At 66.0% G+C, this 56,780-nt stretch carries 51 protein-coding genes (1 of these 51 running past the window's edge); 25 read left to right on the forward strand and 26 right to left on the reverse strand.

Annotation, left to right across the window (positions count from 1 at the left end):
- Positions 1-193 precede the first annotated feature (193 nt).
- From FE811_RS02485 to FE811_RS02495, 3 genes are all read left to right on the forward strand, one after another.
- Positions 194-1,963: an alpha/beta fold hydrolase gene (locus FE811_RS02485; RefSeq protein WP_140846494.1), complete on the forward strand. Its 1,770-nt coding sequence runs from the start codon at positions 194-196 to the stop codon at positions 1,961-1,963.
- 152 nt (positions 1,964-2,115) lie between these two features.
- A complete protein-coding gene (locus tag FE811_RS02490) occupies positions 2,116-2,376 on the forward strand; it encodes a hypothetical protein (protein WP_255469595.1) in 261 nt (86 codons plus the stop codon).
- Between the two features lie 584 nt (positions 2,377-2,960).
- On the forward strand, positions 2,961-3,239 hold the full coding sequence (locus tag FE811_RS02495) for an SH3 domain-containing protein (protein WP_140846496.1): 279 nt from the start codon (positions 2,961-2,963) through the stop codon (positions 3,237-3,239).
- A 98-nt stretch (positions 3,240-3,337) separates the two neighbouring features.
- Here FE811_RS02495 and FE811_RS02500 read toward each other — a convergent pair whose 3' ends face one another.
- From FE811_RS02500 to FE811_RS02510, 3 genes are read right to left on the reverse strand one after another with little or no spacing between them, the layout of a single operon-like run.
- The gene (locus tag FE811_RS02500; protein WP_140846497.1) at positions 3,338-4,066 is read right to left on the reverse strand and encodes a class I SAM-dependent methyltransferase; all 729 of its coding nucleotides are present in this window, start codon (positions 4,064-4,066) and stop codon (positions 3,338-3,340) included.
- On the reverse strand, positions 4,063-4,947 hold the full coding sequence (locus FE811_RS02505) for an NAD(P)/FAD-dependent oxidoreductase (RefSeq protein WP_140846499.1): 885 nt from the start codon (positions 4,945-4,947) through the stop codon (positions 4,063-4,065). Before FE811_RS02505 ends, FE811_RS02500 begins: the two co-directional genes overlap by 4 nt.
- 3 nt (positions 4,948-4,950) lie before the next feature.
- Positions 4,951-5,394: an Rrf2 family transcriptional regulator gene (locus FE811_RS02510; protein ID WP_072464332.1), complete on the reverse strand. Its 444-nt coding sequence runs from the start codon at positions 5,392-5,394 to the stop codon at positions 4,951-4,953.
- 10 nt (positions 5,395-5,404) lie between these two features.
- Here FE811_RS02510 and FE811_RS02515 point away from each other — a divergent pair, with 10 nt between their 5' ends.
- Positions 5,405-5,647: a hypothetical protein gene (locus FE811_RS02515; RefSeq protein ID WP_036753057.1), complete on the forward strand. Its 243-nt coding sequence runs from the start codon at positions 5,405-5,407 to the stop codon at positions 5,645-5,647.
- 83 nt (positions 5,648-5,730) lie between these two features.
- Here the strand turns inward: FE811_RS02515 and FE811_RS02520 are convergent, their stop codons facing one another.
- Both FE811_RS02520 and FE811_RS02525 read right to left on the reverse strand, forming a co-directional pair.
- A complete protein-coding gene (locus FE811_RS02520; protein WP_140846500.1) occupies positions 5,731-6,528 on the reverse strand; it encodes an ATP-grasp domain-containing protein in 798 nt (265 codons plus the stop codon).
- A gap of 203 nt (positions 6,529-6,731) precedes the next feature.
- Positions 6,732-9,695, reverse strand: a complete 2,964-nt coding sequence (locus FE811_RS02525; protein ID WP_140846501.1) for a CHAT domain-containing tetratricopeptide repeat protein — start codon at positions 9,693-9,695, stop codon at positions 6,732-6,734.
- Positions 9,696-9,868: 173 nt separating this feature from the next.
- Here FE811_RS02525 and FE811_RS02530 point away from each other — a divergent pair, with 173 nt between their 5' ends.
- The 3 genes from FE811_RS02530 (at position 9,869) to FE811_RS02540 (ending at position 12,265) form a co-directional block, all read left to right on the forward strand.
- Positions 9,869-10,678 carry a hypothetical protein gene (locus tag FE811_RS02530; RefSeq protein ID WP_140846502.1) on the forward strand — a complete coding sequence of 270 codons (810 nt, stop codon included), beginning with the start codon at positions 9,869-9,871 and terminating at the stop codon, positions 10,676-10,678.
- A 96-nt stretch (positions 10,679-10,774) separates the two neighbouring features.
- Positions 10,775-11,746 carry a hypothetical protein gene (locus tag FE811_RS02535; RefSeq protein ID WP_140846503.1) on the forward strand — a complete coding sequence of 324 codons (972 nt, stop codon included), beginning with the start codon at positions 10,775-10,777 and terminating at the stop codon, positions 11,744-11,746.
- Positions 11,747-11,806: 60 nt separating this feature from the next.
- A complete protein-coding gene (locus FE811_RS02540) occupies positions 11,807-12,265 on the forward strand; it encodes a GNAT family N-acetyltransferase (protein WP_072463403.1) in 459 nt (152 codons plus the stop codon).
- On the opposite strand, the gene FE811_RS28120 is transcribed toward FE811_RS02540, so the two are convergent.
- Complete coding sequence (locus tag FE811_RS28120) at positions 12,238-12,567, reverse strand: SDR family oxidoreductase (RefSeq protein WP_255469596.1); 330 nt, start codon at positions 12,565-12,567, stop codon at positions 12,238-12,240. The genes FE811_RS02540 and FE811_RS28120 overlap by 28 nt on opposite strands.
- Before the next feature lie 392 nt (positions 12,568-12,959).
- Here FE811_RS28120 and FE811_RS02555 point away from each other — a divergent pair, with 392 nt between their 5' ends.
- Positions 12,960-13,856 carry an AAA family ATPase gene (locus FE811_RS02555; RefSeq protein ID WP_140846504.1) on the forward strand — a complete coding sequence of 299 codons (897 nt, stop codon included), beginning with the start codon at positions 12,960-12,962 and terminating at the stop codon, positions 13,854-13,856.
- Positions 13,857-13,957: 101 nt separating this feature from the next.
- Positions 13,958-14,638, forward strand: coding sequence for a hypothetical protein (locus FE811_RS02560; protein WP_140846506.1), 681 nt, complete (start codon positions 13,958-13,960; stop codon positions 14,636-14,638).
- A 51-nt stretch (positions 14,639-14,689) separates the two neighbouring features.
- Here the strand turns inward: FE811_RS02560 and FE811_RS02565 are convergent, their stop codons facing one another.
- On the reverse strand, positions 14,690-15,589 hold the full coding sequence (locus tag FE811_RS02565) for an AraC family transcriptional regulator (RefSeq protein ID WP_140846507.1): 900 nt from the start codon (positions 15,587-15,589) through the stop codon (positions 14,690-14,692).
- 175 nt (positions 15,590-15,764) lie between these two features.
- Between FE811_RS02565 and FE811_RS02570 the strand changes: the two genes are divergently transcribed.
- From FE811_RS02570 to FE811_RS02580, 3 genes are all read left to right on the forward strand, one after another.
- Positions 15,765-16,802, forward strand: a complete 1,038-nt coding sequence (locus tag FE811_RS02570; protein WP_140846508.1) for an aldo/keto reductase — start codon at positions 15,765-15,767, stop codon at positions 16,800-16,802.
- Between the two features lie 120 nt (positions 16,803-16,922).
- Positions 16,923-17,165 carry a type II toxin-antitoxin system ParD family antitoxin gene (locus FE811_RS02575; RefSeq protein WP_028714767.1) on the forward strand — a complete coding sequence of 81 codons (243 nt, stop codon included), beginning with the start codon at positions 16,923-16,925 and terminating at the stop codon, positions 17,163-17,165.
- An 11-nt stretch (positions 17,166-17,176) separates the two neighbouring features.
- Entirely contained in the window at positions 17,177-17,488 is a 312-nt protein-coding gene (locus FE811_RS02580) for a type II toxin-antitoxin system RelE/ParE family toxin (protein ID WP_219848855.1), read from the forward strand.
- Positions 17,489-17,596: 108 nt separating this feature from the next.
- On the opposite strand, the gene FE811_RS27300 is transcribed toward FE811_RS02580, so the two are convergent.
- Positions 17,597-18,085 carry a hypothetical protein gene (locus FE811_RS27300; protein ID WP_181180800.1) on the reverse strand — a complete coding sequence of 163 codons (489 nt, stop codon included), beginning with the start codon at positions 18,083-18,085 and terminating at the stop codon, positions 17,597-17,599.
- A gap of 67 nt (positions 18,086-18,152) precedes the next feature.
- On the opposite strand from FE811_RS27300, the gene FE811_RS02585 reads away from it, so the two are divergent.
- Positions 18,153-19,025: a TrmB family transcriptional regulator gene (locus FE811_RS02585; RefSeq protein ID WP_036753071.1), complete on the forward strand. Its 873-nt coding sequence runs from the start codon at positions 18,153-18,155 to the stop codon at positions 19,023-19,025.
- Positions 19,026-19,210: 185 nt separating this feature from the next.
- On the opposite strand, the gene FE811_RS02590 is transcribed toward FE811_RS02585, so the two are convergent.
- The 6 genes from FE811_RS02590 to FE811_RS02615 are packed head-to-tail and all read right to left on the reverse strand — an operon-like array spanning position 19,211 to position 26,567.
- Positions 19,211-20,182 carry a tripartite tricarboxylate transporter substrate binding protein gene (locus FE811_RS02590; protein WP_140846509.1) on the reverse strand — a complete coding sequence of 324 codons (972 nt, stop codon included), beginning with the start codon at positions 20,180-20,182 and terminating at the stop codon, positions 19,211-19,213.
- 9 nt (positions 20,183-20,191) lie between these two features.
- Entirely contained in the window at positions 20,192-21,736 is a 1,545-nt protein-coding gene (locus FE811_RS02595) for a tripartite tricarboxylate transporter permease (protein ID WP_255469597.1), read from the reverse strand.
- Positions 21,736-22,191, reverse strand: coding sequence for a tripartite tricarboxylate transporter TctB family protein (locus tag FE811_RS02600; protein WP_072463396.1), 456 nt, complete (start codon positions 22,189-22,191; stop codon positions 21,736-21,738). The genes FE811_RS02595 and FE811_RS02600 overlap by 1 nt, the downstream gene beginning before the upstream one ends.
- The gene (locus FE811_RS02605; RefSeq protein WP_140846510.1) at positions 22,188-23,891 is read right to left on the reverse strand and encodes an L-aspartate oxidase; all 1,704 of its coding nucleotides are present in this window, start codon (positions 23,889-23,891) and stop codon (positions 22,188-22,190) included. Before FE811_RS02605 ends, FE811_RS02600 begins: the two co-directional genes overlap by 4 nt.
- A 53-nt stretch (positions 23,892-23,944) precedes the next feature.
- Positions 23,945-25,153: a 2-methylaconitate cis-trans isomerase PrpF family protein gene (locus FE811_RS02610; protein ID WP_140846511.1), complete on the reverse strand. Its 1,209-nt coding sequence runs from the start codon at positions 25,151-25,153 to the stop codon at positions 23,945-23,947.
- A 7-nt stretch (positions 25,154-25,160) separates the two neighbouring features.
- On the reverse strand, positions 25,161-26,567 hold the full coding sequence (locus FE811_RS02615) for an MmgE/PrpD family protein (protein WP_140846513.1): 1,407 nt from the start codon (positions 26,565-26,567) through the stop codon (positions 25,161-25,163).
- Positions 26,568-26,919: 352 nt separating this feature from the next.
- Between FE811_RS02615 and FE811_RS02620 the strand changes: the two genes are divergently transcribed.
- Together FE811_RS02620 and FE811_RS02625 are read left to right on the forward strand one after the other, a co-directional pair.
- Positions 26,920-27,489: a chromate transporter gene (locus FE811_RS02620; protein WP_240540645.1), complete on the forward strand. Its 570-nt coding sequence runs from the start codon at positions 26,920-26,922 to the stop codon at positions 27,487-27,489.
- Between the two features lie 6 nt (positions 27,490-27,495).
- A complete protein-coding gene (locus tag FE811_RS02625) occupies positions 27,496-28,023 on the forward strand; it encodes a chromate transporter (RefSeq protein WP_036753094.1) in 528 nt (175 codons plus the stop codon).
- A gap of 48 nt (positions 28,024-28,071) precedes the next feature.
- On the opposite strand, the gene FE811_RS02630 is transcribed toward FE811_RS02625, so the two are convergent.
- From FE811_RS02630 to FE811_RS02655, 6 genes are read right to left on the reverse strand one after another with little or no spacing between them, the layout of a single operon-like run.
- On the reverse strand, positions 28,072-28,899 hold the full coding sequence (locus tag FE811_RS02630; protein WP_140846514.1) for an ABC transporter ATP-binding protein: 828 nt from the start codon (positions 28,897-28,899) through the stop codon (positions 28,072-28,074).
- Positions 28,886-29,713, reverse strand: a complete 828-nt coding sequence (locus FE811_RS02635; protein WP_036753099.1) for an ABC transporter permease — start codon at positions 29,711-29,713, stop codon at positions 28,886-28,888. Before FE811_RS02635 ends, FE811_RS02630 begins: the two co-directional genes overlap by 14 nt.
- Positions 29,710-30,531 carry an ABC transporter permease gene (locus FE811_RS02640; protein WP_140846515.1) on the reverse strand — a complete coding sequence of 274 codons (822 nt, stop codon included), beginning with the start codon at positions 30,529-30,531 and terminating at the stop codon, positions 29,710-29,712. Before FE811_RS02640 ends, FE811_RS02635 begins: the two co-directional genes overlap by 4 nt.
- Before the next feature lie 24 nt (positions 30,532-30,555).
- Entirely contained in the window at positions 30,556-31,557 is a 1,002-nt protein-coding gene (locus FE811_RS02645; protein ID WP_036753105.1) for an ABC transporter substrate-binding protein, read from the reverse strand.
- Positions 31,558-31,598: 41 nt separating this feature from the next.
- Positions 31,599-33,140 carry an FAD-dependent tricarballylate dehydrogenase TcuA gene (gene tcuA, locus FE811_RS02650; protein ID WP_140846516.1) on the reverse strand — a complete coding sequence of 514 codons (1,542 nt, stop codon included), beginning with the start codon at positions 33,138-33,140 and terminating at the stop codon, positions 31,599-31,601.
- Complete coding sequence (locus tag FE811_RS02655) at positions 33,137-33,922, reverse strand: phosphosulfolactate synthase (RefSeq protein WP_140846517.1); 786 nt, start codon at positions 33,920-33,922, stop codon at positions 33,137-33,139. Before FE811_RS02655 ends, tcuA begins: the two co-directional genes overlap by 4 nt.
- Before the next feature lie 594 nt (positions 33,923-34,516).
- On the opposite strand from FE811_RS02655, the gene FE811_RS02660 reads away from it, so the two are divergent.
- From FE811_RS02660 to FE811_RS02700, 9 genes are all read left to right on the forward strand, one after another.
- Complete coding sequence (locus tag FE811_RS02660; RefSeq protein WP_140846518.1) at positions 34,517-35,599, forward strand: AbrB family transcriptional regulator; 1,083 nt, start codon at positions 34,517-34,519, stop codon at positions 35,597-35,599.
- A gap of 32 nt (positions 35,600-35,631) precedes the next feature.
- Positions 35,632-36,405 carry an SDR family NAD(P)-dependent oxidoreductase gene (locus FE811_RS02665; RefSeq protein WP_140846519.1) on the forward strand — a complete coding sequence of 258 codons (774 nt, stop codon included), beginning with the start codon at positions 35,632-35,634 and terminating at the stop codon, positions 36,403-36,405.
- A gap of 80 nt (positions 36,406-36,485) precedes the next feature.
- Positions 36,486-37,448: a tripartite tricarboxylate transporter substrate binding protein gene (locus FE811_RS02670; RefSeq protein WP_181180802.1), complete on the forward strand. Its 963-nt coding sequence runs from the start codon at positions 36,486-36,488 to the stop codon at positions 37,446-37,448.
- Positions 37,449-37,465: 17 nt separating this feature from the next.
- The gene (locus FE811_RS02675; RefSeq protein WP_036753121.1) at positions 37,466-37,969 is read left to right on the forward strand and encodes a tripartite tricarboxylate transporter TctB family protein; all 504 of its coding nucleotides are present in this window, start codon (positions 37,466-37,468) and stop codon (positions 37,967-37,969) included.
- 39 nt (positions 37,970-38,008) lie between these two features.
- Positions 38,009-39,511, forward strand: a complete 1,503-nt coding sequence (locus FE811_RS02680; RefSeq protein ID WP_036753124.1) for a tripartite tricarboxylate transporter permease — start codon at positions 38,009-38,011, stop codon at positions 39,509-39,511.
- A gap of 58 nt (positions 39,512-39,569) precedes the next feature.
- Entirely contained in the window at positions 39,570-40,961 is a 1,392-nt protein-coding gene (locus FE811_RS02685; protein ID WP_140846522.1) for an MmgE/PrpD family protein, read from the forward strand.
- A gap of 39 nt (positions 40,962-41,000) precedes the next feature.
- Complete coding sequence (locus FE811_RS02690; RefSeq protein WP_140846523.1) at positions 41,001-41,756, forward strand: FCD domain-containing protein; 756 nt, start codon at positions 41,001-41,003, stop codon at positions 41,754-41,756.
- A 70-nt stretch (positions 41,757-41,826) separates the two neighbouring features.
- On the forward strand, positions 41,827-43,200 hold the full coding sequence (locus FE811_RS02695; protein ID WP_140846524.1) for an MmgE/PrpD family protein: 1,374 nt from the start codon (positions 41,827-41,829) through the stop codon (positions 43,198-43,200).
- Positions 43,201-43,384: 184 nt separating this feature from the next.
- The gene (locus FE811_RS02700) at positions 43,385-44,509 is read left to right on the forward strand and encodes an alpha/beta fold hydrolase (RefSeq protein WP_181180803.1); all 1,125 of its coding nucleotides are present in this window, start codon (positions 43,385-43,387) and stop codon (positions 44,507-44,509) included.
- A gap of 248 nt (positions 44,510-44,757) precedes the next feature.
- Here FE811_RS02700 and FE811_RS02705 read toward each other — a convergent pair whose 3' ends face one another.
- Complete coding sequence (locus FE811_RS02705) at positions 44,758-45,480, reverse strand: hypothetical protein (RefSeq protein WP_140846527.1); 723 nt, start codon at positions 45,478-45,480, stop codon at positions 44,758-44,760.
- A complete protein-coding gene (locus FE811_RS02710) occupies positions 45,465-45,740 on the reverse strand; it encodes a hypothetical protein (RefSeq protein ID WP_140846530.1) in 276 nt (91 codons plus the stop codon). The genes FE811_RS02705 and FE811_RS02710 overlap by 16 nt, the downstream gene beginning before the upstream one ends.
- Positions 45,741-45,844: 104 nt before the next feature.
- Here FE811_RS02710 and FE811_RS02715 point away from each other — a divergent pair, with 104 nt between their 5' ends.
- Positions 45,845-46,144 carry a hypothetical protein gene (locus tag FE811_RS02715; protein WP_140846532.1) on the forward strand — a complete coding sequence of 100 codons (300 nt, stop codon included), beginning with the start codon at positions 45,845-45,847 and terminating at the stop codon, positions 46,142-46,144.
- A 583-nt stretch (positions 46,145-46,727) separates the two neighbouring features.
- Here FE811_RS02715 and FE811_RS02720 read toward each other — a convergent pair.
- The 4 genes from FE811_RS02720 to FE811_RS02735 form a co-directional block, all read right to left on the reverse strand.
- Entirely contained in the window at positions 46,728-48,050 is a 1,323-nt protein-coding gene (locus FE811_RS02720) for an HlyD family type I secretion periplasmic adaptor subunit (protein ID WP_140846534.1), read from the reverse strand.
- A gap of 18 nt (positions 48,051-48,068) precedes the next feature.
- A complete protein-coding gene (locus FE811_RS02725) occupies positions 48,069-50,102 on the reverse strand; it encodes a cadherin-like domain-containing protein (RefSeq protein ID WP_140846537.1) in 2,034 nt (677 codons plus the stop codon).
- Positions 50,099-51,862: a type I secretion system permease/ATPase gene (locus FE811_RS02730; protein ID WP_036753135.1), complete on the reverse strand. Its 1,764-nt coding sequence runs from the start codon at positions 51,860-51,862 to the stop codon at positions 50,099-50,101. The genes FE811_RS02725 and FE811_RS02730 overlap by 4 nt, the downstream gene beginning before the upstream one ends.
- A gap of 73 nt (positions 51,863-51,935) precedes the next feature.
- Positions 51,936-56,780, reverse strand: the 3' portion of a protein-coding gene (locus tag FE811_RS02735) for a peroxidase family protein (protein WP_140846539.1). The gene runs 1,506 nt beyond the window's last position; only the last 4,845 of its 6,351 coding nucleotides appear in the window; the start codon falls outside the window, past its right edge — the gene reads right to left on this strand; its stop codon occupies positions 51,936-51,938.

A 56,780-nucleotide genomic window follows, 5' to 3' on the forward strand; every position in this document is an offset into this window, starting at 1 on the left:
ACTAATTTCGCACCGCCATTCTCAGCCAGCGGGGTGTTATTCGACCAGATATTCGTGTGGCTAATACACGGATCAGCGATTACGCTGGCGCTGCGTTCAGCCTTGTGCAGGTCCCCGTGATGCCGGGTCCTGACGATTGAAGGCCACCCGATAAGATGCAACGCCGCGGTGGCTTTAGTGAAAAGGTTCCATCGTGCTCGAATCCAAACCAAAGACACCATTGGCCGATCAGCATTTCTTTCTGTCGCCTCAGTTGAGCGAAGGCCAGAGTTCGGACGACGATATCGATCTGAACATCATCGCCAGCACCTATCGCTCGATCATCGATGAGCATGCTTTCGATGAGATGGTGGCGAGTTGGGAAGCCAAGCTCGCATCGTCCGGCGGAGATGCTGAGCATCCCAAAGTCTCCAAGGGGCTGTTCAGCCAGTTGCTGACCTTCCGCAACACCCTGGAAAAGCTGGACGTCCCGACCGAGAACGACCCGCTGAAACTGGCGGTTTCCGAAGTGCCGGGACCGGCGACTGTGCTGTCTCCAAACGGCAATGTCGCGGTCATCAACATTGCGGGCGAACGCGCGTTCGGCAAGCGCCAGGGCGCGTTCATGGACGCTGCAGTCATCGCGCCGAATTCTCTGGAGGACTATCGTGCCCTGTTGCGTGCCGCCACCGGTCAGGGCAACGCGGCGCAAGCGATCCTGACGATCCTGCCGGCCACCGAGGGCTATGGCGAATCCTTCCTGGCCGAGGGCTACCTGATCCGCGTGCCGGGCCAGAGCGGCGCCCATATTGCCATCCGTTCCCTGGAAATCGCCTGGGGGCCGCGGATCGCCGAGCGCTTGCAACAGGCCTTCGGCCTGACGCAGGCCGAATCCGAGGTCGCGCATCTGTTCTTTCGTCTGCGCAACCTCGAATCGATCGCGACAGAGCGAGGCGTGTCGTTGCTGACGGTGCGCACCCAGATCAAGACGATCATGGCCAAGATGGGCGCCCCTTCGAATATCGACCTGATGCGCCTGCTGGCCATGATCGCCAGCCGTGAACATGTCGGGCTTCGGGGCGAAGCCCCTGTCTGGCACGATCCCCTGGGCCGCGAAAAGCTGATCGAGATGCCCGATGGCCGCAAGATCGCTTGGACCTGGATGGGCGCGAAGCGGGGCATCCCCGTGGTCATGCTTCGGGGATTGCCGATGACCTATCTGCTGCCTGGCGACGGAGAAGCCCGGCTGCGCGACGCTGGCATCTGTCTCTATGTTCCGTCGCGACCCGGTCACGGGAACAGCACCATGGACTCCTCGCTTGATGTGATGAGCGACAATCTTGTCGCATTGCGGGTCTTTCTCGACCAGGTCGTCGGCCGCCCTTGCCTTGGCGTCGGATTGGCCAGCGGCACCTTGCCTCTGGTCGTCGAAGCGGTGGAAAATCCCACGCGCTTCCACGGAATACTGGCGATCGGCTTCTCGTGCGGGATCGATCCTTCGGGAGTCCAGCGCCTGCCGCAGATTCAACGCATCATGCTGCAACTCGCAGACAGTGCGCCATGGGTTGCCGAACTGATGGCCAAATCGGGACATCGGATGATGCGCCAGCACGGCCTGGACTGGTATCTGGAACGCGCCTTCCGCCATACGCCGCTGAACCAGCAAACGGTGCGTAACCCCGATTGGACGGCATTGATCCGGAACGCCTGTGAACATCTGCTGAAGCAGGGCCACGCGACCTTTGTGCGGGAATTGCAGCTTTCGCGCCACAGCATGGACACCGCGCTGCGCGAGTTGCGCATACCCATGCGATATCTGGCGCCCACCGAAGATCCCGGCATCGATCTTGCTTCGTGCAGGCAACTGGAAAGGATCAATCCCCTGATCACCGTCGAGCCGGTCACCGATGCGGCCGAGTTGGTTTTTTACCAGCGCAATGACCTCATCCTTGATCGTATCATCGCCTTGGCACACCGAAACTGAGCTGCATACACCAATCGGCGTATGACACCGCGGATCGCCATCCTCTAGAGCGGCCACGCAGGGCGCGCGGCTGGTGCGCAATAAATTGTTCAGCTTGGATATTGAGCGCCAGACCGATCTTCGGACTGGTGGTTTTGCAATGCGAGGGATTGATGAGCGACGCAACGATCATGCGGCGACGCCGCCAAGCACCGGAATACGTGGCCACCCCGGACATGGCAGCCTTCACCATCGGGCAGATTGCCATCACCGCGTTAAGGGAAGAGGGTGGGCTTTCCGTGGAAATACTGCGCAGGCACTTGGCTCGGGTCGCTTCCGGACAAGAGGATGCTGTCGCTAGCCGCGTGAGCCCGGACATGGCTCTGGGCGCGCTTCGTTATATCGAAGCCTCCTTGCAGAACAAGGTAGCCTGAAGAGCTGGCCGCACCAGGCTGTCGGATCACTTTCTCTATTTAAAATTCTGCAATCATATCATTTTATTCATAGACAGGGGATGCGGCTTGCAATGCATCCTTCCAAGACGTGTTTCGACCCGCTCAGCGGGGAGGAGGTGGGGCACATTACCCGGCACCTCAGAGGAATTCGAGAGGCCCGGGTGAATTTTCTCGGTCAGAACGATGAACTGGAAGGGGCGCTGGATAACCTGCTCCAGGCTCTTTCGCCACCTGGCGCAGGATCCGCCCGCAGCGTGACGCGTTGCGGCCAGGGGGTTTGCCCGTCCCGCAGCAGATCAGCGCCTCGCGCCAAAAGCCCTCCGCGTGGCTGTCGTGGAACAGGGTGGAAATGGCCGATGGCCCGCCGCCCGCAATCGGCGGGATGCAACAGCGCAACCGTGCGCTCGGCACCGGTATAATAGCCAAGCGTGCGACGGATGGCAGACAGGGTCCCCAACTCGTCATCCGCAACCGCGACCGCAAGGATATCCGCGCCAGGCACCTGCCTGCTGTCATTTAGCGCGATGGTGACGTAGTGATGGCAAAACGATTCAGGCCAGACAATGCGCACTCATATTGCTGCTCTTCTCGCTCTCATGGTCGCCACCGGATGCACGGTCGGTTCTGGTGCAGTGGTCAAGGGCGTCGGGCCAGACGATCTCCTGAAGCTTCGCGAAGGCCCTGGCCTCAATCACAACATCATCATCGGCCTGCCCGACGGAACGCGCCTCACCCGGCAGAACTGCGTCACGAATAACGGTAAGGTCTGGTGCAGAGTCTCGCTGACCGACCGGCCTGCTATCTCGGGTTACGTTTCAGCGGACTATCTGGCACATCGCTGACAGCAACTTGGCCCGTAGTTGCCCGTCACCCGATCTATGCCGCGCGGCGGTGTTTCCGAAAGCTGCCTATTGGATCACCGCTGCAGTAGCGTCTCGATCTACGTGGTCAGCGGAACATGTCCGTGCCTCATGCTTGACTGCAAATCCCCCGGCTGACACGCTCGGGCAACCCATCCCTTGAAGGTGAAGGCGGCGTAGAACAGCTGGATATCCCTGAAACCGGCGGTCGTCAGCAGCAGTTCGTCTTCCTCGGGCGGCAGGACGGGCAGCTGTTGCTTTATGCTGGAGATCCCGGCCATGGCCTGCGCCTCGGGCGTGCCTTCCGCGATCAGCCAAGCCGCATTGCGCCGCAACCAGAGATCCTGCTGCCCGCCTGTTAGCGGAAAGCTGTGATGGGCCATGACGAACGGCGCGCCGTCGGGCAGGCGGCGGTGCAGTTCTCGCAGGGTGCGCAGGCGTTCGTCTCGCGGCAGGAAGTGCAGGGTCAGCAGACAGGTCGCGCCATCGAAGGGGCCCTCGGGAGCGTCATCGATATAGCCCTGATGGAAGATGACATGGGCGCGGTCCTTGCCGAGAATATCCTGCGCCTGGGCGATCATATCGGGCGAAGGATCGATGCCGTCGAAGCGCCAACTCGGATACGCCTGTGCAAAGGCTCGCAATTCCAGCCCGCCGCCGGCGCCGAGGACCAGGACCCGGCCATTTTCCGGTACATGTTCGGCCAGTAGGATCCCTGCCATGCGATGCATGTCGTGCAGGCCCGGGACATGGCGGGCGACGCGCGCGGCATAGCTGGCGGCATCGCCCGGATGGGTCGCGCCGCTCATTCCGGCCAGACCAGCGAGCGGTGCAGCTGCGCCCCGGCCCATGCCCCGTCCCCCACCGCCAATGACACCGAATGCGGCGCCCGCGCGATATCGCCGCAGGCGAAGATGCCCGGAACGCTGGTTTCCTTGCTGTCGCCCGTCATGATCTGGCGGCCCATCGGCGTCTCGATCAGCGTGCAGCCGGCCATCTCGGCCAGCGCACTGGCCGGCTCGGTCCGGGTCGCGGTGAACAGCCCGGCGAAGGGCAGCACCCGGCCGTCGCGCAACTCGATATCCGCCGCGCCGGTCAACCGCGAGATAGGCGTCTCCTCAATCGTGACGCCGCGCGCCTGCAGGTCGGCGCGCTGTTCGGGATCGAGGCTCAGGGCGCTGTTGGTCAGGAAAGTCACCTCGCCCCATTCCGGCAAAAGCTGCGCCTGGTGGAGCGACATCGCACTGCTGGCGATGACCCCGATCCGGCCCTGATCCAGTTCGTAGCCGTGGCAATAGGGGCAATGGAACACCGTCCCGCCCCAGCGTTCGGCAAGGCCGGGAATCTCGGGCAGTTGATCGCTGACGCCGGTGGCCAGAAGGATGCGACGGCCCGCGAATGTGTCGCCCGCTTCCGTAGGAACCCGGAAGTCGTCCTTGCGGCCGGTAATGGTGCTGGCCGTGCCCTCGATCCATCTCACGGCAGGATAGGCCAGCAACTGGCGCCGGGCCTCGGCCCAGATGATTGCCGGGTCGACCCCGTCCTGCCCCAGAAAGCCGTGCGAATGGCTGGCGAAACGGTTGCGCCGCTGCCCGGCGTCGATCACCACCACCTTGCGGCGGGCACGCGCCAGTTGCAGGGCAGCGGCCATCCCGGCATAGCTGCCCCCGATCACGATCACGTCCTGCATGTCCTACTCCTGCGTGGCCCGCCTTTGCGCATGGCGGCGGGCGAAATCCCGGGCCAGATCGGCCAGCGTCACATCGGCGAAACGCGCCATCAGCAGCGCCTCGGCCTCGGCGAAGGCGCCCTTGAGCGCGGCATTGACCGATTGCTCGACCAGGCATTCCGGCGTCTCGTTGCGGTTGCCGATGGCGAAGATCGCCGGCTCGCCCAGGGCTTCGTGCAACCGGCGCAGGCTGACCGTTTCCAGATCGGCCGAAATGCGCCAGCCGCCCGAGTGGCCGCGCTCCGCCGTCACCAGCCCAGCCTTGCGCAAGAGACCCATGGTCCGTCGCACCACGACCGGATTGGTGCCGAGGCATAGCCCGAGTGCCTCGGAGGTCATCGGGCCGTCCTGCTCGGCCATGTGCAGCAGGGCATGAAGGACCGAGGAAAGGCGGCTGTCGCGTTTCATGTAACTATATATGTTACGATTCGAGGCGAGCGTCAAGATGCGCACGGCTTCCCGTCACCAGGGCATCCCACCACCCGACGCGACCTTTCCGGGTCTGCACGGCGTCAACCTCACCCTGGCTACGGTGATCTTCGGCACGGTCCACGATGCGTTCGAGTTGGGTGTGACTGACGTCGAAGGTGATGCGCTGCGCCAGCAGCTACTGGCGATGTGCCAAGCCAATCTGCAGATAGGGGGGCATAGCGGCCCTTAGCGGATAATCGGCACGCGCGAATGCTGCGACTCGGCTGTCTCCAAGGCTGCCATTCAGCCGATGCTGCAGCAAGATGCTTGAGATCACCTCTTGCCAACTGTGCAAGCCATGCCGTCTATCATCGCCGCGAGCTTCATGAGATCGGCCGCGTAAAACCCGGCGGCATTGATGCAGTTCGTCTCCAACAGCCGTAGACCTTCCTCGGTGCGGCAGATGTCCATGACATAGGCGGGCGAATAGTCCTCGTTCAGCCGGGCCAGGGTCTGGGCGAATTCAAGCGCGTCCTCATCGATCTCATGGCGATAGGTGACCCGTGCACCCTCCTTGTAGAGCGAATAGGTGACGACATCGCCGTTCACGATCCAGATGCGCCACTCCTTCAGGATCCGGGCCGGCGGGGTCAGCATCATCAGCGTGTCCGGGCGCAAGGAGCCATTGGGTATTTCGTCCGGATCAAGCGACATGACCTTGCGGGCCGTCTCGCGAATCTCCGCAGCGGTCTTGACGTTTCCCGCCTGTTCCTTGCTGTCGGCGACCGGACGAATGAACCAGTGACGGCCATCGTCCGGCAGTCCCGCCTCGATCTCGCCGACGCGAAGAAATGTCGCATCCGGCCCGTTGAGCATGAAGGGTTGCCAGGGTCTCTCGTGGACGAAGGGCGCTACTCGGAAAACACCCGGATGGAAGCCCTTTGCTTCGGCGTATCGCCACAGCGTGTAGGAGCCGAACATGACCACGGCTTGCGGGTCGCGCACCTCCGGCTCGGGCACCAGATCGCCGACGAAGGGAACCACCTTGTGCCATGAATAGGAAATGCCCAGCCGGTCCAGCGCATCCGCCAGCTTCTGCGTGTCCTCGAACCGCTGAAGAATCCACTGCATCCCGTTTCATATCCCATGCCGCAACACTTCGCTGGAGAGCATGGAAGCGTTCGAAAGCCAATGACCGCTTGGAACATTGCGCAACCTGCTGCGGCGCTTCATCGACATATCACGCTCCGCGGCCCCATCCGGGGCAAAATGAAACGGCCGGCGAGAGACAACCCGACAAACCTCCGGTGTGAATAGGCAGCGACCGGCCACCCTCAGTTCGCGATCAGCGCAAAGGCCAGCCATGTGTCGTCCTCCACGTCCAGGCGCCCCTCTATCGCGTCCAGCTTGGTGTGGCGCATCGCCTCGTCATAGGAACCGGTTGCGGCCAGATGGGCATAGAACCTGTCCATGAAGATCGCCGCGCCGCGGTCGCCGACCGGCCAGCGCGCCAGCAGGCTGCGGCGGGCGCCGGCGATGGCCAGTGCGGAAGGCAGGCCGTTCAGCCCCTCGACATAGCTGCGGTCGCCCTGTGCGGTGTCGCAGGCCGACAGCACGACCAGGTCCACGCCCGACAGATCCCAAGAGGCGACCTCGGCGGCATAAAGAATCCCGTCATCGGCGCGTTGCCGCGCCCCGTCGCCATTCCCCGCCCCGGCCAGCGCGATGCCTGCCCGCCACAAGGGCGCGGTTTCGCCCGCCGCGACCGGCCGGAAAAAGCCATGCGTCGCGAAATGCAGGATGCGGCGGCCGCCGGAGGTCGCGCGGACCTCCGCCTCGCCGGCATCGGTGCCGCGCAATATCTCGGGCTCATAGCCGGCGGCCGTCATGCGTGCGGCAATGGCCTCCACCTCCGGACCCGAGGCGGGCAGCGCCGACATGCCGTCCGGCCCGTAATCGACAGCGCCGACCAGCAGCATCGGGCCGGGCTGCGCAACCTGCTCGCGATCCGCGGGCGGGATCGCGCGCGCATTGCGCAGGATGCGCACATCGCGGGTCTCGATCAGGGGGCGGCCCTGGCCGTCCAGCAAGCCGTCGAAGGGGATCAGATGCGTCACCCCGTCCGGCACCACGAACAGCCGCCCGACCTTGGCGACGCGGGCGCCGAACCGGCCGACCGTCATGTCATGAAGCTTGCGACGCGCCGCCTCGGCCATCAGCTTGCCGTCCGGCGGGATCAGCGCCTCGAAATCGGCGGCAAGCCCCAGGTCGGCCAGCATCGCGTCGCCGCCGTGCCAGGCCATCATCGCGAAGATCCGCTCCTCGACCTTGCCATTGGCCGAGCGCAGGGGGACGCTGAGGAAATCCAGCACCGCCTCGCCCTCGGCCAGTCCCGCAAGGATGGCCTCATAGGACCGCTGCCCTTCGCCCTCCAGCCGGGCGAGCCCGCCGATCCGTTCGGCCAGCCTGGCCTCGGCCATGGCCAGATCGGCATCGGCCGCATCCGGGTGCGACAGGCTTTCCGCACGCAAGGCGCGGACCCGTTCCAGCAGCGCCAGGTCCTCGGGCGGCAGCCGGTCGCGAACGCCGTCCAGCAAGGCGCGTTCCAGGCTTCCGGGGGCCTTCCATTCGACCAGAACCCGGCCGACAAGCTGCATGACCTGCGGCTTGTCCCGCAGCGCGTGGAAGCTGTAGCGCATGATATCGCCGATATTCTCGCGCGTTGTCGTCGCCACCTGTTCCAGCGTAGCGGTATCCGAGGTCGAGGCGAACTCCCGCCGCGACCAGATGCGCAGACGGCGTTCCAGCTCGACATAGGTGGCGAGGCTTTCCTCGGTGTCCAGCGCACTTTCGCTGCGGGCCAAGTTGGTCAGCATCGCCAGCGTCGTCGGATGATACGGGCCATGCCAGGCATCGGCCAGGCGCAGCGACAGGCGGTTGAGCGCAAGTTCGGTCCGTTCGTCGCCCCGTCGCCCGGCAATCCCCGCCAGCCGGTTGGCCAAAAGGACGTTATCGCCGCTGGGTTCCGCCCGGTCCGAGATGGCGTCCAGATCAAAGCCCTCGGCCGGGGCGGTGCCGGACAAGGCCGCGATCATGTCGCGTTCCAGCCGCATGTCGCGCGTCAGGGGGTGATCGAGGCCACGCGTGCCTTCCAGCGTGGCGGTGATGGCATCGTAATGCGCCTTGGCTTCGTCGGGCCGGTCCAGCCCAACCAGGTCGAGCGCGAGATTCTTGCGGCTGGTCAGCGTCGCGGGATGCGCGGGGCCGAGATTGGCCTCGCGCCAGCCATAGGCCTCGCGGTCCAGCGGCTCTGCCTCGGCGAAACGGCCGAGGGTGCGCAGCACGGCGGCAAGGTTGTTCGCCTGCAGCATGGTGTCGTCGCTGTCGCCCAGGGCACGCCTCGCCCGTTCCAGCGCATCCCGCAGCAGCGGCATGGCCGAGGCGGGCCGGCCGGCAAAGGCATAGGTCTGGCCCAGCCCGCCGATGGCCGCGATGGTATGGGCGCTGGCTGGGCCCGCCACGGCTTCGAGGATCTCGATGGCGCGCCGGTGATGGTCGATGGCCGCGTCATGGCGCCGCCGGTCGCGGTCCAGGATGGCGGCGTTGAAATGCGTGATGCCAAGCGAGAGGCTGGCGCCGTCCTCCTCCAGCGCGGCGATCAGGCGGGCGAAGACCTGTGCGGCCTCGTCAAGCGCGCCGCCGTCCTGGAGCACGATGGCGGTGTTGTTCAGCATCCGCAGGTAAAGCTCGGGGTCCCCTTTGGCCAGGACCGCGAAGGCTTCGTCGCGCAGCGCCCGCGCCTCGTCATGCCGGCCCTGCTGATCGAGCAGGCCGGAAAGCGTCAGCCGGCCGGCCTGCAGGGCGGGGGCGTCCTCTCCCCATGTGTCGCGGCGGAACGCGACCAGCCGGCGCGCGGCCGAGATGGCCATGTCCTGCCGCCCGGTCATGCTGGCGGCCTCGACCAGCAGTTCCTGCCCGGCGTCGAACAGCTCCGGTGCGGCCATCGCCGCTTCCGTCAGACGCGGCCCAAGGGCCTCCAGCGCCAGGTGCGGCTGGCCGGTGACATTGGCGATCTCGGCCAGCCGAACCGCGATTTGCAGCGCCTCGGACCCCTGCGCCTGGTCCAGAAGCAGGCGATAACCCTCGAGCGCCTCCGCATGGCGCCCGGCGCCGACATCGGCTTCGACGGCCTCGATGGTCGGCAGTTCGGCGGGCCGCGCATGGACGGGTGCGATACAGCACCACCCGGCAAGAAGCCCCGCCAGCAGGATCGAGGCAGTTCCGCGTATGTCCGGCATGGGCAACGTCCCCCAGCTTCCGATGCCGCCAAGTGATAGGGTGGTTTCCTGCGGGATCCAATCCGCTTGCAGCCCGTATCGCACACGCCACCGCTCCGGCTCGGTGGTGCCACTTTCCCGCCCTTCCCGATGCTTGTAGCCTTCGACGGAGGCCCCAAAGCAGGAAGCACAGCATGACTACCCCGACCCTTGCACGGCTGACGCGGCGGTCGCTGCTGGGTGCCGGGCTGGCCTGCCTTGCCCTGCGGCCGGCTAGCGCGGCCCCGGAATGGCGCCATATCGATCCTGTCGCCATCACCGCCGAGGACATCGCCTGGTTCCGGGCCTGCCGCGCCGTCTGGATCGACTGCGAATCCGGCGCGCCCGGCATCGTCCCCGGCGACATGACGCTGGAGGATTACGCCGCCGAGTTCGACAAGCCCCGGTCCACGATCATCGCGCGCATGGAGCGGCTGGTCTGCACCTTCTTCCTGCATGCCCGCTTCACGCCCGGCACCTATGCCTTCCGCCAGCCCGTCGAGGGCGGGGCCAGCTTCACCGTGACCCCGAACCACATCCGCCTGCTGCAAACGACCAATTGGCGGGGCAACATGATCGACTGCAAGCGGCCCTATGGCGACTACGTGCATTTCGAGATCGACATGGCCCGCGCGCTTGGCCTGCCGGTCTTCCTGAGCCCCGAGGGCTATGACGAGATCGGCCCGGAAAACGAGGCGCGGATGGATGCGCTGCACGGCGAGATGCTGTTCGTGCTGCAAGCCTATCTGGAACATGCCGAGATGCGGCCGGGCGACTGGTTCATTCCCTATGACGGCTGGGAGGGCATCGTGATGCCGCGCTGCGCGCCGGTCGGTGCGGACCAGGTGGCGCGCTACAAGGCCGCCATGGCGGCGATCACCTTCCGGGGGATGTGGGAGACGCCCTATGACCTGGTCGTGCCCAGGATCCATGCCTCGGTCGCATTGTTTGCCGTGAAGGGCTGAAGCGGGATGTCTCGCAAGAGATCGATATCACACCTCGTTGCCGGTCCGGACAGCGTCGGCTACCAAGCCGCGAAAGCACAACGGGATGGGACGATCATGAAAGCTCTGCTGGCTGCCGGACTGCTGCTTTGCGCAACGGCTGCACCCGTGCTTGGCAGTCAGGCTGACTGCCAAGCCGATCTGGACCTCCTGCGCGCGGCACTTGGCGAGAAGGTCGCCTCGGATGGCACCGACCCGCTCGCCGCTTTGGCGCCCGTCAGCGAGGGCGGCCGCTGCGTGCTGCGCGATCTGGCGGTGCAGATGCCGGACGGCGCCGCCCCGGGGATGCTGGAGGCGCAGGAGATCTCTTGGCGCGCGACCTGGCCTGACGAGGCGCCGGGCGGGGTGCCGCAAAGCCTGGTCCTGGACGTAAGCGGCGCGCGAATGGTGCCGCAGCTGCGGGACATGGCGGATATGGCCTATCAGATGCGGCTGACCGCCGAACTGAGCAGCGCCGACCTGCATCTCGACTACGCGATCGACCCGGCGGCAAAGCGGCTGGTGCTGAGCAGTCTGGATGTGGCGCAGACCGGCGGCAACCGCCTGGCCCTGAGCGGCACGGTCGAGAATTTTGACCTGACCGCCCTGACGGCACAGCCGCCGCAACTGGACAAGGTGATGCAGTTCCGGCTGACGGATCTGGACCTCAGGCTGCGCAATGCCGGCCTGTTCGAGAGCATGGCGATGCTGTGGCTGAGCGCGATCCAGCCGCAATTCGGCGACACGCCGGAGGCCGCGGTCGACAATGCCAAGGCATGGCTCACGGAACAGATCGGCGCCATGCCCGATTACCTAGTGACGCAGGACAGCCGCGCGGCCATGGCGGCGATGGTGGCCACCCTGCCGCATCCCAAGGGGGTGATGCACCTGAAGCTGAGCACTGAGAACGGCATCGCCGGTCAGGATGTGATGCCGGCCTTCCTGCTGGGACGACCGACCTGGGCGATGCTGGAGCAGCCCCTGGCCGGGGTTCGGCTCTCGGCGGACTGGCAGCCGCCGGAAGCGTGCGATTGCGATGCAGACTGGTAGGGGGGCGTTGCCGGTTCGGACGGCCACCCTTCGGCATTCGCATTCCGGGAAGGAACCGGCATGACACCCTTTCTCCTGCGCCCGGCCACCGATGCGGACCGCGACCGGATCGCCGCGATCTGGCATGCCAGTGCCAGCCTGCCCGGCGTGGGCCCGCCATCGATGCCGAGCCGGGCCGAGCTTCGCCGAAGGGTCGATGAGGACATGGCCGGTGGCTGGGAGGTCACGGTGGCCGACAGCGGGCACGAGATCCTCGGCTTCGTGGCGATCCGGCCCCGAGATGGCATCCTGGCGGAACTGTTTCTTTCTCCCAGGTGCATCGGCGGCGGGATCGGCAAGGCGCTCCTGGATCATGCCAAGGCGGCCATGCCCGGCGGCTTCACCCTGTTCACCACCTCGGAAAACAGCCGCGCCCGGCATTTCTACGAACGCGAGGGGCTGATCGCGCTGCGCGATCAGCCGCATCCCCGGTCCGGCCATCCGGTGACCTATTACGAATGGGTCGGCGCAGGAACATGAAGGCAGGCCGGGGGGCAGGAAAACCCCAACGCCCGTTGACGACTCAAGCCAGGGTAGCTGGTGCCCGAACTGGTCTGGCCTCGGTGCGCAGAGCCCCGGCCATGCAACGTGACGAAAGGTGTCCGAGCCGCCGCCCTCACGCTATGGGCACGGTTCCCCCCGTCGATCACATGTTCCGTGCCGGTGATGACTGCTGCCCGATCTAAGGCGAGAAAGGCGATCAGGCTGGCCACCTCGGCCGGCTTCGCGAGACGGCCGCCCTGCCGCTTGGCAAGCAGCCGCACTATCGCCACCGGCCGCATGGTCCGCCTGCTGGAGGAATGGACCCCGCCGCATCCGGGCTTCTGCCTGTATTCCCCCGGCCCGAACCCGCCGGTGGTTCACCGCATTCCTCGCGATGGCGCGAGAAAGGGCAGCGCAAAGGGGCAGATGGCCCGTTGCGGCCTATACATATGAGCGACTTCCGCAGCCACGCCAGGCTCTCGATTGCGAACCGCAGCCGGCACATGGCGAGCGACGGCACCATCCCCGGCCGGTGATCTGGCCCGAAGCGGTCATTCGAGATCCCCTCGCGCAGGCGGTCTGCCTCCCCTTAGTCGGCATAGAGGCCGCCACTAAACAACACTTGCGAAAGCGAAGATTTTACGAGTAGCTGGCAAGTGATGCAACTATTCATGGAAGGTCACTGCCAGATATGTTGCTGGAACATCTGATATTCAAGAACGGACCTAAGCCCGAGGCACCCCCGCTTGAGATCGCTCCGGGGCGCGTGACCATATTTGTCGGCCCTAACAACGGTGGTAAAAGTTCCGCTCTTCGCGACATCACCAACGAATTCGTCTTCAATCAGGCTCACGACCAGCATGTGGTTTCTGAGGTGAGAGTTGCGAATATTACAAGGGAGCGAGCAGAGCAAAAGATTTCAAAATTCCGCGTTCCAGAAGTTGGAGAAACACCCGAGCGGCGGATATTCATGCGCAGGAATATGGGCCGTCAGGAGGTTAATGAGCAATATCTTCTTGATAACCTATTGAATCAATTCAATCAGCGGCCGCGCGATCAAAACTACAACTGGCAATACATTTCTCAGCATCTATTAAGTATGTTCGCGCTCAATCTAACGGGCGAGAGCCGTCTGGGGCTTGTAAATCAGTCTCAGGCACAAAGATTGATCGATCCGGCCCAGACGACGATCGCAGCCTTGTTCCAAGACGATGCTCTTCGACATGCTCTATCGGATATCATCTATGATTCGTTCCAGATGCATCTCGTGATTGATGCCACCGACATGGGATCATTCGCATATGCATTGTCAGAAACGAGGCCGCCTGCTGAAATCGAGCGTGCTTTTACGGCTGAGGCCATCGAGTTTTTTCGAAATTCGCACGCTCTTTCCGCATCGAGCGATGGGACAAAAGCGTTTGTTGGCGTTCTGTCGGAGGTCATTGCAGGCGATGTGGAAGTTCTAATCATTGATGAGCCGGAAGCATTTCTACATCCCGGCCTCGCCTACACGCTTGGCAGGCAGATAGGGCTCAAATCGGTGCAGACAAGCAGCTTTTCGCTGCGACGCACAGCCCGCATTTCCTAATGGGTTGCCTTTCAGCGGGCTTACCGATCGATGTTGTGCGACTCACGCATCGGGCAAGAAGAGGAACGGCGCAGCTATTACCTGCGGCGCGGCTGTCACAAATGATGAACGATCCCCTGCTACGATCTGTGGGGGTGGTCTCGGCCTTATTTTATGAATCTGCTGTAGTCGTTGAGGCGGATGCCGATCGCGCATTCTATGAGGAGATCAACAATAGGACAAATCTATACTCTCCGCCAAGCGTCCGCCATGCAACATTTCTCAATGCTCACAACAAGCAAACGGCCTCAGAAATCGTGGCGGAGCTACGCCAAGTTGGCGTGCCGTCAGCGCTGGTAGTTGACATCGACTGGATCAAAGAAGACGGGCAGGTCTGCACCAAGTACCTCAATGCCGCTGGCATACCAGAAGGACTGCGACAGGGCCTACGAAACACACGTCAAACCGTGAGAGCATATCTTCATGCTGCCAACCCTGATTATAAAAGACAGGGAGGGATCGCCCTGCTAACTGGCGATGAGCTTGCTACAGCGGTAGCGTTTTTCAACCAGATGGAGACCTATGGCCTGTTCACGGTGCGCGCTGGAGAACTTGAATCATGGTTACCCCATTTGAACTGTAACCGTAATAAATCGGTCTGGCTGGGCGAAATGTTCGCCGCACTGGGATCGGACCCGTCCCTTGCCGCATATGTAAGACCCGCACAGGATGATGTGTGGGAATTTTTACGCAACATAGCGGCTTGGGTCTCAAACACAGATAGACTGGGGATGGGAACCTAGAGTTGCTGAACAGACGTACGGTCATTTTCCGCCCATGTCGCCGCCGCCCCCTCAGCTATCGACCTGCGGGGTGAGGCTCCTGCGGATCTCCTGCCCATCCCGGCCCGGCGGCGATCCGAACAGGCGGCGATATTCCCTGCTGAACTGCGACGGGCTCTCATAGCCGATGGCGTAGCCGATCCGGGCGACATCGGCACTGTCGGAGAGCAGCAGGCGGCGCGCCTCCTGCAAGCGAAGCTGCTTCTGGTACTGCACCGGCGTCATCGCCGTGACCGCCTTGAAGTGGCGGTGGAAGGTCGCGGGACTCATCCCGGCGACCTCGGCGAGCTGCCGCACGTTCAGCTGATCCGCGAAGCCCTCGCGGATGCAGGCGATGGCGCGGCCGATCCGCGCCATGCGGCTGCCCGCCAGGCCGATCTGGCGCAGCGCCGGCCCCATCGGTCCATTCAGCAAGAGCCAGGTGATCTCCCGCCGGACCAGCGGCGCCAGGATCGCGATGTCCCGCGGCCGGTCGCACAAGGCCAACAGCCGGCAGAGCGGATCGGCAAGCTCCGGTCCGAAGCCATGCACCGCCAGCGCCGCACCGGCGGGGGCGTCCTCGGTGCCGTCCAGCTCCAGCAACAGATCCGAGATCGTCGCGGGGTCCAGGGCAAGGCTGAAGGCCAAGTAGGGCCGCTCTGGCGTCGCGCGGGTGATCTCTGCCCGGATCGGCACCGCCATCGACGCGATCAGGCATTTCCCGGCGTCATAGCGATAGGCGCGCTCACCCAACATGCTGGTCTTGGCGCCTTGCGCCACGACGCAGAGCGACGGGCGATAGACCGCATGGATCGGCCCGGTCGGCGCGGTGACCGAGGTCAGGACCAGCCCCTCGATCGGGGTTTCCCGGCCATGCGCCTGCCACTGGCGGGCGATCAACTCCTTGAGCGGGGCAAGATGATCGTTTTCCATGAACCGCAATCTAGGATCCCTGCGCGCAGTGCGCAGCCCGAAATCGGCGCGCATGAGAGGATCGTGCAAGGATTTGCGAGGATCGGCGTCGTGACCCCGGGCACGGCAGCCCTATCTTCGCCCTGACCCGGCGGCATCCCGCCCCGGCGCTCCCCCCGACATGAAGGAACATCCCATGCGCTACCGCACTCTCGGCCCAAGCGGCCTGCTGGTCTCCGAACTCTGCCTCGGCACCATGACCTTCGGCGGCTCGGACGGCATGTGGGGCCAGATCGGCCAGCTGCGCCAGGACGAGGCCGACAGGCTGGTCAGGGCGGCCTTCGATGCCGGCATCAATTTCATCGACACCGCCAATGTCTATGCCGGCGGCGAGAGCGAGCGGATCCTCGGCCAGGCCATCCGCAACCTCGGCATTCCGCGCGACGAGGTGGTGATCGCGACCAAGGTTCTTGGGCCGATGGGCGAAGGCCCGAACGCCCGCGGCGCCTCGCGCGGCCATATCATGGCGCAGGCCAAGGCCAGCCTGGAGCGGCTGCAGATGGATCACATCGACCTCTACCAGATCCACGGCTTCGATCCGCTGACCCCGATCGCCGAGACGCTCGAGGCGCTCGATACGCTCGTGCGGCAGGGCCATGTGCGTTATATCGGCCTGTCGAACTGGGCGGCCTGGCAGATCGTCAAGGCGGTCGGCATCACCGAGGCGCGCAAGCTCGCGCCGATCCTGTCGCTGCAGGCCTATTACACGCTGGTCGGTCGCGACCTGGAACGCGAGATCGTGCCGATGCTGCAGGCCGAAGGCATCGGCCTGATGGTCTGGAGCCCGCTGGCGGGCGGGTTCCTGTCGGGCAAGTACAGCGACGGCACCACCGGGAACGACGGTCGCCGGGCGAGCTTCGACTTCCCGCCGGTCGATCTGGCGCGCGGCGATGCCGCCATCGCCGTGATGCGCGAGATCGCATCGGCCAAGGGCTGCACGGTGGCGCAAGTGGCGCTGGCCTGGCTTCTGCATCAGCCGGTGGTGACCAGCGTGATCGTCGGGGCCAAGCGGATCGACCAGCTGCAGGACAACATCCACTCGACCGAGGTGGCGCTGACGGCCGAGGACCTGGCGGCGCTCGACAGGGTGACGAGGCTCCCCGCCGAATATCCGGGCTGGATGCTGGAACGCCAGTCGCAATACCGCGCGCCGTTCGCTTCGCAGAAGGGCTGAGATCCCGGCGTCGCCCCGCCCGTACCTATGGGCGGGGCGACGACGCCGGTGCCGGGCGGCGTTCGAACGGTTGAGACTATGCTCGAATCTGATATGATCGAGCATGAAGGAGATGTCGCCATGCCCAATGTCCATCTGACGGAACCGATGCGGGATTATGTCGAGGGCCAGATCAGGTCCGGTGCCTATGCCAACCTCAGCGAGGTCGTGCGCGCTGGGATTCGCCTGCTGATGGAGAAGGACGGCGCAAGACAGTTCTATGCGCTGAAGGCGGAACTTGAGGAAGCTGCCGCCGCAGCCGAGGCGGGGGGCTTCGCGGAGTTCGACGCCCGTGCCTTCGAGCCGGACGCCTTCCGAGGCTGACCCGCTGAACGGTGATCAGGTTATCCGACCTTGCCCGGCAGGATCTGGAGGAGATCCGCCGATATACGGTCGAACAGTGGGGCAGGGAGCAATGGCTGCGCTATTATCGGGGTCTCGCTTCCGCATTCGAGCGGATTGAGCAGGCGCCGCTCTCGGGCCGGCCGCGAGATCTGTTCCTGCCGGGGATGCGTTCGCTCAGTTACGGAAAGCACATCATCTTCTACGCGCCGATCAAGGCCGCAGGAGACGCGGTCGTCGTGCTGCGGATACTGCATCAGAGGCGGCATCTTCCTGCGCTGGTCTATTATGAAGACATTGAATGAAATCGGCTTCGGGAGCTTTTTCGTGCTGCGGGACGCCTCTGGACCGGGAAGTGCCAGCCACACTTGAAAGCCCGACAGGAACTGGATATTCTGTTTTTATACATGTACTTACATGTACTTACAGGGAGTGTTGGTCTCGGTAGTTGCGAGTCCGCGTAACGATGTCTTCGTCGTTCCGGCCGCGTGGGGCGGTGCTGTGCCAGCGCGCGGCACGGCTTGCGCTCCGTTGCACGCGGCTGGGCCGAACGTTGTCGATGCAGGCCCTACAGGGCGAGGGGTTGAAAAGCCTTCCCGTGCTGCCGCCGTCAGGAACGGCTTGTCCAGCGTCGGATCGGCAACCGCCTTGCGCAGCCGGTTCTTCTTCTGGAGGTCCTTCCACTGGCGCGGCCGGTCCCGGCTCATGCCGCCGAGCTGCAATAGGTCAGCGCGGAAACGCCGATCTGGCGCCATCGTCCTGCCCTGGCCGCGCAGCACTTCAACCCGCCGCAACTTCGGCTTGTGCCGCTTCCGTGCCATTGCGCCCCGTGCTTCATGGCCGGAACCATCTTTCAGGATGGACCCGTTCAAGGGAGGTGGATCGGTCGCGGACGATTGCATCCCTGCTCCGGGCGCGTTAGTTGCAATGACTACCAGTCGCCATTGCCCGCATTGGAGGGACGATCCCGTGGATATCGCAAACCCGCTTCAGACCCTTATTGCTGACCTGCAGGGCCTGCATTTCAGCGACTACGAATCCCGTGCCTATCTGGGGTTGCTGAAGATCCAGCCCGCGACCGCCTATGAGGTGGCCAAGGAAGCGGGGCTCCCCAAGGCGAATGCCTATTCGGTGCTGGAAAGCCTGGTTCGGAAGGAGGCGGTGCAGCCGGTTTCCGAAAGCCCGGTCCGCTATACCGCGACGCCGCCGGACGTGCTGCTGTCGGCCATCGTCGAGACGACCGAGCGGCGCGCGGCCCGGATCAAGGAAGGGATCAGCAAGCTCGGCAATGTGCCGCAGCAGGAATATGTCTGGTCGATGACCGGGGCGCATGCCATCAACTCGCGTATCTCGCAGATGATCGACGCCTCGACCACGCATCTCTGGATCAAGGGGTCGGAGGACAATCTCGAGGGGCATCTCGACCAGCTCGAGGCGGCCGCGCGGCGCGGGGTGGACGTGCTGATCGTGCTGTTCGGCACCAAGGTCGAGCAGTTCTCCTGCGGGGGCCGCATCACGGTCATGCTGCACGAGGGCAACGGAATTCCGGTGGCGATGGCCCCCTATCTGATCAGCATCACCCGCGATTTCGAGGAGGCGCTGGTGGCCGAGTTCGGCAGCCAGCCGCACGGTTCCTATACGCGCAACAAGCCCCTGGTGAACATCTTCGACAGCCTGATCCGGCACGAGATCTATTTTTGCGAGATCTTCGCCATCTTCGGCGACGAGATCCAGAACCGCTTCGGCCCGGCCCTGTTCGAGCTGCGGCAGAAATACCTTCCCCCTCCGCAGGTCGAGACGCTTCGCAAGCTGATCGGCGTTGGGGACGACGCGAACCCCTGAGGCCCGCGCCGCATTGGATCGCGACGCCGGGTGCCCGCCGTTACCCGCAAGCGCCGCGCATGGCGGATGACCGGCGGTTGTCCTGTCCGTTGCGCGGCGGCCCTGGCGGATTTCCTGCAGGCCGATCCGCTGTCCGGCATGCCGGCGGAGGGCGGGGGCCGCGGCCAGCGGTCCCGCCCCTGGTGCTATTGCAGCAGGCCCAGATCCGTAAGCGAGGCCCTGAGCCGGTCGCGCTCGGCCGCAAGGAAGGTCATCGTCTCGTCGTGGCCCTTGACGTTTTCGGTCCAGTAATTCTCCGCGACTTCCTTTTTCCAGGCGTCGGTCGCGGCCATCTTCTGCAAGGCATCCTCCCAGAAGGCGATCTGCTCGGGCTCCATGCCTTGCGGGCCGATCACGCCGCGGAACGGGCCATAGACCACGTCATAGCCGAGTTCGGTCCATGTCGGCACATCCGACAGCGCCCCGCCCAGCCGCTCGGGCGCGCTGACCGCCAGGCATTTCACGTCGCCCGACCGGACATATTCCGCAAAGCTCGCGGCGGGGGCGATGGAAAAGTCGATATGCCGGCCAAGAAGCGCCGTCACCGCCTCGGACGCGCCCTTGAAGATCACGGTCTTGGGTTTCATCACGTCGAAGCCCACCGCCCCGGCAAGCTGCGCGAAGGCCACGTGGTTGTGGTTGCCCGGCGTGGTGGCGAAGCCGAAGCGGATCGCCTCGGGTTTTTCCTTCAGCGCCGCGACCAGATCCGCGGCGGTTTCCAGGTCGCTGTCGGCATGGACGGCAAAGCAGAGATATTCCGAAACCAGCGTCGCGATGGGGGTCAGGGCCTCGAAGGTCATGGGCGAGGTGCCCCGCAGCTCGTCGGTCAGGATGTTGGGCGAGGTGATCGAGATATAGTGCATGTCGCCCGGATGCCGGTTCATCGAGGCAAGGCCGACCGCCCCGCCGGCGCCGGGCTGGTTGATGACGTTGATCGGCTGGCCGACGATGCCGTCCTCCAGCACGCGCTCGATCGCTCGGGCGGTGCGGTCGAAGCCGCCGCCGGGCGAGGCGCCCACGATGATCTCGATCACGCGGGTCGGCTCGGCAGCCTGTGCGGCGGCGGCGCCTGCGGCCACGGCCAGGGCCATTGCAACGATGCGGCTGAATGCAGCCATGGTGTCCTCCTATTGGGTTTGCGGTCTTTTTTCCTTTTTCGCCGCGCGCCGAAGCGCACGGTTCCGCGGGCTCATCAGCCGGGTGGCGGGCAGGATCGCCGCCAGCAGCACAAGAAGCGCGCTGAGGCCAAGGAACACCGCCGCGATGCCGCTGGGCACCAGCCCGGCCGGATCGCCGTCCGACAGGGAAAGCGCCTGGCGCAGCGACTGTTCCAGGCCGCCGCCCAGGGCGACCGCCAGCACCAGAGGGGCCAGCGGCACCTGCGCGCTGCGCAGCAGGAAGCCGATGACGCCGAAGACCAGCGCCACCTGGATGTCGAAGACGTTGTTGTTCAGCGAATAGGCCCCGGTGACGGCCAGCAGCAGGATGATCGCGTTGAGCGGCGCGCCGGGCATCATCAGCATCCGCACGAAGACGCCGATGAAGGGAATGTTGAGGATCACGAGCACCACGTTCGCGACATAGAGGCTGCCGATGATGCCCCAGACCAGGTCGGGATTTTCGGTGAAGAGATGCGGGCCCGGCTGGATGCCGAAGATCATCAGCGCCCCCAGCAGGATCGCCGTCGCCGACGATCCGGGCAGGCCCAGGGTGAAAAGCGGGATCAGCGCGCCGCCGACGCTGGCATTGTTGGCGGCCTCGGGGCCGGCCACGCCCTCGATCGCGCCCTTGCCGAATTCTTCGGGGTGGCGGCTCGACCGGCGCTCGGCGGCATAGGAAAGAAGCGTCGCCACCGCCCCGCCCGCGCCCGGCACGACCCCCACCATGAAGCCGATGACCGAGCCGCGAAGGAAGGAAAAGCGGCAGCGCTTCCATTCGGAGGGCTCCATCCACAGCCGTCCGACCGTCTCGACCTTGCCCCAGCGCCGGGCCATGATCTCCTGGATGTTGGTAAAGACCTCGGAGATGCCGAACAGGCCGATGATGACCGCGATGAGGCTGATCCCGTCGAAAAGGTTCGGCGAGTTCATGGTAAAGCGCGCCGCGCCGCTTTGCAGGTCGATGCCGACGGTGGCGATCATCAGGCCGATCACGATGGCCATGAGCCCCTTGACGGCCGCGCCCTGCATCAGCGTGGCGGTCGCGATCAGCGCAAAGGTCATCAGCGCGAAATATTCCGCAGGCCCGAAGCGCAGGGCGAAGCGCGCGATGGGCTCGGCCAGGAAGGTAAGCCCGACAAGCCCGACGCTTCCCCCGATGAACGAGGCGACGGCGGCGCAGAAAAGCGCGGCACCCCCGCGCCCGCGCCGCGCCATCGGGTTGCCGTCGAGCATGGTGATGACCGACGAGACGTCGCCCGGCGTGTTGAGCAGGATCGACGAGATCGAGCCCCCGTACATCGAGCCGAAATAGATGCCGCAAAGCATGATCATGCCGCCCGTCGGGTCGAGCCCGTAGGTCAGCGGCAGCAGCAGCGCGATGCCGGTCGAGGGGCCGAGGCCGGGCAGCATCCCGATCCAGGTGCCCACGAACGCCCCGATCAGGACATAGACGAAGTTCCAGCCGGAAAAAGCGGTGGCGATGCCCGTGGCAAGAAAGGCGACGGTGTCCATCAGAAGATCCTCCCCAGCATGGTCGGCGGGAAATAGGTCTGCAGAAGCACCGTGAAGACGACATAGAACAGCAGGGTCAGGCCCGCCGCGTATAGCAGCGCAAGGCGCAGCGGCTCGCGCAGCGTCAGCAGGAAGCCCAGGAACAGCAGGAAGCTTGTCGCCGCATAGCCGACGACCGGCAAGAGCAGGATGAAGCCCAGGACCAGCGCCGCGCAGATCGCGATGGCGACAAGGGTCGCAAGCGGCGTGGCCGGCGCCTGCCGGGCCGAGGGCTGCACCAGCGTGATGATCGAGAACAGGATCAGCAGCGCGCCGAGGATCTGCGGAAAGGCCCGCGGTCCCAGCGGGTCGCCGAAACTGCCCTGCGCAATGCCGAGGGAAGCCGAGAGATAGAGCCCGGCCACGGCGATGCAGATCAGGGCAACCACCCTGTCGATGCCAAGAACATGTCTCATGGTCTTCTCCCTTCGTCCTGCGCCGCCAGGGGCTCGGCCAGGAAGGCGATGTGCCGGTCCCAGCCGCTGTCCTGGTCGGGGCAATCGATGCGATAATGGGCGCCGCGGGATTCCGTCCGCGTGCCGCTTGCCTGGAGGATCAGGCGCGAAAGCACATACATGGCGTCGAGCGAGAAGCCCTCGACCGGGCCCGCCCCGGCCAGCGCCGCCTCGACCAGGGGGGCGAGGGCGGCGTGGCGGGCCAGCGCCCGCTCGACCGCGGCGCCGGTCCGCTCGATCCCCGCCCCTTCGACGAGGATCGCCCGGATCTCGGCCTTCAGCGCCGCGTGGTCCCTTGCGGCTGCAGCCCCGCCCGGCAGCCGGATGCCGATCATGTCGGACCGGGGCCGGCCGTTCGGGCGCCGCGGATCCTCGGCGATCAGGCAACGCACCATCCGCGGCGGAAAGTCGAAGCGCAAGGGCCGCGGGCCGGCCGTCCGGGCATGGTCCGCCGCGCTGCGGCCGGCGCGGATGCCAAAGACCGCGGCCTCGGTCAGCCCGTTGCTGTTCAGCCGCGTCGCGCCGTGAAGGCCGGCGGTGATCTCGCCCGCCGCGAAAAGCCCCGGCACGGCGGTGCGCCCGTCGATGTCGGCCACGACGCCGCCCATGGCGAAATGCACATCGGGCGCCACCTCGACGCGCTCGCGATAGGGGTCGATGCCGACCTTCGCGATCGCCCGCAGGAAGCGGCCGGAAACCTGCGCCACCGCCTCGCGGTCGGTTTCGGAAATATCCACCCAGACGGCGCCGTGTTCCGTGCCGCGCCCCTCGCTCACCTCGCGGAAAATCGCCCGCGAAAGCACGTCGCGGGTCGCCGCCTCCATCCGCTCGGGGTCGTATCGGTGCATGAACCGCTCGCCCCTGGCATTCAGCAGCTTGACGCCGGGCTGCGCCATCAGCCCGCCGCCCGTGCTGGTGCCCCGCACCTGCGGCGGCCAGGCAAGCGAGGTGGGGGTGAACTGCACGAATTCCAGGTCGGTCAGCACCGCCCCGGCCTTCAGCGCCAGGTAATAGCCGCTGCCGTCCGCCAGGTCGTGGTTGCTGGTGACTGGAAAGATCCGTCCCATGCCGCCGCAGGCCAGCAGCACCGCCCCCGCCTCGATCGCAAGCCAGCCGTCGGGACCATGGCAGAGCAGCCCCGCCGCCGCCCCCTCGGCGTCCTTCAGCACTTCGATGGCGGTGGTATGGCCGACAAGCCTTATCCCCGCCTCGGCCGCGCGCTCGATAAGCGTCGTCATCAGCCCGACCGCCCCCCCGCCCTCGCAGCGGACCGAGCGCGCGCGGGAATGTCCGGGGGCGGGGTAAAGGGCAAGGTCGCCGTCCTTCCGGTGGAAGGCCACGCCGAGCGACTCGAGCTTGCGGATCGCGGGCCCGGCCTCGGCTACGAAGGTCCGGGCAATATCGTCGAAGGCAAGGCCGCGGGCGGTCCGGCGGATGTCTTGCAAATGCAGTTCGGGCGTATCCTCGGGGTCCACGCCCGTCACCGCCGCAAGGCCGCCGCTCGCAAGCCAGCTGTTGGCGGACTTGCCGATCTCACCCTGGGCGACCAGCGTCACGGTCGCGCCGGTTTCGCGTGCGGTAATGGCGGCAAGCAGCCCTGCAAGGCCCGAGCCCACCACCACGACGTCGGCGCTTGCACGCGCCGCTTCGGTTATCACCACGTTTTCCTCCCCGATCTTTGGCCGGCCTCCCCGCCGGCGCTTGGTTGTCGCGCCTAAACCTCCAGTCCTGCGCGCAGTTCCTCGATCCTTGCGCGCGGGGCGAACAGGTCGCCCGCCATCAGCAGCCGCGCCGTTCGCTCGACCGCGGCGCTTTCGATGCGCCAGCCGTCCGCGGTCCGCGCCACCTGGGCCGAGACGGTCAGCACGCCCGCCGGATGGCCAAGCCGGGTCCGGTCGTCCCCGGCGCGGCACAGTTCCTGGACGATGCTTCCCGGCAGGCGGCTGGCCACCGCCGAGCAGACCGCCCCGGTCACGGCAAGCGTGTTGTGCGGCTTCTGCATGGCCAGTTGCCGGACGCAGACATCCATACTTTCGGCGCTCACCGGGCCATCCTGCGCGGCATAATCCTGCGGCGGGCCGACCATGATGACGCGCGGAATGTTGGGCGAGCGAAGCGTCGCCTCTTCGGGCCGGTCCACGAGGCCAAGGACGGTCGCCGCCCAGCCCCTGATCGCCTCCAGATCGGCCATCAGGGCGGGATTGGCGCTGATCTCGGCGGGGCTTTCGGCACCCGTCGCCCCCAGCGCCCTGGCCGGGACGAAGACGAAGGGCGTCGCCGCATCCACGAAAGACACCGGCACCTCGCGTTCGCCCAGCCGGACCATGTCGCGGACCGATCCGGTGGGCAGCAGCCTTCCGCTGACCGCGCCCGCGCAATCGCCGAAATCAAGCGCGATGGCCGAGCCGGTGCCGGGCACGCCCGGTATGCGCGCCTCTCCCTCGATGCAGGGGCGGCCCTTTTCGACGCGAAAGCGCGCGGTGACGACCTGGCCCGTGTTCGTGGTGTGGATCCGCACCGACATCTCGGGCTCCCGCGGGGCGATCATGCCGCGCAATACCGCGAAGGGGCCGACCGCGGCCAGCATGTTGCCGCAATTGCCGCCCGCGCTGACCATCGGCCGGTCGATGCCCACTTGCAGGAAGGTATAGTCGAGGTCCGCGTCGGGGCGGGCCGAGCGGCCGACGACCGCCGCCTTGCTGGTCAGCGGGTCGGCGCCGCCGATTCCGTCGATCTGCCGACGGTCGGGCGAGCCGTAGCAGGCCAGCAGGAGCGCGTCGCGCTCCTGCCGGTCCGCAGGAAGATCTTCTTGCAGGAAGAAGGCCCCCCGGCTCGATCCGCCCCGCATGAAAAGGGCGCGGACCGAGACCTGTTGCGGATCGCTTATCGCGCCCGCCGCTTCTTGTGCGGAAACCTGGGGCATGGCCGCCTCAGGCTGCCCGCAGCGCGGGCTTGCGGTCGGGCGCGACCGTAAGCGCGGGTATGACGCCCGCATCGTTTTCGGTCTCCAGCGCCATCAGGCGGCGGCTGATGTCCGCGATCCTGTCCTCGTCCAGCACCAGCCCGGCGGTGGTCAGGAACTTGCGCTCCAGCTCCTCCGCGGTCAGCGGGTTGGTGGGCTCGCCGCGCGGCTCGTCGCTGCGGTGGACAAGGCTGCGCCCGTCCTGCAGCCCCAGCGTCACCACCGCCTGCCGGCCGCCTACGCCGAAGTCCGGCTCGGCCTCCAGCACCACCCTGGCCGCGAGGTCGTGGATCGATTGGTCGGCATAGCCGTCCCAATAGTCGCGCAGCCCGTTTCCGCCCCGCGCCAGCGCCAGCGCCACGCCGAACTGGGTGCTGCCCATCGCCGCGTTCAGGCTGGGGCAGGGGAACTTAGACGCCTGCCGGATGGCAAGGCCGCTCATCTTCACCGTGATCGTGTCGATCTCGTCCAGCGTGATCCCCTCGTCATGGAAAAGCTGCGCGAGGTCGATCGGGCCATGCGCATAGCGGCAGGCGGCATGGGGCTTGAAGCCCACCTCCATGATCGCGAACTCGGTGCCGAACCCGTCGAGCAGGTCCGAGGCGCGGACGCTGTCGGTGAAGGCGTTGAGGAAGCCCTCCTTCGATTCCAGCGCCTTTTTCGGGCCCGTGAAGCCGCGGCGCGCCATGACCCCGGCCAGCACGCCGTTGAAGGCGCCCTTGCCGGGACCAAAGGGCTTGGCCATGCAGGGATCGTCCAGATAGGACTGGATGCCGCTCGACTGCATCGCGGCCAGGCCGATGGCATTGGCGATGCCTTCCTCGTCGCAGCCCAGGAGGCGGGCGGTGATGACGGCCGCACCCATCAGCGAAACGGTCGAGGTGGTGTGATAGCCGCGATGGCGGTGGCCGGGGTTGATCGCCTTGGCGACCCGGATCGCGATCTCGTAGCCCGCGACGACCGCGGCGACCAGATCCTCGCCCTTCGCGTGGCTGACCTCGGCCGCGGCAAAGGCCGCGGGGATAAGCACCGATCCGGCCTTGATCAGGCCCGAGCCATGCGCGTCGTCGAGTTCCACCCCGTGCCCCATCGCGCCGTTGCAAAAGGCGGCCAGCGGCGCCGGCACCTTGTCGCCATAGCCGACGATCGTGCTTTCGGGCTTGCCGCCCCATTCCTGCACGAGCTGCGTGATGGCGATCGCCGCCTCGCTGATGGCCGAGGCGGCGATCTGGTTGCCGACGCCATCGCGGATGATGAGCTTGGCCTTCTGCTGCACCGGGGCCGGCAGGTCTTGATAGCGCAGGTTCGCGGCCAGCTTCGCAAAGCGGCGCGTCAGGCCCTGGAGATCGGCTGTATCGCGGATGTGTTCGTTCATCGGCTCTTCCTTCGATTGAGTGTCTGGCAGGTGAGGGATGTGGTAGTTTCTAGCGCTGCGGCTATTGGTGGTATGTATAGCTACTACCATTTGCACCGACCTGTCAACGACGAGCAGCCGTTTTGCCGATCATGGGTCAAGGATTTGAAAAAACTTGGTTTCCAAGCGGCCAGTTCCAGCCCGTATCCGGGTTGCCGAACATTCTTGCGCTTTTAGGTGGTAGTAACTACAACCATTAAAGGGAATCAGGAGGCCCCATGTGCGACCGTTCCATCCTCGGGCCCTTGCCGGGGGCTGGTCCCGGCGGACCATGGCGCGGTCGCGGGGGCACGGGCTTGGGGAATATCGCAAGATGCAACATCAGATGCCGGGCGAGGCCGCGACTTCGGCGGAGGGGGTGACGCCGCTCAAGCTGTTCCTCGGCTTCGCCTCCATCGGCTTCGTGGGCTTCGGGGGCGTGATGCCCTGGGTGCGATGGCTGGTGGTGGACCGCAAGAGCTGGTGCAGCGCCGAGGAGTTCGACAATCTCTTCGCCTTGGCGAGCTTCCTGCCGGGCGGCAACGTGCTGGGCGTGTCGGTGATGGTGGGCGGACGGCTTGCCGGGCGGCGAGGCTCGCTTGCGGCGGTGCTGGGGCTCGTGGCGCCGCCGGCCGTGCTTGTCTGCCTCATGGCCGAACTCTATCGCCGGCACCAGCATCTCGAGGCGGTGCAGGGCATGATCGGCGCGCTGGCCTCGGCGGCGGCCGGGCTGATCGTGGCCATGGGGCTGCGCATGGTCTGGCCGATGCGGCGCAGCCCGCGGGCCCTGGCCATCGTCCTGGTGGTCGTGGTCGCGGCCGGGCTCCTGCGGCTGCCGCTGGTCTGGATCCTCCTTACGATCCTGCCGGCCAGCCTGCTTGCCGCCCGCCTGGTCGCAAGGTGACGGCCGATGGAGAATCCCGTCGCCCTGCTGACGCTGAAGATCCTTTTCCTTTCCTGCATCGCGGTCGGGGGCTTCATCGCGACAGTGCCGGAACTGAACCGCTTTGCCGTGCAGGTGCAGGGCTGGATGAGCGACGGGACATTCGCCACGCTCTTTGCCCTGTCCCAAGCCTCGCCCGGCCCCAACCTGATCATCGCGACCCTTGTCGGATGGGAGGTCGCGGGCTTTGCGGGCGCCGTGCTGGCCACGGCCGCGACCTGCCTGCCGACGCTGGTGATCGCCTATCAGGCGATGCGTTTGCGCGCCCATCACGGCCGTGCCCGCTGGTTCTTGCTGGTGGAGCGGGCGATCCTTCCGATCGCGGTCGGGCTGATCCTTGCCACCGCGATCCTGCTGACCGCCTCGGCTTCGGGTGCCGCGCCGCCGAAGCTGGCGTTGACCGCGCTGACGGCGGTCTTCCTGCTGGCCACCCGCCGCAGCCCGCTGGTCCCCCTGGCGATAGCCGCGGTGCTGGGCGGCGCGGGGTGGGTCTGACGGGGCCCGGCACCGCGCCGCCGCGCCGGCGGGGCAGGGGGCGCGGCCCTACTGGCCGCGTTCGCCCTTCATGGCGCGGTCGACCTCGGCCGAAAGGATCTCGGTGACCTCCTGCCGATAGCGCCCGAGCCGCTGGTCCAGCGGGTCGCGCGGATGGGGCAGGTCGATCCTGACATCGGCCACGATCCGCGAGGGCCGCGCGCCAAGGATCAGCACCCGGTCGGCCATCAGCGTCGCCTCCTGCACCGAATGGGTCACCATAAGGATGGTCTTGCTGGCCGCGATCCACAGATCCTGCAAGTCCTTCATGACATAGTTCTTCGTCTGCACGTCCAGCGCCCCGAAAGGCTCGTCGAGCAGCAGGATGTCGGGCTCGCAGGTCAGCGCGCGAGCGATCGCCACCCGTTGCTTCATGCCACCCGAAAGCGTGGCGGGATAGGCATTCTCGAACCCGCCGAGGCCGGTGAGGCGGATCCATTTCCGCGCCCGCTCCTCGGCCTCGGCCCGCGGCAGGCCGGCGATCTCGGGGCCCAGCGTGATGTTGCGCAGGACCGTGCGCCAGGGGAACAGCACGAATTCCTGGAACACGATGCCCCGGTCGGGCCCCGGCTTCACGATGGGCTTGCCGTCCACCTTCAGCACGCCCGAGGTGGTCTTCAGAAAGCCCGCGATCGCATAGAGCAGCGTGGACTTGCCGCAGCCCGAGGGGCCGATGATCGACACGAATTCGCGTTCGCGGACCACCGTGGTGAAATCCTCGACGGCGACGATGCTGCCAAAGCGGATGCCGGCGCCCTCGGCGGTGATTTTCGGCTTTGGGGCCAAGGTCGCGGTTTCGCCCACCGGATCGGACAGGATTTTCTCAACGTTCGACATTGACGCCCCATTTTTCAATCGTTCGCTTTTCCAGGGCGCCGATGACGCCCCGCTCGATCAAAAGCCCCATGACCGAGATCGTCAGGATCCCGCCGTAGATGCTTTTCATGTCCATGTATTCCTGCGCGTCGTAGATCATGAAGCCGAGCCCGTGAGAGCTGGCAGCCAGCATCTCGGCCGCGATCAGGGCGCGCCAGGCATAGCCCACACCCAGCTTCAGCCCGGTGATGAGATAGGGCAGGATGCCGGGCAGGACGACATAGCGCAAAGTCTGGAGGCGCGAGGCGCCCATGGAGGCCGCGACCCAGTAGACCTTGCGCGTCATCATCTCGATGCCGGTGACGACGTTGTAGATGATCTCGAAGCTGGCCGCGATGAAGACCACCGTGATCGTGGTGCGGTTGTCGATGCCGAAGACCAGCAGCAGCACGGGCGTCCAGGCCAGGGTCGGGATCGGCATCAGCGCGCTGATGATCGGCTTGAAGACCGCCCGGCCCCAGCCGGTCAGGCCGATGGCAAGGCCGATGATCGTGCCCAGCACGAGCGCAAGTCCCACCCCGGCGAGCAGCCGGTAGAGGCTCAGCGCGATGTCGAGCAGGATGCCATAGGGCGGATCGCCGTTCGGCCCCGCCGAGATCCAGAGCGCTGCGAAGATCGCGCTGGGCGGCGGGAAAAGGAAGGCGCTGATCGCGCCCGTGCGGGCCGCAATCTCCCACAGGCCGAAGAGAACCCCCAGCGACACCACCGGCCGGATCAGCTTCATGGGGGGCAACGGCAGGCGCCGGCGCGGAATCTCGGCGGTGTCCAGGGTCATTGGCGGCCTCCGGTCTGGGCGTCGCGGGCATACCAGCGATGGATGGTGGCGTGTTCCAGCGTGCCGAACAGGACATGCTCGATCAGCATGCCGATCGCGGCCAGGCAGACGACGCCCACGAACATGGTGCTGACGTCCATGTAGGAGCGGGCGGCAAAGATCATGTAGCCCAGCCCGCTGGTCAGCGCGGCAAGCATCTCGGCCGCGACCAGCGTCCGCCAGGAATGGGCCATGCCCAGCTTGAAGCCGGTGATGAGCGCGGGCAGGGACGAGGGGATCAGCACGCGGCGCAGGACGTCAAGACCGCTGCCGCCCATCGAGCGGACGACCCAGACGGGCTGCCTTCCGCAGGCGCGCACGCCCTGCATGGTGCTGTAGAGCACCGGAAACACCGCGCCGAGGAAGCAGACGACCACGATGGTCAGATCGCCCGGCCCGAACAGCACCAGCAGGATCGGCGTCCAGGCGACGGCCGGCAGCGGCAGCATCAGGCTCAGGATCGGGCTGACCCAGAGCTGTGCCTCCTCGCTCAGCCCGAGCAGGAAGCCCAGCGGCACGCCCACCGCCACCGCCAGGGCGAAGGCGACGAGCGCGCGCCTGAGGCTTGCCAGGATATGACCCAAGAGGACCGCGCGCTCTCCCGTCAGACCGAGCAGTTCGACCGCGCGGGCAAGGATGGTGCTGGGCGCAGGCAGGATGCCCGCCTGGGCAAGGCCGGTGCGCACCGCCAGTTCCCAGACCAGCAGCAGGCCCAGGATTGGCAGCAGGAACCGTATCACGCGCAGGGCGCGATCCAGGATTTGGAAGCCGATGGGCATGGGTCTGTCCTCTCCGGGGACGGGTCAGTGGGTGGCGGAGCGGGTCAGTTCGACCGCCTGCTCGTAAAGATCCTGCCGCACGAACGAGCCGAAGTCGGGCACCTCGGGGATCTTGCCCGCCGCCTTCATCGCCTCGGCGACCGGAATGAGTTCGGCCACCATCTCGTCGGTCACGGCGCGATCCACGCTGATCCGGGTGAAGGCCGTCTCGAGCGCCGCGGCCGGCACCGCGATCCCGCCCTTCGCGATCTGTTCGGCGGCGAGTTTCCCGGCCTCGGCCGGATCGGCCTCGATGAAGCGCGCCGCGTCGATGGTCGAGGCCAGGAACTTGACGATGGTCTCGGGATTGGCGTCGGTGAAGCTGCGGCTGGCGAGCAGGAAGTTCGGGCTTTCGTTCACGCCCTTGAGAGAGACGAGCCGCTTGACGTTGCCCATCTCCTCGGCGATGGCCACGAAGGGTTCCCACATCACCGCGCCGTCCACGAGCTTTTGCTCGACCGCGGCGCGCAGGTCGTCGATCTTCATGTTGACGATCTGGAAGTCCGCCTCGCTCATCCCCTGCTGCTGGAGATAGACGAGGAACGTGCCGTAGGTTCCGGTTCCCGTGACGACGCCGAGCTTGCGGCCCTTGAGATCCTGGATGCTGCCGATGTCGGAATCGGCCCGCACCACCACGCTGTAGCGGTCGCCGCCCGATTGCTGGGTGCCTATGATGTAGAAGCTTTCGGGCTGCTGGGCCGCAAGCGTCACCAGCCGCCCCGAGCCGCCATTCGCCACGGCGACCCGGCCGGCGAGGAAGGCTTTCAGCATGTCCCCGCCCGAGGAGAACTGCGTGGCCTTGACCTCGAGCCCATAGGGCTGGCCCCAGTCGCGGGCGATATAGACCTCGTCGGGCGGCACCTGCTGGACGCCGACCTCCAGCGTCTCGGCCTGTGCCGTTCCGGCGCCCCCCGCCGCGAGGCAGGCCAGCATAAGCCCGCCCAGCATCCGCCGGATGCGGTGCAATCCGTCTTTCGCATTTCCCATGATCTCTCCTCCCGTTTTTATGTCTCGCAGCCCGCCCCTCGTCAGGCGGCCTGCAGGCTCAGCGCATGTTGGCCGGCATGCTCTCCCGCCAGCTTGCCGAAGACCGCCCCCGAGGTGAGGCCGGTGCCGCCCGGATAGTTGTGATAGAAGATGCCGCCCACCATCTCGCCGGCGGAATAGAGGCCGGGGATCGGCCTTCCGGCCCGGTCCATCACCTCGCCCCGCTCGGAAACCTTGACACCGCCGAAGGTGAAGGTCACGCCGCATGTGACGGCATAGGCCTCGAAGGGGGCCTGGTCGATGGTGTTGGCCCAGTTGGATTTCGGCACGGCCAGCCCGTCCGTCCCGCGCCCGTCCTTGACCGTGGGATTGAACGGGACCGAGGTGCGGACCGCCGCATTGTAGGCGCGCACCGTTTCGAGAAAGCGGCGCGGATCGACACCGTCGAGCTTCCCGGCCAGTTCCTCGATCGAGTTGGCAGTCACCTTGGTCACTTCGCGGATCCGGTATTCGTCGCGCAGCATCGGCACCACCTTCGCGTCGAATACCTGCCAGGCGAACATGCCGGGCTGGCGCAAGACCTCGTGCCCGTATTTCGCATAGGTGTAGTTGCGGAAGTCCGCCCCCTCGTCCACGAACCGCTCGCCATTCGCGTTCACCATGATGCCGAAGGGATAGCTGTGCTTCTGGTAGTTGTCCCCGACGGCTAGGTCGCCGTAGGGGGGCGCGTCGCGGTCCCAGCCCACGGCATGGGCGCCCGACCAGTGGCCGCAGGGCATGGCCCCGGCCTCCAGCGCCATCCTGATGCCGTCGCCCATGTTGAAGCGGGTGCCGCGGACCTTGGCCAGATCCCAGTCCGGCCCAAGGTAGCGGGCGCGCATCTCGGCATTGCTTTCGAAGCCGCCGCAGGCCAGCACGACCGAGCGCGCCCGGATCGACCGCCGCCCGGTCGCCGTGCGCACCACGACACCCTTCACCCCGCCGTCGTCGCGCACCAGGTCGACGGCCGGCGTGGAATAGCGGATCTCGATCCCGCCCTTGCGGCAGGCCGCGTGCAGCATCTCGACCAGCCCCGGACCGCCGCCCCAGACCTCGCAGGCCAGCCCGCCCCAGAAGCGGAACCTTCCGTCCACCTTGAACGCCTGCCGCCCGAAGCTGAGCTGGAAGCGGACGCCCTGCTCGCGCATCCAGCGCAGCGTGGGCAAGCTGTTGAGCACCAGGATCTCGACAAGTTCGGGGTCCGTGCGGAACTGGGTCATCCGAAACATGTCGTCGAAAAAGGCGCTGGCGCCGTAGCTGCCGAAATCGGTGATCGCCACCAGATCGTCGGGCACGTCGGGAACCAGCTGGCGCAGGTCGTCGATCCCGTCATAGACGACGCGCATCGCGCCGGCCGTATAGGTGGAATTGCCGCCGGCCTCGGCCTCGGGGGCGGCTTCCAGCATCAGCACGGTCCGGGCGCCGGCCTCGCGTGCGGCCAGCGCGGCACAAGAGGCGGCATTGCCCGCTCCGACCACGATCACGTCGAAATCGGGCGCTTTTTCGTCGTCGGGTGCCGGGTGCAGGGGCGGGGCATAGGTCATGCGGGGACTTCCTCTTCAGAGAACATCGAATAATCCACACCGCGCCCGATGCCGCGCCGCAGCCCCTCGAGCCGCAGTGCCTGCCCAGGGGCGATATTGGCAAGGCTGACATTGGCGCCGAACCGGCGGATCAGGTCGGCGTGCTGCGCGGGAAAGCGCAGCGGATCGGCTTCGATCAGGATGTCGGCGAACCACGGCTCGCGCGCAAGGCGGTCGAGGATGCCCGCATCGCTCCTGGTCGCCAGCTCGATCTCGGACTGCTCGACGATGACGTGATGCGCGCCCTTGTCGCGCACGGCGCCGATGATCCCGGCCAGGCGGTCGATATCCAGCGACTCGTCGGGCGTCTTGCGGCCGAATTCGTAGATCACGTCAAAGCCGCGGTCGCGGAACCAGCCGATCCAGCGGTCGCGCTCGGCCGGGTTGAGCCGGATGTAGTTTTCCGAGATCTCGAGCCCCTGGATGCCGAGCCCGCGGAGCAGGGGGACCAACGCCTCCACCTCGCCCTGGCGATGGGCCCATTCGAAGAGGATGCCGCCCGAGAAGGTCGCGACGCCGGCCGCGCCATAGGCCGCGACGATCCGGGCCAGCGGCTCCTGCGGCATGAGCAGGGCGTTCATCGCATAGATCTTGGCGAAGTCGATATAGGGTCCGGCGATCGCCAGCAGATCCTCGACGCCCTGCACCCCGGTCCAGCCTGCGCTGTCGGGGCCGAAATCGATCACGGCGGTCAGCCCGCCGCCCGGCCCGCCCATGTCGCGCGGAGGAAGGCTGAGCGTCATCGGCCGGCCCCGGCTTGCGGGTGGCCGGCGAGGCGGGATGGTCGGCCAAGGAGCAGCCAGGATCGCATGATTCCCTCCATGCTTTGAATAGTAGCTGTTGCTAATACTATATGCAGCCTTCTATTATCCCAACAAGAAAGATCCTTTTCTTGGCAATACCTTACCTGGAAGCGGCATGCCGTGCCGGAAGGAAGAAGTCCGCGCTACACGCCGTAAAACCAAGATTTCGAGGCTGCTTCGATAGTTTGCAGGGGTCCGTTCCCCCTTGGCCAGCCTGCCGCAGGCCGAGGGGCTGCTTGCCGGCTAACCGTGATGCGGGTTGGTTCCGCGACGCCCTGGAAAGGCGAGGGGATCAACCCACCGCCTGCCGCCGCCACGTGGCGGGATCTTGCGCTGCCGCGGACATCCTTCCGCCGTCGCCCCCTCTGCCGGATCGGCTGCGCCAAGCGCTCCTGGGGCGCGCAAAAACCATGATCGCATTACAGCAGTTGAGCAGCTTTGACATGAAAAATTGTCGACAGTCGCCATTTTTGGTTGCCGCATGGGTATTTTCGGCTTAGCTGGATCAAGAACACAACCATCGACGGGTAAGGAATGCGCACGTCTGTTCTTGCGCCTTGCGTTCTCATCATCGCGGGACTTGCGGGATGGACTGCCTCGGCGCTGAAGTTGCCGCTTGCCTGGGTGCTTGCGCCGATGCTGGTGGTGGCGCTTGCCTCGATGGCGGGCCTGCGGATGCCAGAGATCCGCATGGGGCGGAAAATCGGACAGCTGATCGTCGGCTCGGCCATCGGCCTGACCATGACGCCGCAAGCGGCAGGGATGCTGGTCGTATGGTCGCCTCTCATGGTGCTGACCGCCTTTGTCGCGATCGGCGTCACCGGGCTGCTGACGGTGCCCTTCGCCCGGCTGTCGGGGCAGGATACGGCTACCGCCTTTTTCTCGCTGACACCGGGGGGGCTTTCGGAAATGGCCCATGTCGGCGCAGCCGAAGGCGCAAGGACCGAGGTGGTCGCCTTGGCCCAGGCGGTGCGCGTCGCCGTTCTGGTGACGGTTCTGCCGCTTCTTCTGCGCAGTTTCGGTGAGGACGGCGGCCTTCTGTCGCAGGAAGGTCGTCTGGATCTGCCGGTATTCGTTTATGCGGGGGTGCTGCTGACCTGTCTTCTTTCGATCCGGCTGGTGCGCTATATCGGGGCCAACAATCCCTGGATGATCGGCGCGCTGCTGGCGGCGGCGCTTCTGGCCGGGTCGGGCTTGGTGTCGGGGCGCACGCCCTGGATGCCCTTTGCCCTTGGCCAGTATCTGATCGGCATTTCCATCGGCGCCCGGTTTGAACGCGAACGGATGAAAGGCATCCTGCGCATACTGGGCCTTGCCATGGCAATGGTGCTGGTCCTGTCGCTTGTGCTGGCGGGCTATGCCTGGCTGCTGTCGCGGATCAGCGGACAGGGGCTTTCCACGACGATCTTGCTGACCTCGCCGGGGGGAATGGCCGAAATGGCGCTGACTGCGACCGCTTTGCATCTGAATGTGATGCTGGTCACGGGCTTCCATTTCGTCCGGTCCTTTATCGTCAATGCCTATGTGTCGAACTTCTATCGCCTGTTCCTGCGGCTCGGGGTCTTCGGACATATGGAGCAGCTGCTGAGCAGGCTGGCGGGGGAGAAGCGCCGTTGATCGGCGCCGGTCATCTGAGGAGGAGAAGAAGGATGGAGACGAATGGCACCGCGGGCCGGATGCTGTCCGGGCAGGTCGCGCTGGTGACTGGCGGGGTGCGGCGCATCGGACGTTCGATCGCGCTCGCCCTTGCGGGTGCGGGGGCGGATGTGGTGATCAATGCCCGCAGCTCGGCCGAAGAGGCCGAGACGGTTTGCCGCGAGATCGAGGCCATGGGCGTGCGCGCGATGGCGCATCTGGCGGATGTGACGGATGAAGATCAGGTCGCGCGAATGCAGGGGGAGGTGCTGGAGCGCTTCGGCCGCCTGGACATCCTGGTCAACAATGCGGCAATCCGGCAAGAGGCGGCGCTGACCGAGATGAGCCTTGCCGAGTGGCGCGGCGTGCTTTCGGTGATCCTGGACGGGGCTTTCCTGACCAGCCGGGCGTTTCTTCCGGCGATGGCAGGGCAGGGTTATGGCCGGATCATCAATATCGGCGGGGTCAGTTCCCATACCGGCGCCAGCCGGCGTGCCCATGTCGCTGCGGCCAAGGCCGGGATCGAAGGCTTCACCCGTGCGCTTGCCGTGGAATTCGCGAATTGCGGCGTTACCGCGAATTGCGTGGTGCCCGGCAAGATCGGCGGCAAGCGTTCGGCCACCTCGGGCGAATCGTTCAGCCTGCATGGCCATGAAGCCCGCCCCATCGTCGGCCGCGAGGGGCGGCCGGAGGATGTCGCCGCCATGGTCCTGACGCTCTGCGGCCCCGCGGGAGGGTTCATCACCGGGCAGTCTCTGCACGTGAACGGCGGTTTGTTCTTGACATGAGCGAGCGTTCTCGCAATCTTGAAATTGTCGACAGGCGACAATCGACTATCGGGGCGCAGGGAGACGCCCAGGGAGGAAATATGAAGCATCATGGAATCCGGGGGCTGCTGGGTGCGGCCGCCGTCGCCGCATCTCTTGTGGCTGCACCGCCGGTGCTGGCGGACTATCCCGTCCAGACCGTCCGCCTGATCACCCATTCCAGCCCCGGCGGCGGAATGGATGTTTTCCTGCGCAAGATTGGCCAGCATCTCGGCCCGATCATGGGCGTTCATTTCGTCGTCGAGAGCGTGACCGGCAGCGGCGGCGCCGCGGCCATGGCCGCCGTGGCGAACGGGCCAAAGGACGGCAGCGTCTTCTATGGCTCGACGCCGACCCATATCATCACGTCGCTGCTCAGCAATCCGTCTGTGACCTATGAAGAGATGGAGCCGGTGGTCAATCTCTTCAACGATCCGCAGACGGTCTACGTGCTGACCGAAAGCCCTTATCAGACGCTGGGCGATGTCGTGGCCGCCGCAAAGGAAAACCCGTCCAGCATCGTGGTCTCGGTCTCCACCCCCGGTTCGCTCGACCGTCAGGTGATGGAGGAATTCCAGACCCTCACTGATAGCTCGATGATCGTGCTGACCCATGACGGCGGCGGCGATGCGATCCTCAGCGTGCTGAACGGCACCGCCCAGGTCGGCGTCAGCGAGATTGCGGAACTGCGCGGCCAGATCGAGGCGGGAAAGGTGCGCATCATCGCCACCTATACCGACGAGCGCGTGCCGGGAATCGGCGATGTGCCCACCGCCAAGGAGCAGGGCTATGACCTAGTGATCTCGAAGTTCCGCGGCATCGCGGGGGCGAAAGACCTGCCCCCCGAGGTGATCGCCGCCTGGGAGGAAGGCGTGGCAAAGCTGATGGAGGATCCCGAGTTCCGCGCCTGGTATGAGGCCGAGGGCCTGCAGAACGCCTATCAGACCCAGGCCGAGGCGGTTGCCGCGCGCGAGGCGTTCGTGACCTCGCTGCAGGCGTTCTTCGAAAAATTCGACATCAACTGACGGCGGAGGGGAACGACATGCGCAAGGCGACGCTGGCCGTATCGGCAGCCCTGTTCGTCCTGGCGGTGGCCTATTGGCTTGCGGCCGATGCCATTCCCGCAAGCCGTCTTGCGGGTCAGGTGGGGGCCGATGGCCTGCCGAAGCTGCTCGGCCTCGCGCTCGGGGTGCTCTCGCTGCTTCTGGCGGGGCAGACCCTGTTCGAGATGCGCCGCGCCGCCGCCGCAGGCGGGGGGGATGACCAGGACAAGGGCGAAGATCGGCTGCCGGGCTCGTGGCGCGAGCATCTGCGCGCGCTGGGCCTGATCGGGATCGGGGTGGGCTATCTCCTCGTGCTGCCCCATCTGGGCTACATGGTCTCGGCCGGATTGCTGTTGGCGGCGGTTGCGACCTATGCCGGGTTGAAGCCTTCGCCGGCCACCCTGCTTTTCGCGGCTGGCGGCGGCATCCTCTTCTATCTGATCTTCGTGAAGATCCTGCAGATTCCGCTGCCGGCGGGATTCTGGCCTGGGCTGCTGCGCTGAACGCAGCCCTCCTCTCCAGCGTGTGATCGGAAACGTATAATGGATGGACTGACTTACGCATTGACCGCCGTGACCACGCCCTCGACGGTGCTGGCGGCGGCGGGGGGCGTGCTCTGGGGAATTCTCGGAGGGGCCCTGCCGGGGCTTTCGCCATCGATCGCGATGGCGCTTTTGCTGCCCTTCACCTTCGACATGTCGCCGCTGGCGGCGATCATCATGCTGACCGGCGTCTATATCGGGGCGGAATATGGCGGCTCGATTCCCGCCATCCTGATCCGCACGCCGGGCACCAATGCCGCCGCCGCCACGGTGATCGACGGCTATACCCTGCATCAGCAGGGCCGGGGCGGCGAGGCGCTGGGCCTTTCGCTGGTCGCCGGCACCATCGCCGGGCTGGTCGGGCTGATCTGCCTCGTGCTGCTGACCGCGCCGCTTTCCGCGCTGGCGCTTTACTTCAAGCCGCCCGCCTATTTCGCCCTGGCGTTCCTGGGCCTCAGCATCATTGCGGCCCTGTCCGAGGGATCGCTGGTCAAGGGGCTGATCATGGGGGTGATCGGGCTGATGGTGTCGACGGTCGGGACCGATCCCTTGTCGGGGGTGACGCGCTTTACCTTCGACGAGCCGGATCTTCTGGGCGGCATCGACTATATCTTCGTCATGCTGGGCGTCTTTGCGGTGGCCGAGCTGATGTCGAAAGTGGCCGAAAAGGACGGGGGCGACGGCGGCATCACCAAGACCGTGGCGCGGGTGAAGCTGCCGAGCCTGCAGAAGCTGTGGGAGTTGCGGCGCGCCCAGGCCATCGGCACGGCAGTGGGCATCATCGAGGGACCGATCCCCGGTGCGGGCGGCACCGTCGCGGCCTTCCTCTCTTATAACGAGACGAAGCGCTGGTCGAAGACGCCCGAGAAATTCGGCAAGGGCTCTGAGGAGGGCGTCGTCGCGCCCGAAGCCGCGAACAACGCCGTGACGTCCAGTGCGCTGATCCCGACGCTTTCATTCGGCATCCCCGGCTCGAACTCCATGGCGATCCTGCTGGGCGGGCTGCTGATCCACGGCATCCAGCCGGGGCCGATGCTGCTGAGTTCGCGCCCGGATCTGGTCTATGGGCTGTTCGGCGGCCTGTTCATGTCGAACATCTTCATGCTGATCTTTGGCCTTCTGGTCCTTGGTCCGGCGATCTGGCTGGTGAACCGGCCCAAGCCCTACCTGACCGCCGGGATCTTCATGGTCGTGCTGTCGGGGATCTATGTGATCAACCAGAGCCTGTTCGACTTCTGGATCGTGCTGGCGGCCGGGATCATCGGCTACGGGATGCGGCTGCTGAAATTCCCGGTCCTGCCGCTGATCCTGGGCATCGTGCTGGGCTACATGGTGGAATCCAACTATCGCCGCTCGCTTCTGCTGACCAATGGCGAGCATCGCGTGTTCTTCGAAAACCCGCTCAGCCTGGGCCTGCTGATCTGCGCCGGGCTGATCATCGGAATGGCGATCCTCAGCGAAATCCGCCGCTTCCGCCGCTCGGGGGTCGAGGTCCATGGCTGACAACGCAAGGGACCGCCTGGGGGCGGGCGGTCCATCGGTTCAGGGGAAAGGCACGACGATGGGAAAACACATGCGCGTTTCGGCCGGGACGGCAGTCGCGGAACAATTCGCCGCCTGGGCGGCGGGGTTGCGGGCGGCGGATCTTCCCGCCGAGGTCCGGGCCCGCGCGCAAGAGGCGCTGATCGACCACCTCGGCCTCGTCGTCTCGGCGCGGAACGAACCCTATGTCGCGGCCGTTCTGGCCGGGCTCGACAGCCGCGGCACCTGCACCGCCTTTGGCCATGAGGGCGGCCTCGACATGGCCGGGGCGGCGCTCGTGAACGGCACCGCCGCCCATGGCGAGGATTACGACGATACCTTCGAGGGCACACCCATGCACCCCGGCGCCGCCGTCATTCCGGCGACCCTGGCGGCGGCAGAGCATTCCGGCGCGGGGGGCGAGGCGGTCCTTTGCGGCATCGTCGCCGGGGCCGAGCTGATGTGCCGCATGGCGATCGTCGCCCCGATGGCGCAGCACCGGGCGGGCTTTCACCCCACGGCTGTCGCCGGGGCGATGGGCGCGGCTGCGGCGGTCTCGGTGGTGTTGGGGCTGGATGCGAAGCGGACGACGGATGCGCTTGGCATCGCGGGCAGCATGGCCTCGGGGATCATCGAATATCTCGCCGAGGGCACCTGGACCAAGCGGCTCCACCCCGGCTGGGCGGCGCAAAGCGGAATCCGCGCCGCCCATTTCGCACGCGGCGGGTTCAGGGGGCCGCGCACCGTGTTCGAGGGCGAGCATGGATTTTTCCACGCTTTCGGCATCGAAAGCATCCCCCCCGATGTCACCCGCATCACCGACGATCTTGGCCGGCGCTGGCATTTCGCCGACATCGCCTTCAAGCCCTATGCCTGCGGGACCATGGTGCAGCCCTTCATCGATTGCGCCATCGCCCTTGCGCGCGAGGGGCTGGCGGTGTCCGACATCGACAGCATCCTGTGCAAGGTCGGCGAGGGCACGGTTCACCGGCTCTGGGAACCGCTGGCCGAAAAGCGCCGCCCCAGCACCCCCTATTCCGCCAAGTTCAGCGTGCCCTACGGGGTGGCCGTGGGGCTTCTCGACCAGGAGGCGGGGCTCCGCCAGTTCACCGAAGAGTGGATCCGGGATGCCGCGCTGCTGGATCTGACGGGGCGGATCGGCTACGAGATCGACCCCGATGACGAATACCCCCGCAACTACACCGGCACCGTCATCGCCACACTGAAGGATGGCAGCACGCGCACCGCGCGGCAGCCCCATCTACGCGGCGGGCGCCGCGAGAGGCTTCCGCGAGAAGAGATTGTCGCCAAGTTTCGCGCCAACTGCCGTTTCGGCGGTTGGGACGATGCGCGGACCGAAGCGCTGCTTTCGTCGGCACAATCGCTGTTTATGGCAGAGAATATGGCTATGCTTGCAGGGTTCCGCGGATAGAACGCCGAGGAAGGATCTGGAGTTGACACAGGTGATGGAATGACGGGCGCAACCAGGCAGAAAAGCGAAGAATCCGGTCAGCCGGGCACGTCCGGCATCCGGTTCCTGAAGGGCAATTCCCTCAGCGAACTGGTCCGCCACGAGATCGAGGCCATGATCGTTGCCGGTCACTTTGCCCCCAACGAGCGGATCAACGAGATGAGCCTGGCCACCCAGTGCGGCGTCAGCCGTGCTCCGGTGCGCGAGGCATGCCGGGCGCTCGCGGCGGTGGGGTTGCTGGAATATATCCCCAACCGGGGCCTTTTCGTGCGCCAGATGGACGAGGCCGAGCTGCGCGAGGTGGATATCGCGCGCGGCTTCGCCTTCGGCGCCGTCGCCTGGAGCCTGGCGGAAAACGCCACGCCTGCGCAACTGCATGAACTGCGCGGGCATATCCTGGGGATGGACGAGGCGGTCGTTGCCGATGACGTCAGCGCCTATTACCCGCTGAATGTCGCGTTCCACACCGCGCTTTGCGAGATGTGCGGCAATCGCAGGCTGGCCAACACCTATCAGGGTTTCGCGCGCGAACTGCATGTCCAGCGCTTCCGCGGCCTTTCGGCCCCGGCCAGCCTGCACCTGTCGAACCGCGAACATGGCCAGATCGTCGAGGCCATCGCGGCGGGCGACCCGCAGGCGGCCTTCGATGCGGCGCGCGGGCATGTGATGAACGGCTATGCCCGGATCCTCGAACAGCGCCGCGCCATGGAGGAAGGCCAGGCCGGGGGGACGGCCGAGGAACCCCCTCCTGAATGACGGACCTGCCCGGCAGTGCCGCGTGCGTGCCGGGCCGCTCCTGCGAATTTGACAACTGAAAGGCTATGAAATGACCGAAGTTTCGGTAACCCGCGATCTTGCGGAATGGATTGTTGCACTCCGCGCCCAGGATATTCCCGACGCCGTCCGGGCCGAGGGGCTGCGCACCTTCGTCAACTGGTTCGGCTGCGCCATCGGGGGGGCGAACCATGTCACCGCAGACCGCGCAATCGCGGCGCTTGCCCCTTTTGCCGGCCAGGCTCAGGCCGGGGTGATCGGCCGCGGGGAAAGGACCGATGTGCTTCATGCCGCGCTGTTCAACGGCATCACCTCGCATGTGCTGGACTATGACGATACCCATCTGAAGACGATCATCCATCCGGCCGGGCCGGTGGCTTCGGCGCTGATGGCGGTGGCCGGATACAGGGCCGTCACGGGCGCCGATCTGCTGGACGCGCTGATCGTCGGTGTCGAGGTGGAGTGCCGCATCGGCAATGCGGTCTATCCGCACCATTACGACCGTGGCTGGCACATCACCGGCACGGCCGGCGTCTTTGGCGCCGCGGCGGCAATGTCCAGGCTGCTGGGGCTGGACGCGGAGCGGACGACCTGGGCGCTCGGGATCGCGGCCACCCAGTCCTCCGGGCTGCGCGAGATGTTCGGGACCATGTGCAAGAGCCTGCATCCCGGACGCGCGGCGCAGAACGGCGCGGCCGCGGCCTTCCTGGCCGAGGCCGGCTTCGACAGCTCGCTGCGCGGCATCGAGGCGCCGCGCGGCTTTGCCAACGTGCTTTCGGACAAGCAGGATTATTCGGAAATCCTCGGCGGCTTGGGCAGCCGCTGGGAAGCCGCGCTGAACAGCTACAAGCCCTTCGCCTGCGGCATCGTGATCCACCCCACCATCGACGGCTGCTGCCAGCTGCGCGAACGGCTGGGCGCGGAAGTGGCCGAAATCGCCTCGGTCGAACTGACCACCCATCCGCTGGTGCTGGAGCTGACCGGCAAACGGACGCCGCGGACCGGGCTGGAGACCAAGTTCAGCGTCTATCATGCCGCGGCGGTCGCGCTGCTGCATGGCGACGGCTCACCCACCGCCTTCACCGACGAGATCGCGCAGGATCCTCGGGTCATCGCCTTGCGCGACAGGGTGACTGCGACGGCAGGCGAGATTGCCGAGGACGAGGTGCGCATCACGCTGGTCATGAAGGACGGGCGGCGGATCGATCATCACGTCGAACATGCGATCGGCAGCGTCGAGCGCCCGCTGACCAACGGGGAGTTGAACGATAAATTCCTGCGCCAGTCGGCTCTGGTCATCGGCGAGGAGCAAAGCCGCAAGGCGCTGGATCTGGCCTGGAAACTGCCGGATCTGGCTTCCCCGGCTGAATTGGTCGACGTGACCGTTCCGCATGCGGGCGGCTTCGTCGCCAAGCTCGCTCGGTGAGGTTTTGCCATGTGTCGGAGGGCGGCGCGCCCTCCGCACGCAAACAGGGACACTGATCGGAATATTGCAGACTGCATGAGGGCGGAAAAGGGCAGGGCCAAATTTCCGAACCGGCATGCCTGTTGGCGGGAGGATACTGCAAGGACAAGCATTTAGAATGCAGTTTCACAAAGGGAGGAGCACCATGAAACAAATGACTGGATTGTCAGGGTCGTTTAAGGGGGCGGTTTTTGGTCTTGCCAGCTTGATAATCACGAGCAGCGCGGTTTTCGCCCAGGGCGAGCCCATGACCATCGTTGAACAGGGAAGCTTTTTTGTCGGCGGTCATTCGCTGCAGGCGGCTGGCGAGTTTGATGCCGGGGCGCTCGGGTATACCGACAAGGGACAGACCTTCTGGAAGGATCAGATGTATGTTCAATACCAGATCCCGGCGGATGCTCGAAAGCTGCCTATCGTCCTTGTGCATGGCGGAGGCGGTACCGGGCGCGTCTGGGAAACGACGCCAGATGGCCGCGAGGGCTATCAGACCATTTTCCTCCGTCGCGGCTTCCCGGTCTATATCGTAGATGCACCTCGCCGTGGTCGGTCGGGATATCCAAGCTACAATGGGCCGTTTGGACAGCTTGATGGCGACGAAATCATCCCGAACAGGACGCAGCGCGCTGGTATTCAATATGCTTGGAGCCGGTGGAGAATCGGGCCAAAATACCCGGAAGTCTTTCCGGTCCAGCAGTTTGATGTCGAGAGCATCGAAAGCTTCATCCAGCACCTGGTCCCGGATGTGAATCGCGATCCCGATGCAGTGGTTCAGGCCCTCGTCGCACTTCTGGAAAAAATCGGGCCAGCCATTCTGGTTACGCATTCGGAGTCCGGCATCTATGGATGGAAGACCGCCACCTTGTCCGATAATGTGAAGGGCATCGTCTCGTATGAGCCGGGATTTGTCTTCCCGGAGGATTCCATGCCTGATCCCATACCGCTTTTCGAAGGGGAAATGGCTGCCGGCAGTGTTGTCTCGAACGATGAGTTTGCCAAGCTTGCAAACATTCCCATCCAGATCGTCTATGGTGACAATATCCCAAGCGAGCCAATCCCTGATATCCCTGCGGATGGTCGGCGTGCCCAGGTTGTCGCATCCCAGCTATTTGCGGATTCCTTGAATGGAATTGGGGGGAACGCAAGCATTCTTTCGTTGCCGTCTGTGGGGTTGTTCGGGAATTCCCATTTCATGTTCTCGGACTTGAACAACCTGCAAGTCGCAGATCAGCTTTCCAAATTCCTGGCAGAAAACGAATTGGATCAACGCTGAGTTCACTTTGGAAATCCATGAGGTGTGATCGCCCGCTTGCGTGGGCGATCATCACCATGAATTATTGGAAGAATGGGGAAATACCGGGCGCCAGCACGAAAGAAGGTGCTCGCGCTGGCCGGACTGGGCAGAGTTTCTATTGAGCGGCTCGTTGGAATAAATCGCAAGGTTTGATAGATGCACGCACCCATCTTTCACTTGCTCCGGGCCCGAGTAAAACGCTTGTCCCCACCGGCATGGTTCATTGCCTAACAGACTGCGGAAAAAGGGCCCTGACACGGCGTCGTGGCGAAATTCATTCTGGATTCGGCGAAGATTTGCCCATCGTCTCCGCCTCCATTTCGGCGGCATTCACCGCATGCCGAAACGTGTCGCTGTTGACCCAGACCAGCCGGTCCGACAGCCCGGCGCGTCGCGATCTCGGCCGGCAGCAGCCCGACCGGCGCGCGATCAGGCGCGGCGTTCATGATGCGCCGCACCCGCCAGTGGGTGGCGATGTCGCGCAGGGCCGCGACCTGCGCCTCGTCCGGCCAAAGTCGGATCTTGCCAGCCATGAAAGCCTCGGCACCGTCCAGGCGCAGCTTGCCCGGATTGGCCTGCCAGCCGGGGCCGATCCCGGTCGGAACGATCCGCACCTCGCCGGTGCGTCCATTCCTGACCACGCGGTCTGGCGCCTTCGGCTCCTCGGAAACCCTGCGCCGGGTTGCCTCGGCCTTCGTCACCTGCCGCGCCCAGGATTTGCAGCCCCAGCCGTTCGGCGGCATCCACGTGTCCCAGAATGGGCTGTCGACCGGCAGGATCAGGCCGGCCGGTGGTTCTCGCCGGGGCCGGTCCGATATTCCAGGAAGGAGAATGCGCTCCCACTGCCCAGCCGCGCGGGCCGAGCAGAGGTTCGCATTATAGATCGTGCGCAGCCGGCGCGGGCCGCCGAGTTGCACCAGCTCGGTCTCGCCGGTCAGCGGATCGACCATCTCGCGCTTGCCCCATCAATCGGCCAGCTTCGGGTTCGCGCGCCAGCTTTTCTGGAACGCATCGAAGGGCAAGCCCTCAGCGCCTTCTGCATCTCGCCCCTCATGGCATCGAGCAGGTCGAACGCCATGGCCTTGGCGATGGTGAAGGCGACGGCATGTTCCTCGGGCTCGACGTCCTCCCAACCCCAAAGCCGGCCGCAGTCCATTGACGTGATGAACGACAACCTGGTGGCATTGGGGGTCTTTCTCGACCAGGTCATGGGTCGCCCCTGCCTTGGCGTCGGATTGGCCAGCTGCGTCTTGCCTCTTGTGGTCGAGGCCGTGGCAAATCGCGCGCTTCCACGGAATACCGGCGGTCGGCTGCTTGTGCGGGATCGACCCTGCGGGAGTCCGGCGCCCGCCGCAGATTCAGCGCATCTTGCTGCAACGGGCAGACAGCGTGCCGTGGGTTGCCGAACTGATGGCGAAATCCGGGCGCCGGGTGATGCGCCAACGCGGGCTGGACTGGTATCTGGAGCGGGCCTTCCGCAGCGCACCGCTGAACCGGTCGACCGTACGCAATCCCGATTGGATGGCGTTGATCCGAAACGCCTGTGAGCATCTGCTGAAACAGGGTCCTGCGACCTTCGTGCTTGCGCGCCACCGCATGGATACCGCGCTGTGAAGGCTGGCCAAAATTCCTCGCGGCAGCACTGACGGAAAGGTATGGAGAGGACCGAGATTCTGGTCTGAACTGCCCATGGAGCCTGTGCTTCCTCTGCGGGTCTCTGCCGCAAGGTAAGAGCAATGCGGCCAGGGAAACGCCTTCTCCTGCATATGCAAGCCTGGCCTGTCCTTCGGCCTATACCGGGGCGTGCTCTAGCCGGGTGCGCCTATTGCATCCGGCCGATCGTGGTGGCCTTGCGCCGCGCTGCGCCATATTGCCGACACAATGGGTGCTGTCGGCCTTGGGTGCCGAGGTTGCGACGGCGGGATCGGGCCGGTCGGCGATCGACTGCGCGATGAAGCAATCCTTCGCTATTCTGCTGCTGGACCTGCGGATGCCCGATGCCGCCTCAAACAAGCGGGGGACGAATCCTCGGCCCGCCGCCCCAGCCGAGCTTCCCCGCCGTCAGGCAAGCCATCCTCACCGCGCTCGCGCAGCCAATCCGGTGTCCCCACTGCCGCAAATCCTCGCCCCTGCAGACCTGCCAAACCAAGGCAGGGCTAATCCAGCGGCGTGTTCACGGGCGTTTCCATGAAGACCGCTATCGCTCGCGGAAGGCGCGATTGAACTGGTCGGTCAATGGCTTGGCAAGGTAAGAGAACGCTGTGCGTTCCTCGGTCGTGACGAAAACCTCGACGGGCATGCCCGGCACCAGTTGCAGCCCGGCCAGCTTTGCCAATTCTTCGGGGCCGACCTCGATATCCCCGGCGTAGAAGCTGTCGCCGGTGGCGCCGACGCGCGAGGTGGCCGCCGCCACATAGGTCATCACGCCCTCGAGTTCGGGGGTGGTGCGCTGGTTGAAGGCGGAAAAGCGCAGCCGGGCGGTCTGGCCCACGGCGATCTGGTCGATGCTGGCGGGGGCGAATTTCACCCCGATCTTCAGCCGTGCATCTTCGGGAACGATGGTGGCCAGCACCTCGGCCGGGGATATGACACCGCCGATGGTATGGATCTTCATCTCGTTCACGATCCCCGCGATCGGGGCACGGATGTCGGTGCGGGTCAGCCGGTCCTCTATCGCCGCGCGGCGGTCCTGCAATTCCGAGATGCGGGTTTCGACAAGGCTCAGTTCGCGCTGCGCCTCGGTGCGCGCGGTTTCGTCGATGGCGATGATCTGCAGGCGCACCTCGTTGGTGCGGGTCTTGGCGCGGGCAATGGCCGCGTCGATCTCGCCGCGTTCGCCAAGCAGCCGGCTGCGTTCGCGCCCGGTGGCGAAGACGCGCGAAACCTCGATCAGCCGCGCCTCGGTCAGCGCCGAGATCCTGAGATGCTCGGCCTCGACCAGTTCGATCTCTTCCAGCTTGGCGGCGCGCTGCGCCTCCAGCCCGGCGATTTCCTCGCCGATCTGCACGATGCCCAGCTCAAGCTGCTGCTTGCGGCTCTCGCGGTTCAGGCGGTTGCCCTCGAAAAGCCGCGTCTCGCCGGCCAGAAGGCTGGCGGTTTCCGCCCCGGCCTCGGTCAGTTCCGGCGGAAAGGCGATGGAGGGCTGGTCGTCGCGTTCGGCGACCAGCCGCGCCCGCCGCGCCGCCAGCTCGATCAACTGCGAGCGGACGATCGACAGCTCCGCCCATGTCTGCGCGTCGTCGAGGCGGAACAGGACCTGGCCCGCCGTCACGCGGTCGCCCTCGCGGATCTCGATGCTGCCGACGATGCCGCCGTCGCGGTGCTGGATCAGCTTCAGGTTCTGGTCGACCGCCACCTCGCCCTGCGCGATCACCGCGCCGGTCAATTGCGCCGTCGCGGCCCAGCCTCCGATCCCCAGCACCAGAACCGCGCCCAGCAGGAACCCGGCCGCGACGCGCGCGCGAAGGCGAAACCGCCCGTCATCGGCAGGCGAGGCAGCGTTGGTCCGGTCTTTGCCCATGACTTGTCCTTTCTTGCGTCAAACCGTCCCATGCTCGACGATCACCAGAAGATGGCGGCCTTCGAGGGTGATCGTGGTTTCGTAAATGTCGTCGCGGTTGAAATCGGCCTCGATCACGGTGCGGTCGATGTCTTCGTCACGCTCGTGGCTAAAGCGGATGCGGATATCGTCGTCGTCGAAATCGTCGCCGTAGATCTTTTCGAAGTCGTCCTCGTGGCGGTCGATTATTCGCTCGAACAGGTCATATTTCGACATGCGCAACCGATCCCCGACCTTGAAGTCCATGATCTCGAAACTGCGCGCCTCGACCGTGGCGCCAGGATCGGGCGGCGGCGGCGGGGCGAGAAATTCAAAGACATTATCGCCCTCGCCGCCCTCAAGGCAGAACGGCGCGTCGCCCAGGATGAAATGGTCGTCACCCTTGCCGCCGCTTACGGCCTCGAAGCCGGCGATCGCATCCGTGCCGATCTCGACCCCGCTGGCGACGCCGGCATTCAGGTCGATCAGCAGGCATTCCTCGGCGGCGGAATAGTCCAGCCGGTCCCATCCCTCGCCGCCGTCCAGGCTGCCGTCCCCGCCATCGAGCGCCGCGATGACGTGATCGTCGCCCGCGCCTGCGAGCACGCGCTCGAATCCCGCGATCGTGTCCGTGCCGATTTCCTCGCCGCTGGCAAGCTCGTCATGAAGGTCGATCAGCAGGCTGTCGGCGGCGGAGGAATAGTCCAGCGTATCCACGCCCGCGCCGCCGTCATAGATGTCGTCGGCCGCGTCCAGCGCCGCGACGACATGGTCGTCGCCCAGCCCGCCACGGAGGACATCCGCGCCCTGGCCGTCGCTGAGGATATCATTGCCCGCACCGCCGTCCAGATAGTCGTCGCCGGTGCCGCCATCCAGCAGGTCGTGGCCGGCTTCGCCCTGGATGATGTCGTCGCCCTCCTGGCCGAAGATGCGGTCGTCGCCGGCACCGCCCCACAGGTGATCGTCGCCCCGGCCGCCGAAGATCACGTCATTGCCGTCGCCGCCGAAAACCGTGTCGTTGCCGTCAGCGGCGACGATATGGTCGTGGCCCCGCCCGCCCTGCACGACGTCGTTGCCGCCGCCCGCATCGATATTGTCGTCGCCGTCGCCGCCGTCGATATCCTCGGCGCAGGCGCCGCCAAGCAGGTTGTCGTCCCCGTCGGTCCCCTGGATGAAATGCCGTTCAAAGACCGAGAAATGCGCGGTCTGGGTGACAGAGGCATGGCCGTCGCCGATCTCGTAGCTCAGCGTGACCGGGCCGCTGAAACCGGGTTCGGGGCGATACTCCCAGCCGCCGTCGGTGCGGATCACCGTGCCGGCCGAGGCGGTGACATGATGCACCGACAGCATGTCGCCGTCGGGATCCTCGGCATGGCGCAGCAATTGGCCCAGCCCGATCGCCAGAACCGCGCAAGAGGCCATGTCGGCCAGATGGACCGGCCCGGAAACGCGCGGAGGGCGGTTGCCGCCCTGGGGCGGGGGATCGCCGTCGTCGTCATCCTCGTCCGGTTTCGGGTCCGCAGGCCCGTCGTCCGCCGGCGGAAGCACCTGGCCCTTGGGGCCCGGGTTCGCGAATCCGGGCGCGGCGATGCGGTTGTCATTCGCGGCCGCGCCGCCCGGCGGAACGAACGGCGCGCGCTGCCACGGCACCGGCAGGCCGAATGTCTCGACATGAACGGTTTTAGGCGGTGCCACGGATCCGGCGGCAAGGCCGGCGGGGCCGTCCTCGACCGGCGCCGCCGGCTGCGCCCCGGTTGCCGGAGGGGCGCCTTCTGGCGCCCTGGGCGGGGCGGCGGCCGAGAATGCGGTGCCGGCCGGCTCTGCCGCGCCCTGCGCCGCTTTCTGCGGCGGAAGGGCTGTTTCCTCTTGTCCCCAGGTTGGAAAGATCGATTTCAGATACAGGCCCAGCCAAACCAGCGCCGCGCCGAAAACATAGGGCGCGCGGCCTTCCCCTTCGGACGCCTTCGCCGCATAGCGTTCCGCGGCGGCGGTTTCGGCCGAGCCGGATCGGGTGCCCTTGACCTTGATGATCATGCCGTGACGCGCGCCGTTGCCGGGGCACGCTCCTTCCTGTCGGTTTCTGCTGCGTCGAGATCGACCCGCACGGGCCGCGCGATGATGTCCTCCTTGGGACCGAAGGCGGTCATCCGGCCGTTCTGGACCACCGCGACCAGGTCCACCGCCGCCAGGGCGCTGGGACGATGGGCGATCACCACCACGATGCCGCCCCGCGCCTTGACCGCGTTGATCGCCGCCGTCAGTGCTGCCTCGCCCTCGCCATCCAGGTTCGAGTTCGGCTCGTCCAGCACCACCACGAAGGGATCGCCGTAAAGCGCGCGGGCAAGGCCGATGCGCTGGCGCTGGCCGCCGGACAGCGCGATCCCCATCGGCCCCAGCGCGGTGTGATAGCCGTCGGGCAGGCGCACGATCATCTCGTGCACGCCTGCCGCCTTGGCGGCATCGACGATGCCGCGCGGATCGGGATCGGGTTCCAGGCGCGAGATGTTTTCCTGGATGTCGCCCTCCAGCAGCGCGACATCCTGCGGCAGATAGCCGATATGGCGGCCAAGGGTTTCGTCGTCCCATTGCCCCAACTCGGCATCGTCCAGCCGGATGCTGCCGCGCAGGGCGGGCCAGATGCCGGTCAGGGCACGCGCCAGGGTGGTCTTGCCGCCGCCGCTGGGGCCGATGACGCCAAGCGCCTGGCCCGGCGACAGGGTGAAGCCGACCTCGCTCAGCAGCACGCGGCCGCTGTCGGGGGCGGCGATGGTCAGGTTCTCGACCTTCAGCGACTGGCGGGGGGGCGGCAGGGGCATCGGCGCCTCGGCCTCGGCCAGCGCCACGACGGTTTCCTTCAGCCGCCGGAAGGCCGCGCGGGCGGCGACCACGCCCTTCCAGTTGGCGATGGCCATGTCGATCGGCGCCAGCGCGCGGGCCGAGGCGACCGAGGCGGCGATGATCGCGCCGGGCGACAGCTCGCCGATTATGGTCAGGAAGGCGCCGAGGCCCAGCACCGCGGATTGCAGGATCATCCTGAACACGCGCGAGATCGCCCCGAAGGTGCCGCCGACATCGTTGGCGCGGGTCTGCAGCGCCAGATGCTCGTCATTGGCGCGCGTGAAGCGCATGACGGCGCGGGCGCCGAAGCCCATCGCCTTGACGATCTCGGCGTTGCGGGCGTTGGAATCGGCGATGGCGTTGCGGGCGATCATCGCCTTCTGCGATGCCTCGTTCAGGCGCCGTGTCATCAGCTCGGTGACGATGGTCAGCGCCGCCAGCACGAAGGCGCCGCCCAGCGTCAGCGCCCCCAGCCAGGGATGCAGGACATAGACGAAGGCCACGAACAGCGGAACCCAAGGCAGGTCGAACAGCGCCACCGGCCCCTGGCTGCCCAGGAAGCCGCGCACCGTATCGACGTCGCGGCCCCGCTCCAGCGCCTCCGAGGTGGAAAAGCCAAAGCGCGGCATGTCGATCGCCACCTGATGGGCCAGCGGCGCCAGCCGGCGGTCCAGCCGCGCGCCGATCCGCACCAGGATCTGCGAGCGGATGATGTCGAACAGCCCCTGCGAGAAATAGAGCCCGATGGCCAGGATCGAGATCGCCAGCAGCGTCGGCACGCTGCCGCTGGTCAGCGCCCGGTCATAGATCTGCAGCATGTAGAAGGCGCCGGTCAGCGCCAGGACGCTGATGATGCCCGATATGCCGAACAGAAAGACGAGGATGGCGCGATATCCCCGGATCAGGTTTGCAGCGCCCTTGCGTCTCGCCGCCTTCGTCACATCCCTGCCACGCATCGGAACCCACCTCGCTACCTTGTCGGGAAAGGAACCCGCCGGCCGCCCTGGGACCGGCCGGCGGGCCACGGCGTCACAGATTGAAGTCGTTCGCCGTCAGGATATGCGCGCCCTTGAGGCTGATGCGGAAATCGGCCCCGTCATCGCCGGTGGTGTTCCCCATCACGACCGTATAGTCGCCATCCTCCCTTGTCTCGTGAACGACCATCAGCTGGCCGCGTCCGGTGAAGGCCTCTCCGGTCACCAGGGTGAAGGATTGCTTGCCGCCCGCCCCGGCATCGGCATCGATGGCGGAAAGGTCGATGCGATCACCCGGCGCGAAGTCGACGATCGTGTCGCCATCGGCATCCTGCGCCGACAGGAAGCGGAAGACGTCCTTGCCGCCGCCGCCATCCATCACGTTGACCGCGGCGCTGGCGGTGATGACGTCATTGCCCGATCCGGTGACGATGTTCTCGATGCTCCAGATCGTGTCGCTGCCGGTCTGTTCGCTCGACACGCTGCCCCGGCCCATGAAGCCGGTGCCCAGATCGGCGGTGATGTTGGCGGTTATCTGGGACATGTCCAGCGTGTCGGCATCCTCGTCGCCGTAATAGACGTCGTCGCCGTCGCCCTTGGTGGCCACGATCAGATCCCCGCCCTTGCCGCCGAAGACGGTGTCGTTGCCGGTGCCGCCGGTGATCATGTCCCCGTCGTCGCCGCCGAAGATCCGGTCGTGCCCCGCATCGCCATAGAGCATGTCCGCCCCGGCACCGCCGAAGATGTCATCGGCGTCGCTGCCGCCGAGGATCACGTCGCGCCCGCCGCCGCCGCCGAGGAAGTCGCTGCCCTCGCCGCCGCGGATGATGTCGGCGCCCTCGCCGCCCTGCAGCACATCCGCCTTGCCCGTGCCGATCAGGGTCAGGTCAGCTACCAAGCCGGCCCCATCCGGGGGCGCGACGTCGTCCGGGCCGTCGCCCAAAGGGCTGGTATCGTCCGGCTCGGTTTCCGCCGGCGGCGCGGCCGGGCCGGTGAAGGTGACGGAACCCACCCCGGCCGTCAGCGTGGTGGTGCCGTCGGGATTATGGGTCATCGTATGGCCCGCATCGCTTCCGGGCATCTCGATCACGTCCTGCTCGCGCAGCTGCCCGATGATCGTGTCCTGCCCGCCGTTCGAGCGGAACAGAACCCGGTGGGCCGAATGCAGCCCCGAGATGTCGAGCACGTCGTCGACGGCCCCGCCTTCCAGCGTGATGGTGCTGTAGGAAAGGCTGGTGCCGGTAAAGTCGCCATGCGCCGCGAAGGTGTCGCCGCCGCCCATGCCCGAGATGACGACCTCCTCGACATCCTTCATGATCGCGACGACCGCAGCGTAATTGGTGCCGTTGCGGGTGATGATGATCTCGGTATCCTCGGGCACGTTGCCGTTCAGCACCTGGTTGTTGTTGGCCGCGGCGGCGGCCCGCCATTCGGCAAGCGTCCAGATGTGATAGGCTTCGGCGGTCGCGTCGCCGGTGACATGCACGGTATCGGTCCCGGCGCCGCCGTCGATCGTGTCGCGCCCGTCGCCGACGTTCCACTGGACCAAGTCATCGCCATCGCCGCCGCGGATGACGTCGGCGCCCACCCCGCCGATCAGCGTGTCGTTGCCCAGGCCGCCGTCAAGCGTGTCGTTGCCGATGCCGCCGTCAAGCGCGTCGTTGCCGGCCCCGCCATCCAGCAGATCGACGCCGGCCTCGCCGATCAGCTCGTCGTCGCCATCGCCGCCGGACAGGGCATCGTTGCCGGCGCCGCCGTTCAGCAGGTCGTCGCCTGCGTCGCCCTCCAGCGTATCGGCCCCGGCGCCGCCGTTCAGCGTGTCGTTGCCGCTGCCGCCCAGCAACAGGTCGTTGCCGCCTTCGCCGTTCAGAAGATCGTCGCCGTCCAGGCCGCTGATCGTGTCATTGCCGCCCCTGCCTTCGATGATGTCGGCGCCGACGGTGCCCGACATCGTCTCTGCCGTGCCGTTGCCGACCAGATGGACGCCGACCGGCGAGGTCACCGAAGAGATCACCTCCTCGGCCTTGCCGAAGCCGTCGGTATAGCGCGCCACCACCCGCAGCTGGGTGTTCACATGGGCCAGGCCCGGCGTGAAGGAACTGCCGGTCGCCCCGGCGATATCCGTCCACAGGCCGCCGATGAAGCTTTGCCACTGCACGCTCATCGTCGCCATGTCGATCCCGTCGGCATCGCTGATCCCGCTCAGGTCCACGGCCAGCGCCTGGCCCTGCGTGGGCGTGGTGTCGCTGATCAGCGGCTGGCCCACCGGCTCGGCGTTGAACAGGTCCGAGACATTGACGGTGACGTCTCCGAACTGCAGCACCTCGATGTTGTAGAGCGTGTCGATCCCGTCCGAGACCCGGTTCTGGTTGGTGATCGGGTCGATCACGCCAGCGGTCTCGTCGAGATGCTCGATGCGGATGCTGCCATCGGCGTTGCGCGTCACCGCGTAGTTCTCGAACAGATCCCAATAGACCGCGGTGTCCGTGCCGCTGTCGTCCCACAGGATTTCGCGGGTGATCTGCAACTGGCCGGGGTCATAGACCCGCTCCAGCATCAGCAGGTCCAGCGTCCGGCCGCCATGCAGCACGTTGCCGGCCAGGTCGGTGACGACCGCGGACATGCCCTCGGCCGTGGCGATCTCGGCCCCGCCCGCGTCAAGGATGCTGATGCGCAGGTTCAGCCAGGCGTCGCCGTCGATGACGTCATTGCCGCCCCGGCCCTCGATCAGATCGCCGCCGCCGCCGCCCAGCAGGATGTTGCCGCCGGTGAAGATCATCTTCTCGGCGCCCGAGCCGTCGGCCCAGTATTCGCCCAGCCGCATCATGTCGGGGGTGATGATCCGGTCCAGCCCGGCGATGCGGTCGATCCCGGCCTGGTCCAGCTCGTTATGGATGAAATTGCCCTCGGGCGTCGGATCGAAGGCCAGCTCCTGGTCGCCCTCCTCGTCGCTGCGGTCGTCGCCGCGCAGGATGTCGTCATGGATCCAGCCCGACAGCGCCTCGACCTGGCTGAAGCGGTCGCGCAGCACCTCCAGGGGCAGGCTGTCGAAGACCGGGAAGTTCATGTCGGCCACGCCCGGAACCTGCTGGCCCTTGAAGGCCACCCAGTCATGGCCCCACATGCCGATGAACTTCTGGATCCCCTCGCCGGCGATCATGATGTCGTCGCCGGAATCGGCGTCGTAATCGGTGTCGCCGCTGCCGCCGTTCAGCACGTCATGGCCGATGATCGACGAGTTGAAGAAGATGTCGCCGTTGTCGCCGGCGATATAGTCGAACAGGCCGTGGCCCTCGACCCAGTCGTCGCCCTCGTTGCCGAACAGCATGTCCGGGCCGTTGCCGCCCATGAGGAAGTCGTCGCCGGTGCCGCCGCGGATCTCGGAGCCGTCCGGGCCGGTCATCAGGAAATCCCGGCCCGAGCCGCCGAAGATCAGCGCCATGCCCGAGCCGCCGTGGATGACGTCGTTGCCGGCATCGCCATGCAGCATGTCGGTTTCGCCTATGTCGGTGCCGGCATTGGTGATGATGTCGTTGCCGTCGCCGCCATGGACGATGTCGACGCCATATCCGGCCTCGATCCGGTCGTCGCCGCCGAAGCCCCGGATCGCATCGTCGCCGCCGCCGGCGATGATGGTGTCGTTGCCCTCGGTCCCGGCGATGACGGTGTGGTCGGCGCCATTGTAGCGGATGAAGTTCGCGCCGCGCTCGACCAGGCTGGAGATCGCCTCCAGCGTGGGGTTGTCATGCACCGGATCCGCGTGCCCGAACTGCGCCTGCTTGGCGGCATCGACATAGAGGACGTGATCGGGGATCGAGAAGATGTCGCCCGGCAGCGCGAAGCCCGTCGCCCCCAGGTCGGTGTTGCGCATGACGATCGAGGCCAGCGAGTTGTTTTCCAGCTCGGTCAGCAGGTTCAGGCCCTGCGCGCGCGACAGGTAATAGAAGCGGTCGGCATGCTGCAGGTTCTCCATCTGCAATTCGAAGATGAAGGCGAAGGTCGAGCCCAGCATGCCCCCGAAGGGCATCTTCTTCTCGGCCAGACCGCCGACCCACAGGTCGACATCGTCAAGCCCGCCCCTGCGCGCCGCGAACTCGCCGCTTGCGCTCAGGAAGGCCAGCCGGTCGGCGGGGGCCGAGATCACGCGGGCGCCGCCGTCCTCGAAGACCGTCTGGTCGGTGCCGAAGACGATGGCCATGGCGGCGGCACGCTTGCCCGCCACGGTTTCCTCGCCCGTGATCAGGTCATGGGTGCCATAGGCGGCGAGGAAGTTGACGATGGATTCGGGGTTCTTCAGGTTCACCGCGAAATCGACCCAGCTGTCATAGGGCTTCAGCTGGCTGTCGCCGCCGGCCATGTCCATGAACTGCTGGCGCGCCTCGTTCAGCGTCGGCATGCCGGTGTCGCGGCCGCGCGCGATGTTGATCGCGGCAAGGTCCAGCGGGATGCCGACCAGCTGGTTGCGCAGCACGTTGGTGACGAATTCGTCGATCTCGTTGCCGACCTGCCCGGTCATGCCGCGCACGATGGCGCCCGCTGCCTGGTGATGGTCCACGGTGTCGGAGCCGAAGGCCAGCGGGTTGAGGAAGGCGTCGAAGAGCGTCAGGTGGTCGGTCGAGCCGTCCGCATGGATCTGGTCCACGGTCTCGTTCAGCATCGAATGGCCGAAGCGATAGACCACATGGGCGAATTCGGCAAAGATCGCCGGATTGATCTCGACATCCGGCTGCACCATGAAGATGTCTACGTCGGGCTGCGCCTTGCGGGCGAATTCCTCGAAGACCAGGTGCTGATATTCCATCTCGGTGGTGAAGCGCGCGGTCTGGAACAGCCGCTCGCCGTCCCAGTTGCCGTCGGCGTCGCGCCATTCGGCGATGAAATCCGCGTCGCCGGTGTCCAG

This window comes from Paracoccus sp. FO-3 (assembly GCF_006386455.1).
Classification (GTDB): Bacteria; Pseudomonadota; Alphaproteobacteria; order Rhodobacterales; family Rhodobacteraceae; genus Paracoccus; species Paracoccus versutus.

Coding starts and splice junctions, on each gene's coding strand:
- FE811_RS02490 (WP_255469595.1), top strand. CDS start 2,116: ATGAGCGACGCAACGATCATGCGGCGACGCCGCCAAGCACCGGAATAC.
- FE811_RS02495 (WP_140846496.1), top strand. CDS start 2,961: ATGCGCACTCATATTGCTGCTCTTCTCGCTCTCATGGTCGCCACCGGA.
- FE811_RS02500 (WP_140846497.1), bottom strand. CDS start 4,066: ATGAGCGGCGCGACCCATCCGGGCGATGCCGCCAGCTATGCCGCGCGC.
- FE811_RS02505 (WP_140846499.1), bottom strand. CDS start 4,947: ATGCAGGACGTGATCGTGATCGGGGGCAGCTATGCCGGGATGGCCGCT.
- FE811_RS02510 (WP_072464332.1), bottom strand. CDS start 5,394: ATGAAACGCGACAGCCGCCTTTCCTCGGTCCTTCATGCCCTGCTGCAC.
- FE811_RS02515 (WP_036753057.1), top strand. CDS start 5,405: ATGTTACGATTCGAGGCGAGCGTCAAGATGCGCACGGCTTCCCGTCAC.
- FE811_RS02520 (WP_140846500.1), bottom strand. CDS start 6,528: ATGCAGTGGATTCTTCAGCGGTTCGAGGACACGCAGAAGCTGGCGGAT.
- FE811_RS02525 (WP_140846501.1), bottom strand. CDS start 9,695: ATGCCGGACATACGCGGAACTGCCTCGATCCTGCTGGCGGGGCTTCTT.
- FE811_RS02530 (WP_140846502.1), top strand. CDS start 9,869: ATGACTACCCCGACCCTTGCACGGCTGACGCGGCGGTCGCTGCTGGGT.
- FE811_RS02535 (WP_140846503.1), top strand. CDS start 10,775: ATGAAAGCTCTGCTGGCTGCCGGACTGCTGCTTTGCGCAACGGCTGCA.
- FE811_RS02540 (WP_072463403.1), top strand. CDS start 11,807: ATGACACCCTTTCTCCTGCGCCCGGCCACCGATGCGGACCGCGACCGG.
- FE811_RS28120 (WP_255469596.1), bottom strand. CDS start 12,567: ATGCGGCCGGTGGCGATAGTGCGGCTGCTTGCCAAGCGGCAGGGCGGC.
- FE811_RS02555 (WP_140846504.1), top strand. CDS start 12,960: ATGTTGCTGGAACATCTGATATTCAAGAACGGACCTAAGCCCGAGGCA.
- FE811_RS02560 (WP_140846506.1), top strand. CDS start 13,958: ATGATGAACGATCCCCTGCTACGATCTGTGGGGGTGGTCTCGGCCTTA.
- FE811_RS02565 (WP_140846507.1), bottom strand. CDS start 15,589: ATGGAAAACGATCATCTTGCCCCGCTCAAGGAGTTGATCGCCCGCCAG.
- FE811_RS02570 (WP_140846508.1), top strand. CDS start 15,765: ATGCGCTACCGCACTCTCGGCCCAAGCGGCCTGCTGGTCTCCGAACTC.
- FE811_RS02575 (WP_028714767.1), top strand. CDS start 16,923: ATGCCCAATGTCCATCTGACGGAACCGATGCGGGATTATGTCGAGGGC.
- FE811_RS27300 (WP_181180800.1), bottom strand. CDS start 18,085: ATGCAATCGTCCGCGACCGATCCACCTCCCTTGAACGGGTCCATCCTG.
- FE811_RS02590 (WP_140846509.1), bottom strand. CDS start 20,182: ATGGCTGCATTCAGCCGCATCGTTGCAATGGCCCTGGCCGTGGCCGCA.
- FE811_RS02595 (WP_255469597.1), bottom strand. CDS start 21,736: ATGGACACCGTCGCCTTTCTTGCCACGGGCATCGCCACCGCTTTTTCC.
- FE811_RS02600 (WP_072463396.1), bottom strand. CDS start 22,191: ATGAGACATGTTCTTGGCATCGACAGGGTGGTTGCCCTGATCTGCATC.
- FE811_RS02610 (WP_140846511.1), bottom strand. CDS start 25,153: ATGCCCCAGGTTTCCGCACAAGAAGCGGCGGGCGCGATAAGCGATCCG.
- FE811_RS02615 (WP_140846513.1), bottom strand. CDS start 26,567: ATGAACGAACACATCCGCGATACAGCCGATCTCCAGGGCCTGACGCGC.
- FE811_RS02620 (WP_240540645.1), top strand. CDS start 26,920: ATGCAACATCAGATGCCGGGCGAGGCCGCGACTTCGGCGGAGGGGGTG.
- FE811_RS02625 (WP_036753094.1), top strand. CDS start 27,496: ATGGAGAATCCCGTCGCCCTGCTGACGCTGAAGATCCTTTTCCTTTCC.
- FE811_RS02630 (WP_140846514.1), bottom strand. CDS start 28,899: ATGTCGAACGTTGAGAAAATCCTGTCCGATCCGGTGGGCGAAACCGCG.
- FE811_RS02635 (WP_036753099.1), bottom strand. CDS start 29,713: ATGACCCTGGACACCGCCGAGATTCCGCGCCGGCGCCTGCCGTTGCCC.
- FE811_RS02640 (WP_140846515.1), bottom strand. CDS start 30,531: ATGCCCATCGGCTTCCAAATCCTGGATCGCGCCCTGCGCGTGATACGG.
- FE811_RS02645 (WP_036753105.1), bottom strand. CDS start 31,557: ATGGGAAATGCGAAAGACGGATTGCACCGCATCCGGCGGATGCTGGGC.
- tcuA (WP_140846516.1), bottom strand. CDS start 33,140: ATGACCTATGCCCCGCCCCTGCACCCGGCACCCGACGACGAAAAAGCG.
- FE811_RS02655 (WP_140846517.1), bottom strand. CDS start 33,922: ATGACGCTCAGCCTTCCTCCGCGCGACATGGGCGGGCCGGGCGGCGGG.
- FE811_RS02660 (WP_140846518.1), top strand. CDS start 34,517: ATGCGCACGTCTGTTCTTGCGCCTTGCGTTCTCATCATCGCGGGACTT.
- FE811_RS02665 (WP_140846519.1), top strand. CDS start 35,632: ATGGAGACGAATGGCACCGCGGGCCGGATGCTGTCCGGGCAGGTCGCG.
- FE811_RS02670 (WP_181180802.1), top strand. CDS start 36,486: ATGAAGCATCATGGAATCCGGGGGCTGCTGGGTGCGGCCGCCGTCGCC.
- FE811_RS02675 (WP_036753121.1), top strand. CDS start 37,466: ATGCGCAAGGCGACGCTGGCCGTATCGGCAGCCCTGTTCGTCCTGGCG.
- FE811_RS02680 (WP_036753124.1), top strand. CDS start 38,009: ATGGATGGACTGACTTACGCATTGACCGCCGTGACCACGCCCTCGACG.
- FE811_RS02685 (WP_140846522.1), top strand. CDS start 39,570: ATGGGAAAACACATGCGCGTTTCGGCCGGGACGGCAGTCGCGGAACAA.
- FE811_RS02690 (WP_140846523.1), top strand. CDS start 41,001: ATGACGGGCGCAACCAGGCAGAAAAGCGAAGAATCCGGTCAGCCGGGC.
- FE811_RS02695 (WP_140846524.1), top strand. CDS start 41,827: ATGACCGAAGTTTCGGTAACCCGCGATCTTGCGGAATGGATTGTTGCA.
- FE811_RS02700 (WP_181180803.1), top strand. CDS start 43,385: ATGAAACAAATGACTGGATTGTCAGGGTCGTTTAAGGGGGCGGTTTTT.
- FE811_RS02705 (WP_140846527.1), bottom strand. CDS start 45,480: ATGGTCGATCCGCTGACCGGCGAGACCGAGCTGGTGCAACTCGGCGGC.
- FE811_RS02710 (WP_140846530.1), bottom strand. CDS start 45,740: ATGACCTGGTCGAGAAAGACCCCCAATGCCACCAGGTTGTCGTTCATC.
- FE811_RS02720 (WP_140846534.1), bottom strand. CDS start 48,050: ATGGGCAAAGACCGGACCAACGCTGCCTCGCCTGCCGATGACGGGCGG.
- FE811_RS02725 (WP_140846537.1), bottom strand. CDS start 50,102: ATGATCATCAAGGTCAAGGGCACCCGATCCGGCTCGGCCGAAACCGCC.
- FE811_RS02730 (WP_036753135.1), bottom strand. CDS start 51,862: ATGCGTGGCAGGGATGTGACGAAGGCGGCGAGACGCAAGGGCGCTGCA.